General features: G+C 48.2%; 49 protein-coding genes and 1 pseudogene (1 of these 50 running past the window's edge). 24 read left to right on the forward strand and 26 right to left on the reverse strand.

Going from position 1 to position 57,671, the window contains the following annotated elements; genetic code table 11:
- Positions 1–8: 8 nt before the first annotated feature.
- Both H6H02_RS20830 and H6H02_RS27290 read right to left on the reverse strand, forming a co-directional pair.
- A complete protein-coding gene (locus tag H6H02_RS20830; protein WP_190821319.1) occupies positions 9–584 on the reverse strand; it encodes an ISAs1 family transposase in 576 nt (191 codons plus the stop codon).
- A 64-nt stretch (positions 585–648) separates the two neighbouring features.
- Positions 649–921 (reverse strand): annotated as a pseudogene (locus H6H02_RS27290) (dihydroorotase); the annotation flags it as partial.
- 258 nt (positions 922–1,179) lie between these two features.
- On the opposite strand from H6H02_RS27290, the gene lepB reads away from it, so the two are divergent.
- On the forward strand, positions 1,180–1,776 hold the full coding sequence (gene lepB, locus H6H02_RS20835; RefSeq protein WP_190821321.1) for a signal peptidase I: 597 nt from the start codon (positions 1,180–1,182) through the stop codon (positions 1,774–1,776).
- A 93-nt stretch (positions 1,777–1,869) separates the two neighbouring features.
- Here the strand turns inward: lepB and H6H02_RS20840 are convergent, their stop codons facing one another.
- On the reverse strand, positions 1,870–3,135 hold the full coding sequence (locus H6H02_RS20840; RefSeq protein ID WP_190821397.1) for a dihydroorotase: 1,266 nt from the start codon (positions 3,133–3,135) through the stop codon (positions 1,870–1,872).
- Positions 3,136–3,211: 76 nt separating this feature from the next.
- Positions 3,212–4,555, reverse strand: coding sequence for a histidine phosphatase family protein (locus tag H6H02_RS20845; protein ID WP_190821399.1), 1,344 nt, complete (start codon positions 4,553–4,555; stop codon positions 3,212–3,214).
- 252 nt (positions 4,556–4,807) lie between these two features.
- Here H6H02_RS20845 and H6H02_RS20850 point away from each other — a divergent pair, with 252 nt between their 5' ends.
- From H6H02_RS20850 to H6H02_RS20880, 7 genes are all read left to right on the forward strand, one after another.
- Positions 4,808–6,352, forward strand: a complete 1,545-nt coding sequence (locus H6H02_RS20850; RefSeq protein ID WP_190821323.1) for a CPBP family glutamic-type intramembrane protease — start codon at positions 4,808–4,810, stop codon at positions 6,350–6,352.
- Between the two features lie 113 nt (positions 6,353–6,465).
- Positions 6,466–6,729 carry a TM2 domain-containing protein gene (locus H6H02_RS20855; RefSeq protein ID WP_190821325.1) on the forward strand — a complete coding sequence of 88 codons (264 nt, stop codon included), beginning with the start codon at positions 6,466–6,468 and terminating at the stop codon, positions 6,727–6,729.
- A gap of 48 nt (positions 6,730–6,777) precedes the next feature.
- Positions 6,778–7,254 (forward strand): DUF2752 domain-containing protein, encoded by a 477-nt coding sequence (locus H6H02_RS20860; RefSeq protein WP_199329406.1) that lies wholly within the window; start codon positions 6,778–6,780, stop codon positions 7,252–7,254.
- A gap of 161 nt (positions 7,255–7,415) precedes the next feature.
- The gene (locus H6H02_RS20865; RefSeq protein WP_190821327.1) at positions 7,416–7,598 is read left to right on the forward strand and encodes a hypothetical protein; all 183 of its coding nucleotides are present in this window, start codon (positions 7,416–7,418) and stop codon (positions 7,596–7,598) included.
- Between the two features lie 131 nt (positions 7,599–7,729).
- Positions 7,730–10,174 (forward strand): heavy metal translocating P-type ATPase, encoded by a 2,445-nt coding sequence (locus H6H02_RS20870; protein ID WP_190821329.1) that lies wholly within the window; start codon positions 7,730–7,732, stop codon positions 10,172–10,174.
- Positions 10,175–10,286: 112 nt separating this feature from the next.
- Complete coding sequence (locus tag H6H02_RS20875; protein WP_190821331.1) at positions 10,287–10,481, forward strand: hypothetical protein; 195 nt, start codon at positions 10,287–10,289, stop codon at positions 10,479–10,481.
- 70 nt (positions 10,482–10,551) lie between these two features.
- Positions 10,552–10,974 carry an FHA domain-containing protein gene (locus tag H6H02_RS20880; protein ID WP_190414059.1) on the forward strand — a complete coding sequence of 141 codons (423 nt, stop codon included), beginning with the start codon at positions 10,552–10,554 and terminating at the stop codon, positions 10,972–10,974.
- 74 nt (positions 10,975–11,048) lie between these two features.
- On the opposite strand, the gene H6H02_RS20885 is transcribed toward H6H02_RS20880, so the two are convergent.
- Positions 11,049–11,396, reverse strand: coding sequence for a hypothetical protein (locus H6H02_RS20885; RefSeq protein WP_190821333.1), 348 nt, complete (start codon positions 11,394–11,396; stop codon positions 11,049–11,051).
- A 307-nt stretch (positions 11,397–11,703) separates the two neighbouring features.
- Here H6H02_RS20885 and tmk point away from each other — a divergent pair, with 307 nt between their 5' ends.
- Together tmk and H6H02_RS20895 are read left to right on the forward strand one after the other, a co-directional pair.
- Positions 11,704–12,363, forward strand: a complete 660-nt coding sequence (gene tmk / locus H6H02_RS20890; RefSeq protein ID WP_190821335.1) for a dTMP kinase — start codon at positions 11,704–11,706, stop codon at positions 12,361–12,363.
- A 154-nt stretch (positions 12,364–12,517) separates the two neighbouring features.
- Positions 12,518–13,513 carry a DNA polymerase III subunit delta' gene (locus H6H02_RS20895; RefSeq protein WP_190821338.1) on the forward strand — a complete coding sequence of 332 codons (996 nt, stop codon included), beginning with the start codon at positions 12,518–12,520 and terminating at the stop codon, positions 13,511–13,513.
- Positions 13,514–13,540: 27 nt separating this feature from the next.
- Here the strand turns inward: H6H02_RS20895 and H6H02_RS20900 are convergent, their stop codons facing one another.
- The 5 genes from H6H02_RS20900 to H6H02_RS20915 all read right to left on the reverse strand — a co-directional run bounded on the left by H6H02_RS20900 (position 13,541) and on the right by H6H02_RS20915 (position 15,893).
- Positions 13,541–14,212 carry an alternative oxidase gene (locus tag H6H02_RS20900; protein WP_190821340.1) on the reverse strand — a complete coding sequence of 224 codons (672 nt, stop codon included), beginning with the start codon at positions 14,210–14,212 and terminating at the stop codon, positions 13,541–13,543.
- Positions 14,213–14,398: 186 nt separating this feature from the next.
- Positions 14,399–14,617, reverse strand: coding sequence for a hypothetical protein (locus tag H6H02_RS20905; protein ID WP_190821342.1), 219 nt, complete (start codon positions 14,615–14,617; stop codon positions 14,399–14,401).
- Positions 14,618–14,777: 160 nt separating this feature from the next.
- A complete protein-coding gene (locus H6H02_RS27760) occupies positions 14,778–14,903 on the reverse strand; it encodes a hypothetical protein (protein ID WP_277922585.1) in 126 nt (41 codons plus the stop codon).
- 109 nt (positions 14,904–15,012) lie between these two features.
- A complete protein-coding gene (locus H6H02_RS20910; protein WP_190821403.1) occupies positions 15,013–15,264 on the reverse strand; it encodes a DUF1816 domain-containing protein in 252 nt (83 codons plus the stop codon).
- Positions 15,265–15,635: 371 nt separating this feature from the next.
- A complete protein-coding gene (locus tag H6H02_RS20915; RefSeq protein ID WP_190821344.1) occupies positions 15,636–15,893 on the reverse strand; it encodes a hypothetical protein in 258 nt (85 codons plus the stop codon).
- A gap of 1,690 nt (positions 15,894–17,583) precedes the next feature.
- Between H6H02_RS20915 and H6H02_RS20920 the strand changes: the two genes are divergently transcribed.
- A complete protein-coding gene (locus tag H6H02_RS20920; protein WP_199329410.1) occupies positions 17,584–18,771 on the forward strand; it encodes a PAS domain S-box protein in 1,188 nt (395 codons plus the stop codon).
- A 66-nt stretch (positions 18,772–18,837) separates the two neighbouring features.
- Here the strand turns inward: H6H02_RS20920 and H6H02_RS20925 are convergent, their stop codons facing one another.
- Positions 18,838–20,010: a quinone-dependent dihydroorotate dehydrogenase gene (locus tag H6H02_RS20925; protein ID WP_190821346.1), complete on the reverse strand. Its 1,173-nt coding sequence runs from the start codon at positions 20,008–20,010 to the stop codon at positions 18,838–18,840.
- Between the two features lie 387 nt (positions 20,011–20,397).
- On the opposite strand from H6H02_RS20925, the gene H6H02_RS20930 reads away from it, so the two are divergent.
- Complete coding sequence (locus tag H6H02_RS20930; RefSeq protein WP_190821348.1) at positions 20,398–23,391, forward strand: GAF domain-containing protein; 2,994 nt, start codon at positions 20,398–20,400, stop codon at positions 23,389–23,391.
- A gap of 48 nt (positions 23,392–23,439) precedes the next feature.
- Here H6H02_RS20930 and secA read toward each other — a convergent pair whose 3' ends face one another.
- From secA to H6H02_RS20955, 5 genes are all read right to left on the reverse strand, one after another.
- Positions 23,440–26,256 (reverse strand): preprotein translocase subunit SecA, encoded by a 2,817-nt coding sequence (secA, locus tag H6H02_RS20935; protein ID WP_190821350.1) that lies wholly within the window; start codon positions 26,254–26,256, stop codon positions 23,440–23,442.
- A gap of 246 nt (positions 26,257–26,502) precedes the next feature.
- A complete protein-coding gene (locus tag H6H02_RS20940; protein ID WP_190821352.1) occupies positions 26,503–27,126 on the reverse strand; it encodes a diheme cytochrome C in 624 nt (207 codons plus the stop codon).
- Between the two features lie 117 nt (positions 27,127–27,243).
- A complete protein-coding gene (locus H6H02_RS20945; RefSeq protein WP_190821355.1) occupies positions 27,244–28,152 on the reverse strand; it encodes a MoxR family ATPase in 909 nt (302 codons plus the stop codon).
- A 106-nt stretch (positions 28,153–28,258) separates the two neighbouring features.
- On the reverse strand, positions 28,259–29,374 hold the full coding sequence (locus tag H6H02_RS20950) for a bifunctional riboflavin kinase/FAD synthetase (RefSeq protein ID WP_190821357.1): 1,116 nt from the start codon (positions 29,372–29,374) through the stop codon (positions 28,259–28,261).
- 64 nt (positions 29,375–29,438) lie between these two features.
- Positions 29,439–30,341 (reverse strand): MBL fold metallo-hydrolase, encoded by a 903-nt coding sequence (locus H6H02_RS20955; protein WP_190821359.1) that lies wholly within the window; start codon positions 30,339–30,341, stop codon positions 29,439–29,441.
- Between the two features lie 1,948 nt (positions 30,342–32,289).
- Between H6H02_RS20955 and H6H02_RS26780 the strand changes: the two genes are divergently transcribed.
- The 6 genes from H6H02_RS26780 (at position 32,290) to H6H02_RS20985 (ending at position 38,474) form a co-directional block, all read left to right on the forward strand.
- Positions 32,290–33,342, forward strand: a complete 1,053-nt coding sequence (locus H6H02_RS26780; protein WP_199329412.1) for a PEP-CTERM sorting domain-containing protein — start codon at positions 32,290–32,292, stop codon at positions 33,340–33,342.
- Positions 33,343–33,501: 159 nt separating this feature from the next.
- Positions 33,502–34,371 (forward strand): 2OG-Fe(II) oxygenase, encoded by an 870-nt coding sequence (locus H6H02_RS20965; RefSeq protein ID WP_190821361.1) that lies wholly within the window; start codon positions 33,502–33,504, stop codon positions 34,369–34,371.
- Positions 34,372–34,649: 278 nt separating this feature from the next.
- Entirely contained in the window at positions 34,650–34,913 is a 264-nt protein-coding gene (gene grxC, locus H6H02_RS20970) for a glutaredoxin 3 (protein WP_190667338.1), read from the forward strand.
- A gap of 96 nt (positions 34,914–35,009) precedes the next feature.
- Entirely contained in the window at positions 35,010–35,987 is a 978-nt protein-coding gene (gene gshB / locus H6H02_RS20975; protein WP_190821363.1) for a glutathione synthase, read from the forward strand.
- Complete coding sequence (locus H6H02_RS20980) at positions 35,984–37,123, forward strand: Gfo/Idh/MocA family oxidoreductase (protein WP_190821365.1); 1,140 nt, start codon at positions 35,984–35,986, stop codon at positions 37,121–37,123. The genes gshB and H6H02_RS20980 overlap by 4 nt, the downstream gene beginning before the upstream one ends.
- Positions 37,124–37,265: 142 nt before the next feature.
- A complete protein-coding gene (locus tag H6H02_RS20985; RefSeq protein WP_190821367.1) occupies positions 37,266–38,474 on the forward strand; it encodes a tetratricopeptide repeat protein in 1,209 nt (402 codons plus the stop codon).
- A gap of 48 nt (positions 38,475–38,522) precedes the next feature.
- Here the strand turns inward: H6H02_RS20985 and H6H02_RS20990 are convergent, their stop codons facing one another.
- A complete protein-coding gene (locus H6H02_RS20990) occupies positions 38,523–39,698 on the reverse strand; it encodes a GNAT family N-acetyltransferase (protein ID WP_190821369.1) in 1,176 nt (391 codons plus the stop codon).
- Positions 39,699–39,814: 116 nt separating this feature from the next.
- Positions 39,815–40,096: an endo-1,4-beta-xylanase gene (locus H6H02_RS20995; protein ID WP_190821371.1), complete on the reverse strand. Its 282-nt coding sequence runs from the start codon at positions 40,094–40,096 to the stop codon at positions 39,815–39,817.
- 37 nt (positions 40,097–40,133) lie between these two features.
- On the opposite strand from H6H02_RS20995, the gene H6H02_RS21000 reads away from it, so the two are divergent.
- On the forward strand, positions 40,134–42,155 hold the full coding sequence (locus H6H02_RS21000; RefSeq protein ID WP_190821407.1) for a serine/threonine-protein kinase: 2,022 nt from the start codon (positions 40,134–40,136) through the stop codon (positions 42,153–42,155).
- A gap of 46 nt (positions 42,156–42,201) precedes the next feature.
- Here H6H02_RS21000 and dprA read toward each other — a convergent pair whose 3' ends face one another.
- The 3 genes from dprA to H6H02_RS21015 are packed head-to-tail and all read right to left on the reverse strand — an operon-like array spanning position 42,202 to position 44,867.
- A complete protein-coding gene (dprA, locus tag H6H02_RS21005) occupies positions 42,202–43,317 on the reverse strand; it encodes a DNA-processing protein DprA (protein ID WP_190821409.1) in 1,116 nt (371 codons plus the stop codon).
- Between the two features lie 24 nt (positions 43,318–43,341).
- Positions 43,342–43,992, reverse strand: coding sequence for a DUF2301 domain-containing membrane protein (locus H6H02_RS21010; RefSeq protein ID WP_190821373.1), 651 nt, complete (start codon positions 43,990–43,992; stop codon positions 43,342–43,344).
- A 56-nt stretch (positions 43,993–44,048) separates the two neighbouring features.
- On the reverse strand, positions 44,049–44,867 hold the full coding sequence (locus H6H02_RS21015; RefSeq protein ID WP_190821375.1) for an SAM-dependent chlorinase/fluorinase: 819 nt from the start codon (positions 44,865–44,867) through the stop codon (positions 44,049–44,051).
- A 21-nt stretch (positions 44,868–44,888) separates the two neighbouring features.
- Between H6H02_RS21015 and H6H02_RS21020 the strand changes: the two genes are divergently transcribed.
- Together H6H02_RS21020 and H6H02_RS21025 are read left to right on the forward strand one after the other, a co-directional pair.
- Complete coding sequence (locus tag H6H02_RS21020) at positions 44,889–45,044, forward strand: hypothetical protein (RefSeq protein ID WP_190821377.1); 156 nt, start codon at positions 44,889–44,891, stop codon at positions 45,042–45,044.
- A gap of 88 nt (positions 45,045–45,132) precedes the next feature.
- A complete protein-coding gene (locus H6H02_RS21025; RefSeq protein WP_190821379.1) occupies positions 45,133–45,297 on the forward strand; it encodes a hypothetical protein in 165 nt (54 codons plus the stop codon).
- Between the two features lie 282 nt (positions 45,298–45,579).
- On the opposite strand, the gene H6H02_RS21030 is transcribed toward H6H02_RS21025, so the two are convergent.
- Positions 45,580–46,947, reverse strand: coding sequence for a TldD/PmbA family protein (locus H6H02_RS21030; RefSeq protein WP_190821411.1), 1,368 nt, complete (start codon positions 46,945–46,947; stop codon positions 45,580–45,582).
- A gap of 263 nt (positions 46,948–47,210) precedes the next feature.
- Here H6H02_RS21030 and H6H02_RS21035 point away from each other — a divergent pair, with 263 nt between their 5' ends.
- Positions 47,211–49,490, forward strand: a complete 2,280-nt coding sequence (locus tag H6H02_RS21035; protein ID WP_190821381.1) for an MASE1 domain-containing protein — start codon at positions 47,211–47,213, stop codon at positions 49,488–49,490.
- A 77-nt stretch (positions 49,491–49,567) separates the two neighbouring features.
- On the forward strand, positions 49,568–50,239 hold the full coding sequence (locus H6H02_RS21040) for a DUF1361 domain-containing protein (RefSeq protein ID WP_190821383.1): 672 nt from the start codon (positions 49,568–49,570) through the stop codon (positions 50,237–50,239).
- Positions 50,240–50,282: 43 nt separating this feature from the next.
- Here H6H02_RS21040 and H6H02_RS21045 read toward each other — a convergent pair whose 3' ends face one another.
- Positions 50,283–51,074, reverse strand: a complete 792-nt coding sequence (locus H6H02_RS21045; protein ID WP_190821413.1) for a sugar phosphate nucleotidyltransferase — start codon at positions 51,072–51,074, stop codon at positions 50,283–50,285.
- A gap of 352 nt (positions 51,075–51,426) precedes the next feature.
- Between H6H02_RS21045 and H6H02_RS21050 the strand changes: the two genes are divergently transcribed.
- On the forward strand, positions 51,427–52,599 hold the full coding sequence (locus tag H6H02_RS21050) for a hypothetical protein (RefSeq protein WP_190821385.1): 1,173 nt from the start codon (positions 51,427–51,429) through the stop codon (positions 52,597–52,599).
- Here the strand turns inward: H6H02_RS21050 and H6H02_RS21055 are convergent.
- The 3 genes from H6H02_RS21055 to H6H02_RS26785 form a co-directional block, all read right to left on the reverse strand.
- The gene (locus H6H02_RS21055) at positions 52,596–52,877 is read right to left on the reverse strand and encodes a hypothetical protein (protein WP_206757304.1); all 282 of its coding nucleotides are present in this window, start codon (positions 52,875–52,877) and stop codon (positions 52,596–52,598) included. The genes H6H02_RS21050 and H6H02_RS21055 overlap by 4 nt on opposite strands.
- 271 nt (positions 52,878–53,148) lie before the next feature.
- Entirely contained in the window at positions 53,149–55,704 is a 2,556-nt protein-coding gene (locus tag H6H02_RS21060) for a putative PEP-binding protein (RefSeq protein WP_190821389.1), read from the reverse strand.
- 74 nt (positions 55,705–55,778) lie between these two features.
- Positions 55,779–57,671 carry the end of an ATP-binding protein gene (locus tag H6H02_RS26785; RefSeq protein WP_199329416.1) on the reverse strand. It continues 2,760 nt past the right edge of the window, so only the last 1,893 of its 4,653 coding nucleotides appear in the window; its start codon lies off the right edge, out of view; it ends in the stop codon at positions 55,779–55,781.

Genomic DNA, 57,671 nt, shown 5'->3' on the forward strand with positions numbered 1-57,671 from the left:
GACAGCAATTAAGTAGTCATTACCACTGTCGATGATTTGCTGGATGGTTTTTTTTGGGCGTGTAAGGCATCCATACTGAAACAGACACCTTTGAGTTGTAAAACATTCAACAAGCTTTGCACTGTGGCAATTTCACTTTCCAGACGATTGTGCATGGGTTGTAATCCTACCACCACGCCTTGTTGAATCCTAAATGCCGATACGACACTAACGAAATCTTGATAGGCATTGTCGTAGTCTTTGACGCTAGCTTTAATACTCTTGCCATCCATCGCTACTTGCTCGCTTAGGGACACTCCGAAGGCCTCGCTTGCCCAAGCATTGAATGCCTTGGTCAATTCCAAAAAGTCAATCCTCACCATCACTCGTCGAATCGTCGAGTAAGATGGTAGTCGTGTCTGAGGCAGCTCCATTAACTCCAGCAAGGCTTTTTGGTGGCGCTCAACAAAGTCTTCTAGCGCTCGATACCCTAAACAATTACTCATTGTCCCCATGAGTACCAGCACCAGTACTACCCACAGGGGATAGCGTGGCTGGGTACGGAAATCTCGGATTTGTTGCAGATGTTCTATCAGGCTGCTCATTGGAGGGTAGACAACAACCACTTCCTCTATTTTCTTTTTTCTCTGTTCAATAAATCAGCCCTGCGCCCTTAGCACAAGCACAACTTGCCGTGAACAAATCTTCTTTGTGTTCGAGTCCCGGTTCTCGGAAGTGTACCTGCGGATCGATGACTCCCGGCAACAAAGTCAGACCTTAGGCGTCTACCTCTTTATCCACTGGTAAACTATCAGATGCTAGGATTTCAGGTGTAACCCGGATCATTTCCCGAGCCAAGGTTTGCACCTCCCCAACCAAAAATTCACCCGTAGGGAGGAGAATTCGAGCATTGTGAATCAACAGATAGGGGGCAGAAGACAGGGTAATCAGTTGTTGATGCAGTGGTTAAGTGTGAGCGACAATTGTAGGATGCGATCGCGCTTTATCGTAAGATGGCACTTTTTTAAACTGAGCATCCGGCAACCGGGCAAACCACAGAAGCTAAATATCTGTAATCTTAGCCGGATATATTTAGACAAAATTTGTACACAATATATATAGCTAATCATCCGTCTTCCTTAAGATAAATAATTACCTAGGGAATCAATTTCATTCATTTGCTTGAGTGATTAACCGTTTATGACTGACGTGCAGAATCAACAACCTGACCTCCAACCCCAACCAAAAGCTGAAAATCCTTTCGTAGAAGGAATTAAAACGATTGGCTTGAGTGCCATTCTGGCTTTTGGAATTCGCTCTTTTGTGGCGGAAGCACGCTACATTCCTTCGGGTTCAATGCTGCCTACACTACAAATCAATGACCGTCTGATTATAGACAAGGTTAGTTACAACTTCCGATCTCCTCAGCGGGGAGACATTGTGGTGTTTGCGCCGACCGAAGCGCTAGAAAAGCAAAACTTTCACGATGCTTTTATTAAGCGCGTGATTGGTTTACCTGGGGAAAAGATAGAAGTGAAAGGGGGACGGGTGTATGTCAACGGGAAACCCCTGTCAGAAAAATATATTGAAGAACAGCCACAGTATACCTATGGGCCGGTGACGGTGCCAGAAAACTCCTACCTGGTACTGGGTGATAATCGCAACAACAGTTACGACAGCCACTATTGGGGTTTTGTCCCCCGCGAAAAAATCATTGGTCGTGCTGTCGTGCGCTTCTGGCCCATTCAACGTGCCGGAGAAGTGGATAGCGCTCCAGCTTATACCAAGGAACAGTAGGAAGCAGGGGCAGATTTCACCAAGATATTTGTGCGTCACGAACCCCCTTGCTCAACCCGCCCCTACAGTCAGATGTTTCTTCGGTTTGACTGACTAATTACCCATTACCCAAGTTTGTAAAACCCGACCCGTCAGCGATCGCCCTAGCCAAGGGGTATTCTCTGAGCGGGATTTCAGGGTTTGTCTGTCCGCTGTCCAGCTCAACTGGGGGTCAAATAAGACCAGTTCAGCCGGTTGACCGGGCGCGATCGCTGGGGGTTTTTGCTGCAAACACTCCGCCGGATGGGTACTTAAAACCCGCCACAGTTCTAAAGCTGACCACTCTCCAGTCTCGACAAAGGTGTGCCACAGAAGCGACAAAGCCAACTCTAGACCAATTACGCCTGCGGGTGCTTCGGAAAAGGCGACCGTTTTCTCTTCGTAGGTGTAGGGAGTATGGTCAATCGCGATCGCGTCTAATACCCCACTCTGTATCCCCTGAATCAGCGCCGCTTGGTCAGAAGAATTGCCCAGAGGGGGTTCTAGTCGCAAGTTCGAGTCGTAACTGCCTACCGCCTCCGTATTGTGCAATAAATGCATCCAGGTAGTACTCGCGGCGATCGGTAAATTCCGCGCCTTGGCATTCGCAATTAGCTCAACGCTGCGAGCAGTAGAAACGCGCATGATATGGACAGGGGTGCGAGTAGCTTCCACCACTTCCAGCAAAGCAGCCAGCGCCGATGTTTCTGCGATCGCTGGGTTTCCTGGCAAGCCAAAGCGAATCGACGCCGTGCCTTCTCTCATTACTCCATTGCCGCTCAAAGCGCGATCGCAAGGCCACAAAGCCACAGGTTTTCCTAACGGCTGGAGATATTCCAACAGGCGGCGCAGCAGCGCCAGATTCTGCACAGGTTGACCATCTGCAAAGCCGACCACCCCAGCCGCCGCCAGTTCAGCCAGGGATGTCATCTGCTGCCCTTGAATACCAACAGTCAGCGCCCCCCAAAATTCAATTTTGGATTTTGGATGTTGGATTTTGGCTTGTTGAAGGTAGGCTAAACCCCCTAAATTGTCGAGAACGGGTAGAGTATCTGGCAAGATTGCCAGTCGAGTAAAGCCCCCGGCTGCTGCCGCATCAACGAGCGAGGCTAGGGTTTCCCGCTCTTCAAACCCAGGCTCACCAGAGTGGCTATATAAATCTACTAACCCTGGCCCTACGACAAATCCACGACAATCCCGGACAGTCGTGTCAGCGGACAAGTCAGAAATTTCAGTTTCGACTGCTTGGATATAACCGTCAGCAATCAGAATATCGGCAATCTGGTCGGTTCCAGAAACTGGGTCGATGACCCGTACTTGTTGGAGCAGTTCATTCATAATCGTTTCGAGTTTTGAGTTTTGAGTTTTGAGATAAAAAGTTTCTTCATTCAAAACTCAAAATTCATAACTCATCACTCTACAATGCACCGGCAGCCGTTTGATCGAGAACGCCCCCACCTAAGTGAGTTGTGACATTCATTGCTTGCAGCACCGGCGTACTTTCTGGCCCTTGAAGATAGTCGATGACCGTCACTGCCCCGTTCCCCTGCTTAATGCTCCAGAAATTTTCTGGATTTAAACCCAAAAGGTAGCAGAGTAAGACTTTGTTCGTGGCGTCGTGAGCAACCACCAAACCTGTTTTCGGTCGATCTCCAGAATAAGACGAGACGATGTCTTGCCAAGCTGCGATCGCTCTATCCCAAACTTGTTGCAAGTTTTCTCCTTCTGGCATCTGCACTGTCTGCGGAAACTCTCGCCACTGTTGCAGCATTCCTGGATACGACAGCTCAATTTCTTCTTCAAATTTTCCTTCCCACAGCCCGTGACCAATTTCTGCCAAAGGTGCCTGTAGTTCAATCTGGACGTTAGGGTGATATTTCAGAATAATTTCGGCTGTTTCCTTGGGACGCAGCATCGGGCTTGTTACCGCAAAGTCAATCGGCACATCTTTGAGAAACTCCGCCGCCTTCCGGGCTTGTTCTCGACCGTTATCGTTGAGGGGCACATCAATTTGCCCTTGAAAGCGTTTCTGGCGATTCCAGTCGGTTTCCCCGTGGCGTACCAGCAACAAACGGAGTCCGCGATGACCCGGACGCGGCTTTGGCAGCACTTCTCCCACATGGGCAGTGAGATTCATCGACTCTAATTGCGCCGGTTTGCCCCAACCAGCGGCAAAATTTAGCACGCTGATGCCGCAATTCGACTGTTGAATCGAATGGTAGCGCTGTGGCGATATTCCAATTGCCGTACTGAGCAAAGCCCGGTTGATGCCGTTATGCCCCACAATGAGAATCGTCTCTCCCGCATGGCGGGATAAAGTTTCCTGCCAGAATTGCCGCGCTTGCTCGTAGATGGCTAAGACTGGGAAGTGTTCTTTTAGTCCCTCTGGCGTCGGGACGCTCATCCGAAATTCCTGGGGACGCTCATGCCAACATTGGTAATCTTCAGGAAATTTCTCCTGCACTTCCACGGAAAGCATTTTCTGCCAAAGGGGTAAATCGATTTCCATCAAGTTATCTGACGCTGTTAAGGGGGCCGGCGTCGCCAAACTGGATTGAACGATCTCTGCGGTTGCTTTCGCCCGTTGCAGGGGGCTACTGTAAATCGCATCAATTTTCAAGTTACTCAGAGTAGCGCCAAGTTGACGGGCAGTCGCGCGACCTTTTTCCGTCAAAATTGATTCATCACAGCGGCCCTGAATTCTACGCTCACTGTTATAGCTGCTCTGACCATGACGCACGAGAATGACTCGAGTATTCAGGGTGATATCCTCCGTGGAAACTAGCACTGCAAAGACAGCAGCCTACATCTTCTCGTTCGCTGGCTCAGCTTTTGAAGAATTAGGTCGGCTCTGCCTCAGTTTGGTAAGGTAAAGTTCCCCTAATGCTCTAGGCAAGAAATCTACGCCCATCATCAAGAGCAAAAAGGTTCAGGAGAATTTTAACCTGTCCCGGACACGCATCTAAGATATTCCTCATAGGTGCCGTGACACTAAGAGCCTACAGGAGTTTTCATGACAATTAAGCGGTTGCTTTTGGGATTGCTGACAATTTTGGCTTTGTTTCTGATTACCCACTCATTACTGGATAGCTGGAATCAGCCTCAGATTCAAGGTCGCCTGGAACTGTACCAAACGAATTTGTTACTCCAAGCGAGTGAGTGGCAGGGCGACAAAGCTGGTGATGCCAATTTAACAAACGCCCGGAACGCTCTTTTAGGTGAAGACCCTTTAAAAACTGCCCAAAAGCAGTATGACGAAGCGCGTTCGGAGGATCGAGCCACTCTGGAAAAGCTACAAGGGCAGCTCGAAAAGCTGAAATCGGAAGCCGATGTGAATCCAGATACAGCCAAATCACCGCAGCCATTGCAGGCGTCAATCAAGAAGGTAAAACAGCTGATTGCTGAGCTTGACTTGCGGTTTGGAATTTTACAAGCGCAACAAGGACAAACAGACGCGGCGATTAAAACTTGGACGGAATTAATTAATCAGTCTAAACAGGAAGCGTCGAGCGAGTTACAAACTAAGCCAGCGGCGGTTTTGGTAGGACTTTGGAGCAATCCACCCAGCCTGATGTTGGATGCCCAGTCGCAGATTCAACAGCATTTAGACGGCTGGTTCCGCGATCGCGCTTTGAAAAAACTCTACCAAGTACAAGAGCGTCAGGAGGCGCTGGCGGCACTCCAGGCGCGAGAACAGGAACGCGCTGAAGCTGCAATTGTAAAATTAGCGATTGTCGGAGCAATCCCCCTAGCAGGAGTATTGATGGGATTAGGATTGCTGATTTTCCTGGTAATGGGAGTGCTAATTAAGGGAAAAGAAGCCATCCTTGCTCAAAATGGCGATGTCCCCTGGACAACCCCTTGGAATGCCGAAATTATTTGGCAGGTGTTCGTTGTGGGTTTTTTCTTTATCGGTCAATTTCTGCTGCCGCTCTTTTTTAGCTTACTGCCGCTAAACCGAGCCAGCTTTGATATTCGGACACAAGCTGCTTTTGTTCTAGTGAGTTACGCAACATTGGCATTTGAGTGTCTGCTGGTTCTGTATTTATCCATCCGCTCTTTTTTACCGTTGCCAGAAGGTTGGTTTCGATTCAATTGGCGGGGAAACTGGATTCTTTGGGGATTGGGCGGCTATTTAGTAGCGCTTCCTCTAGTGATTGTGGTGTCGCTGCTTAACCAAAAGCTGTGGCAAGGACAGGGGGGCAGTAATCCGCTTTTACCGATTGCTCTAGAGGGGCAAGATAGCGTGGCGCTGGCGATCTTTTTCTTGACGGCGGCGGTGGCGGCACCGTTGTTTGAGGAGTTCTTGTTTCGCGGTTTTCTGTTGCCGTCTCTCACTCGTTATATGCCCGTTTGGGGAGCGATCGCGCTCAGTAGCTTGTTTTTTGCAATTGTTCACCTGAATCTATCAGAAATCTTACCCCTGGCAACTTTGGGGATGGTTTTGGGAGTGGTTTATACGCGATCGCGCAACCTCCTTGCACCGATGCTCCTCCACTCTCTTTGGAATGGCGGCACTTTGCTGAGTCTTTTCCTCTTGGGTAGTGGATCTGCCTAATGTTTCCTGGCGCTCATTGTTAAGAAGAATCAATGCTTTCCGTCTTGTGATAGATGCGTTACTCAAGTGGGAACACTAAGAGCGGAAAGCAAATTTTTCAAGGGTTCACACAAATGACGAATGGAAACTCTACTGATGCCAGCAAAAAAATCGCCGCTGGAGTCTGCGGCATTCTTATCGGGGCTTTAGGTATCCATAAGTTTGTTCTTGGCTACAACACAGAAGGCATCATCATGTTGCTGGTTAGCCTGCTTACTTGTGGAATTGGTGCGCCAATTATGGGAATTATTGGTTTAATCGAGGGAATAATTTATTTGACAAAATCTGACGAAGAATTCGTCAGCACTTACCTTGTTAGCAAGAAAGGTTGGTTTTAGAGCGACCCCTGCGAACGTGCTTGGGTAGATGCTAGCTTAACTTGAGCCATGTCTAAACTATCTCGCTCTAATCTGTCTAGCAATGCTCGACAGATTCGCTGGTTGATATTAGGAATATGTTCAGCACCTCTAGTAGGAACCTACTTTTATAACCAAGGATATAAAGTAACGTTCCTGGTTTGCCCAATTCGGCACTTTACGGGGATTCCTTGTCCTACCTGTGGCATGACTCGGTCTTTTATGGCAATTGTGCGAGGAGATTGGAGCTGCGCCTTAGCAGAACACCTGTTCGGCCCAGTTTTATTCGCTGCCTTTTTGATTGCAACAGTTCATATTACACTTGAACTAATCGCGGGACGTAAAATCGCCGCCTTGTATGTTCAAATACTGAGGAACCGAAAGCTACAGGTGCTGAGCTTACTTCTAGTTTTAAGCTACCATGCGTTGCGATTGTATTATTTATCAAAGTCTGGAGAGCTGTATGTCGCCTTGGTTCATTCACCCTTGGGTCAGCTAATTTTTTGAGGAATTCATGATTTTTAAAAAAGTTTAACTTTTAGGTCAAATTATTGGTTATCGCTTATTTTTATTCTGTTGTTTTTGCAACGATTAATCTAACAGAATAGGGTGATAATTTATTCATTTTTAAATTAGGTTTTTTCTGTAAATCCTTCTTCTGAGCTAATATGCTAATACGCAAACCCAAAAAACTGATTTTCCCCCTGTTCTTAGCTTTGTTAGGCATGGGATATTTCGGTGCCCTGTCTAGCTTGGAGATTAACTTCTTCTTTAGGGGCTATGCCGCGCTCATGCCAATGCAGGCTGTAGCACTGGTCTACGTGATGTATCTTCGCTGGAGTAGCCGTTAACCGTTTGCGGGTAACTAACTTAAAAAAGATTAAGAATTTTTGCGCGATCGCTCGGACTTTCGCCTACCCTCAAAATAGAGACGCTAGAACAGTCTGGCGTTGAGGTGTCGTGGAAAGTCCCAAGATTCTCTATGCAATCCCCCCAAACCGTAGTCGCTACCCCTGCATCGCCGATAGAGACGATCGCCTTGGATGTCACAGGCATGAAATGTGCAGGCTGCGTGAAAGCGGTAGAAAAGCAGCTAAACCAGCATCCAGGCGTCGTTTCCGCCCGCGTTAATCTGGTGACAGAAGTCGCTGTCGTAGAATGCGAAGCTGGTGCGATTGACCCAGTTGCGTTAGCCAAAGAGGTGACAGAAGCCGGATTTCCGACCCAGCCTCGTCTCGCCACCACCGCAGGCGAAAAAGCAAAAGAGGCGCTGAGTCCAGCAGAACGGCACGCCCTGGAAAATCGCCAGCAGTTAAGGCAATTAGTTATTGCGGGCATCCTGATTGTGCTGTCCGCAATGGGTCATCTCAATCAACACTTCATCTCTTTCCCCGATTATCTTTCACCCCTCACTAACATTTGGTTTCACTGGGGATTAGCAACGGCAGCGTTACTCTTTCCTGGACGCCAGATATTAGTTGATGGGTGGCGTGGCTTGCGGCGAAATGCTCCCAATATGAATACCTTGGTGGCGCTAGGAACGCTTACAGCCTATACGGCTAGCTGTGTGGCGTTGCTATTCCCTCGGCTCGGTTGGGACTGTTTCTTTGATGAGCCAGTCATGCTTTTAGGCTTTATCCTGCTAGGGCGCACCTTAGAGCAACGGGCGAGAGGTCGTGCTGCCGCAGCGTTTCAGGCATTATTGGCGCTCCAGCCAAAAGTCGCTCGTTTAATTGCCAATCCCACGGTTACTGGCTCTACGCCCACAGGAAGTGCCAAGGGGAGCGACTTCGGGGGCATTGAAATCCCCGTTGAGCAAGTCCGCGTAGGTGAATGGTTGCGGGTTTTGCCGGGAGAGCAGATCCCGGTCGATGCAGAAGTGGTGGCGGGTCAGACAACGGTGAATGAGTCAATGTTAACTGGGGAGCCGGTTCCAGTCGTGAAGCAACCGGGAGACTCGGTGGCAGCTGGGACGCTGAATCAGTCGGGAGCGATCGCGATCAAGGCAACTCGCACCGGCAAGGACACGACTCTGGCGCAAATTGTCGCCCTGGTCGAAGAAGCCCAGATCCGGAAGGCTCCCGTGCAGCTATTGGCGGATACGGTCGCGGGGTACTTCACCTACGGCGTCCTGGCAGCAGCAACGTTAACGTTTCTATTTTGGTACTTCATCGGCTCTCAACTTTGGCCTGAGGTCACGATGTTGAGCGCAGTCGGCATAGAAAGCCACTCAGCGATGCATCACGCCATCGGCATGGGCGGGGAAACCCCACCTCTCCAGCACTCAGCTTTGTTACTCAGTTTAAAGCTAGCAATTTCGGTTTCCGTCATCGCTTGCCCCTGCGCTTTAGGCTTAGCGACCCCTACGGCAATCTTGGTAGGAACGGGTCTGGGGGCAGAAAGAGGGCTGTTGATCAAAGGCGGCGACGTGCTGGAACGGGTACACCATCTGAATATCGTCGTATTTGATAAGACAGGTACTCTCACCACAGGTCATCCCATCGTGACTGATTGCTGGCCCATAGGGAATTTCCTCCCAGAAAGCCTCCTCCAACTGGCAGCAGCGGCAGAAAGTGGCACAACCCATCCCCTCGCAGAAGCAATCGGGGAGGAGGCGCACCGCCAAGAGTTAACCATCCCCCTTGCCCATGAGTTTTATACGGAACCGGGGCTAGGGGTATCGGCTTTGGTCGAAGGCGTACGGGTTTTACTGGGGAATGCAGACTGGTTGACTCAGCAAGGAATTTCCCTCAACGATTCCGAACAAAACCAGGCTCAGCAACTAGCCTCTGCGGGTAAAACAGTGGTTTATGTCGCCGCTGACGGTCAATTAGCGGGGTTGATTGGCGTCACCGATACCCTGCGACCAGATGCAAAAGCAACGGTGTCTCGCTTGCGACAAATGGGATTGCGGGTGATGTTGCTGACTGGAGATCACCTGGAAGCGGCAAGAGCGATCGCGTCCCAGTTGGAACTTAATCCAGACTCCGATGTCTTAGCAGATGTCCGTCCAGACGCCAAAGCCGCCGCGATTGCCCAGCTACAAGCTCAGGGCCAACACGTCGCAATGGTAGGCGATGGCATCAACGATGCCCCCGCTTTGGCACAAGCCGATGTCGGCATTTCCCTCCAAGGGGGAACCGATGTCGCTATCGAAACCGCTCAAATTGTTCTCATGCGCGATCGCCTTCTGGATGTTGTCAAGTCAATCCAGCTTTCCCGTGCGACTTTCAACAAAATCCGCCAAAATCTGTTTTGGGCGTTTGCTTACAACACCATCTCCTTGCCGGTTGCTGCGGGCGTGTTGCTACCCACTTTTGGGCTTGTTCTCAGCCCATCTGCTGCCGGAGCATTAATGGCTTTTAGTTCGGTCAGCGTCGTCACTAACTCGCTTTTACTCCGTAAATCTTTATCTACCGATAACTGATTGAGGTCAGGCGGGTTTATCAGTCGGATTAATTCCTTACAAATATCTGAATTAAACCCGCTTTTCCCTAACTGCCAACTAACAATTGACCGCTAACCCGGTGTGCCACAATATGATAGAGGAGATTTTAATCCTCCCAACACATCAAGCCTGCTCCAAGCTGACGACACTGGCTTCAGGAAAGGCGAGGGTGTTACGCTGGAGTCCTACCAACCTCCACCAAAGCGCCTCTTGTTTTCCTCAAGATAATGCTCGGTCGAGTGTTGATATTCAGGGTGCAGGCACAGGCGCTTATCCCGCCGGTTGAGAATGGTGCCAATGTTAGTCTAAGTAACTGTTTTTCACAAACCAACCGCCCTCTTCTAAATAATTTTTCAATGGCTGTAAAACTGCATCTGAACCATATATTGATTATTGAAGATGATCAGGGACGTAAGGAGTTTCCCTTAGAAAAGCCCGAATATTGCATTGGTAGAGACCAGAAGTGTGATATCCGGTTGTACTCCCAATTTGTATCGCGTCGGCACGCAACTTTAGTGCAAAAATTGCGTGCGGATGGCTCTTACTATTACCGAATTGTCGATGGCGACAAAGGCAAGCCCAGCGCCAATGGTCTCCTGATCAATGGTCGAAAACTCCAAGCTCACGATCTCGAAGATGAAGATGAGATTGTGTTTGGACCGCAAGTGCGGGCACGCTATTTCCACCTGAAGCGAGAATCTATTCCCACGGGACCTCCAGATGAGTGGGACATTACCCTAATTAGTCCCAATATGGTTGGCGACGGGGAAGAACCTTAATCTTCTGCATGAATCTTCTGCATGAATTTTCTGCATGAAAATCTTGCCTCCGAGCTTCTCAGGGGGCAGATTGCCTATCCGGCAACGCTTTCAACCAGCTGCCAATGGCGATTTTCCGCGATCGCCTGATGCACCTGATAGAACATCTGGTGGCAGTGGTTGTCCACTTGCAGGGGCAATTCTTCATTCTTGACTACAAAATTCATCCGTGCTTCTCGCTCGGTCGCAGTTGATTTATCGATTAGCACTTCTACCGTCACTAGCTTGGCAAAGGAGACATGACCCGGTATCTCGCGAGCCATCAAGTAGTCTCCCGTGTTATAGATAATATCGAAATGGCAGGACTCCAAAACTTCTATGAGCACCTGCTGGAGACGCTCAAGGGGAACTGCAACGATAAATGAACAAGTATAGCGAGCCATAAAAAATCCCCGACGTCAGATCCCTCGACCCTCTTATCATACCGAACCTTCGTTTCGGGTCAGAAAGGAATACTTGGTTCTAAGGCTAGAGCCATCACTCAGCCTTTATCAGCTTCTAGCATACCAGTAGCTCCTCCGGAAGAACTAAGTGGGGAAGTTATAAAAAGCACGGGCTGGGGTTGACCGATACTTTGGGAGGATGAAGGATGAAGCATGAGTGGTTGTGAATTCATCGAAGGTGCTGGTGAGCTACTTCATCCCGCTCTTGAGCAAGTAAAAAAGAGGTCGTGATGATAAGGATTGAGGAATGCAGGGCAAGCTGATTGTCTTTGAGGGCGTGGAAGGGAGCGGTAAAACAACTCAGATGCTGCTATCGCGCGATTGGCTTCTGGAAAGGATGGAGAAATCTGCAAGTTTCTCAGAGATGGCGATCACCAGAGAGCCGGGGGGTACAGAATTGGGTAAAGCTTTGCGCCGCTTGTTGCTCGAAGGGACTCTGACTCACCCAATTCAAGACCGGACAGAACTGTTGCTGTATGCAGCAGATCGATCGCAGCACGTTGAAGAGGTGCTAAAACCAACGCTGGCGGCGGGAGGAATTATTTTGTGCGATCGCTACACCGATTCGACCATCGCCTATCAAGGCTATGGTCGGGGTCTTAGCCTATCTTTAATCGAGAAGATATGTCAAATGGCGACCGATGGACTGGAAAGCGACCTCACTCTATGGCTGGATGTTGACGTTGAAATAGGTCTAGCACGCGCTAAAGCTAGGGGAAGCGCCGACCGAATGGAGCAGGCAGATTTGGCGTTCCACCAACGAGTACAGCAGGGGTTTAGAGCGTTAGCAGCAGCCTATCCCCAGCGGATTGTGCGGGTGGATGCCAGTGGCACGGAGGTAGAAGTCCAAGGGCAAATTCAGGCTATCTTGACTCAACGGTTCCGGGAATGGTCTGTAGAAAATTAAAAATTAAGAATTTCCTGGGGATGGGTAGTAGTAGCCTTGTCTTGTTAACTCAAATACAAGACCTAACCTCCTTTCCTGCAAGAAAAAGGGTTGGGAAGAGGTCAGAATTGAGCGATATTCCAAATTTTTGAATTTTGCCTTTCTTTGCGATTAAATGAATTTTTTTGCGGAACTTGTAGGACAAAACCGGGCGGTTGAGTTACTAACTCAGGCAGTGGCTCAAAATCGGATTGCTCCTGCCTATCTATTTGCGGGTCCCGAAGGCATCGGACGCAGCATGGCGGCTCGGTGCTTTGTGGAACTTTTGTTCTGTGCTAACGTACCCGCAACTGAGCCAGACGCTCTCGATCCCCTCAAGGGAGGAAGCAAGGGGAGTATTGCGTCTATAAAAAACCGCTTGCGTCAGGGCAATCATCCAGATTTATTGTGGGTGCAGCCAACCTATTTGCATCAGGGTCAAAGATTATCTGCCGCCGAAGCAGCCGAAGCCGGTATCAAGCGCAAGGCTCCGCCCCAAATCCGGCTGGAGCAAATTCGGGAAATTACTCAATTTCTGGGACGTTCGGCGTTGGAGGCACCGCGATCGCTCGTTGTGCTGGAACAAGCAGAAACAATGGCAGAATCGGCTGCAAATGCCTTACTGAAAACCCTGGAAGAACCGGGACGGGCAACACTGGTTTTAATCGCACCGGCTGAGTCGTCGTTGTTGCCGACGCTGGTATCGCGTTGTCAGCGCATTCCTTTCTACGGTTTAGACTCGGCAGCAATGGAGCAAGTGTTACGGAAGACGGGTCACGAAGAGATTTTGGAGCATCCGACGGTGTTAGCGATCGCGCAAGGCAGTCCGGGAAGTGCGATCGCTTCCTGGGAGCAACTCCAAACGATTCCACAAGACTTACTTCAGGACGTTATCCATCTACCCAAATCCCTTCGTGACGCCCTCGAACTTGCCAAACGGATTGATAAAACTCTCGATACAGAAGCCCAACTTTGGTTAGTTGATTATCTACAACACACTTACTGGCAGCAATTCTTGAACGGTGTAATACATAAATCGCCCCTCCAGCAACTAGAAAAAGCCCGCCAATCTCTCCTTGGTTATGCTCAACCGCGGCTCGTCTGGGAAGTGACGCTATTAGAAATGATTTAAGCCACCCTTTGAGAGGAAAAAATCGCCTTAACTCTCTTCAGATGAGGGCTTAAATTCAGGGGAATGAGGGCTTTTAATTTTTTCTTTTGCGTCTGGTTGCTGGCAGGCAATCATGGTTGTGATGTGTTCTTTTTCGTCATTGCGAATGGCAACGAATACATCGTAAAGATTCTCAATTTTAGGGCGGCGCTCTCTCGGTGTATGAGAGATTTGAAAATCATCAAACATATAAAGATCGCCCTCGTGGTAGTAATCAATCGCAACCTGTGGAGCTGGCTGAGTTTTAAGTTCAGCCTCATGTTCTGTTAGAAATTTATCGTAGGTGTGGTAAGCACCTTCTTCTACTAACTGATTAAAGTAGTAAGCCGATCTCGGAGCAATCATGTATACAAAGACTAGAATCCAGTAGTAAGCCAGGACGCCAATCCGAGCAATTATGCGATCGATCCTACATTTTCCCCCACCTAATGCTTCGATTATGCGGAGATGATGTAACTCATTCCAGGACTCAGCAAAGTGAACCTTGATCCAATCAGTATAAGGCCACGCGCCGAGGCTTTCATAGAGATGAAGAACCGATAAATAAGCAAAGCATGGAACGCGAGCGATCGTTTCCAATACATAAAATCTTGCATACCATCGCTCTCGATAAAACGTTTTTAAAATAAACTCTAAAAAACTAACGAGTAGCCGAATCATTCTCCTACTCTGCTTTTAAGACGACTAATGGTTTTAAATTCATCAATAATTATAAATAAATGTAAAAGGATTTGCAACGTGAACAACGCGATTGATTCAATCCAACGGGTTAAGCTCTATTAAATGCTCATAGCCAGCAAATACTCACCTAGTGATATTGCCGGACATCTGTTGTGTGGAAAATATTTATTGACCAGATTGTTCTACTAATTTTCTCAGACGCAGGTATGCCTCCTCTGGGGTGAGCGGTTCAGATTCTGTTTCGTTCGGAATATAGAATTGACTACTATCTCGAAAGTAGCGGACGACAAAACTAGGAATAAGACCTAACTCTAGAGCTTTTTTTCCGAATTTTTCTGCTGTTTCCGAGAGGGTTAATTCATCGTGGAACTGAGGCTGATTCATAATCTTTTTATTTCCTCAATAGGTGTTTATAAATATAGACCTATTGGAACACTACATTACCAAAAATCAGGCAATAGCGCCACCAAGTCTAATTTACAAACGGCCTTTTAAGAGGGAAGCTGGGAGTTTCCACAAACAGAAGGTTCGACAAGGAATCGGTTCACAAAGGCGCGATCGCCATCGGATCTAGCTTTTCCGTAGGATGATCGCTGTTCCCCTTACCGTGTAGTACCGTGTAGAAACTCCCAGAGGGAGATTGCCATTCATTTGTTGTCCTTACTAACACGTTAACGCCTACCCTTTCCCTGAACTTCTACCGGAGGAGTGGGCATTGCGTTAAACCTATTGGTGATCTTCTATACCAACAACTGAATAGCCGCTTTCAGACAGTTTTCTTAGCTGACTTCTTCCTCGCACATTGTCAACACGTTTGGCTTGCAGCGTTTGATTGCAACTTCGATCCCGCAAGCTTTTTCACTTTGGATATCTTCAATATAGCCAGGGCACGCAGCCGCCGCTTCAGTCGAATTATGAAAAGGACCAAAATAATAGATACAGCGAGGTTCAGTAGTGGCGATTTCCACCCACCAAGACATCCGAAGACCTTGTGCAAATCCTTTCAGGACCCCTTTGAGCATTTTGAGCATTGCCATAGGAAGTGATGATTAAGAGAATTAGGTACTAGACAAATTAGAGAGAGTCGTGAAAATTCTCGTTTGAACTGCATGACAGTTCTTCCCAGCTTGATAGGATAACCTGGCAGTAAGAGCAAAGTTATACGATTCTGCTTTCATACAACTGGGTTACTGCACTTGGATGCGATCGCCAAACAGGTGTTTTATATTTTCTAGGGAAAATCAAAGAAAATAGAACACAATATTTGGTGTCTTGAATGCTATTTTAACGGATTTAACTTGGCAGAAGTGTATGCAATACAACCTTAAACTTCAGAATATTATTGAATAATCAATAAACCCTGACATTAGCAGCGTGACCATTGAGTATCACTTGAGCATTACTAGCTTTCGGGTTTTCGGATATTTGTCCCAACGCCGAGTTCTTTTTTACTTTCCTTTAACTGCTTCCACAGAGACTGAATATCTTTGTATGCCTGTTCGGGAGAAATCTTACCTCCGGTTTGTAAGGCAGATATATAAGAAATTTTATGTGCAAATTCTTGCAAATTTGCATTAAAAGCTAGGTTCTCTGGAGTGAAATGACCCCTATAACGGCTCTGGGGGTTGAGGAAGTTTAATTTATTTATATTTTCTGGCATGGTAGAACCTTATAGAGTTAATTTGATAGTTAATAAAGAAGTCATCTAATTAAAGATTACTTACCTTTGCTCAAAGATTTAGGAATGGGTAATCAAAAAACAATTACTTGTTTCCAAATTTACAAAGAATCTTGATTACAGCTTCATTTATTTTTTTTACCGTTACTAAAGGTTACTCTTATTTATATGCCCGGGTTCAAGCCGTCTGGGAAACACTGATATTTCCCGAACGCGATAGTGACGAGGTAAACAGTGGCGAGGTAAGATGGGAAGCTGCCAAACACAAAGCGAACTGTAATCGGGGTGTAGGGAGGTTAATCGCTGGTGGCGTTGCTTGGTATCTTCCTCTGTGGCTAATGATGAGAAAGCCTAGAAGTTGTTCGCAACGCAATCGAGCGAGGACAGAAATAGTGAAACTTCTTGTTTTTGCATACAAAAACTTCTAGGGCAGTTTGCCCGACTCCGAGAGAATGCACCTAAATAAAATTTTAATAGTTATTCTTTTCCCCAACTTCTACCAGAGGGTTGGGTTGAATGTTAACTTAATGGGTGATCGAAAACACAAAACCTATGGTTAGGAAAGAGGGCGGTACAGTAAATAAAACGGCAAGTTTATCAAAATAAGCGTAAGAGCCACAGGTTTGAGAAATCTACTTTCTGAAAAATAATGATTTTTGAAGCTGCGATCGCTGGGATTTTCTTGAACTTCTACAATAGACTATTCTGCTAAAATTATAGCACTGCTAAATTAACAGAATTGCTCTCTGGTTAACTGAAAAAATCTTTCCATATCGGCTGGGTTTCTAAATTTCGGAGAGTTTTGCAGAAATTGCTTGTTCCTGTTCAACTTGATTTTTTCCCTTACACTAGAGAAAGTCAGCGATCGCTCAATTTATGAGCAATCCTAAATACAAAAAGCCCCTATCAGTTGCCTTCTAGGAGCTTGGTGTTGTCTGTCAGTATATCCCGTTGCAGCTTCTTTGCGGCAGGATAACGATTACCTAAGACTTAACTTAACTATTATTTTCTCGCATCTATCTGAAGAAATAGATTGATGTAGTTTTATGATTTATTTGTCTTGAGAATTCCAAAGAGTTTTGATTGGGTTCTTGAAAAACTTGTCTTTTAACATCCCGTGCCACTTTTCTAAAACTCTACTTTGGAGGCGAATCTTTGATGGCGTTCCTTCAGGAAGTGGTGCTTAGGGGATATTAGATATATGAAGCGATCGCGCAGCGTATGCAAAGGAGAGGAAAAATCTTCTTTTTGCTTGACTAGGCTGGCGCTCAGTTCCGTACTATAGCAATCCTAGTTGAGTGTGAGATGCCAGCTCCTCAGATCCTCAGCTTCTTTAACTTCTTCAACAAGTGGGGGTCTCGCCTTCCTAAATCATTTAGAACGGCTATAGAGGATGTTGTACATCAGGGATTTATTGCTCAATCCTTATTTATAAAAGCCTAATTATCTCAATTATTTCAAAAAATAATCTTTACTATACATTATTTAAATAAAATTTACTTTTAACTTCTATTTCTATATTTAATCCATCCAAGAAATAGATCAATAGGGGGAGCCAGGATTGTCTCTTTCGGAAGGTAGTAAGCAGAGCAAGGAATGCTAAAAAGAAGAAAGCGGTGAACTTGATATAGGGTAAAAAGTTCTGAATCATGCCCTTGGTGAAAGTGAAACTATGAAAAATGACATAAATGTGAACTTATTTGCCCAACAAATTCAGCAGATTAACTGGCGATTAGCTGAGCTGTACAAAGGGGCAACCATTGCTCCACCGAAACCTCAGCCAGAGCTGCTGCCAGTCGCCTTCAAGGAATTGGGCATCGCCTCAGAAACGCTACAAGTGGCGCTAGAGGAACTACGCCAGCAGAATGAGGAACTTGCAGCGGCACGAGAAGCGTTGGAAACGGAGCGCCACCGCTACCAAGAACTATTCGAGTTGGCACCGCAGGGCTACCTGGTGACAGATGCAGAAGGGACAATTAGAGAAGCCAACCGCGCTGCGGCTAAACTGCTCAACGTGTCGCCAGAGTTCCTAGTAGGCAAACCGCTAGTCATCTTTATTCCTCAGGAAGAACGCCGAATCTTTCGGAATGAACTGACGCGACTGCATGAGCAGCAACGAGTATATGAGTGGACATTACGCTTACAGCCCCGTAAAGGTGAGATTTTTGACGCGGGGATAACAGTCGCCACCAGTCACAATGGGGACGGCAAAGCAGTGACATTGCGCTGGCTGATCCGCGATATCACCGAGCGCAAGCGAGTAGAGAAGGCGCTAGAAAAGAATAACTACGACCTTAAGCAAGATCGCCCTGTGCAGGCTTACTCCAAAGGAGAAATCATTCCTCTCGACCCGCAAAACCTGTGGTTAGTGTGTCGGGGTTTGGTGAAGCTGAGTACGATGAGTGACAATTGTGAAGAGGTGCTAGTGGGGTTAGTCGGTCCCTCCATGCCCTTTGGCTCTTGTTTAACTGCCCTGTCAACCTATCAAGCGATCGCTGTCTCGGAGGTGCAGATAGTTAGCATTTCCGTCTCAGAGATAGCAGCCTCCCCTCATCTTGCCCAGACTCTTTTACCGAAAATTAATTTGCGATTGCGGCAGACAGAATCGCTCTTGGCGATTTCAGGTCAGCGACGATTGCAAGACCGCTTGCAGAATCTATTGTTGCTGCTGAAACAGGAAGTTGGTGAACCTGTGGCGCAGGGAACTCGTTTGAGCGTTCGTCTCACCCATCAAGACCTTGCCAATGCCTGCTGTGTCACCAGAGTGACGATTACCCGTCTGTTAGGGAAGTTACAGCAAGAAGGGAAGATTTCCTTTGACTCCAAGTACCACATTATCCTGAAAGAGGGAAGTATTTAGAATAAGCGGTTAGGGGTAAGTTATTAGTTGTTTGTTGATTAACCAGTAACAGCCGGTAACTTGAAATCAAGTCTGAAGATTGTCTATGCCAACGGCGTCAGAGAGGGAAGCTAAGCTGTGTTCCTGTAATTTTTGCAACAGACCCTCCAGAATCCGGCGTACCATCCAAGGGCCTTCATAAATCCAGCCAGTGTAAACCTGAATCAGGCTGGCACCCGCAGCAATTTTCTCCCAAGCATCTTGGGCGGTGAAGATACCGCCGACACCGATAATGGGTAGTTGACCTTGTGTTTGCGTGAAGATAAAGCGAATGACTTCGGTAGAACGTTCTCGTAAAGGGGCACCGCTGATTCCCCCGGCTTCTTCACTCACGGGTTTACCTGTTGGGGAAAGGATCTGGGTTTTTAGATGATCTCGGCGGATAGTAGTGTTAGTGGCGATGATCCCAGCCAGGTGATAGTTTTTAGCAAGTTCAATGACAGAAGCGATCGCTTCCCACTCCAAATCAGGGGCAATCTTTACCAGTAAAGGTTTTTGCCCCTGATTTTCCTGTTGCAAGGCATCTAGAATCAAACTCAGTTGCTCCGAGGACTGGAGACTTCGCAATCCCGGTGTATTCGGTGAGCTAACGTTAACGACAAAGTAATCTCCAAAATCCTTCAAAAGGCGAAAACTACCCCGATAGTCAGCAGCAGCATCCTCTAGTGGCGTTATCTTAGATTTACCTAGATTAATTCCTAGGGGAGTGTTCAAGGTTGAAGGTTGAAGGTTGGAATTTTCAACTTTCAACTTTTCCCCTTTCCAACTTTCCAACGTTTGCGCCATTGCCGCCGCCCCTTGGTTATTAAATCCCATCCGGTTGAGGGCAGCTTTGTCCATCGGCAAGCGAAACAAGCGAGGACGGGGGTTTCCCGATTGCGCGTGTAAGGTTACGGTGCCGAGTTCCGCAAAGCCGAAGCCGAGACTAGGCCAAATCCCAGCCGCGACGCCATCCTTATCAAATCCAGCGGCTAAACCTACTGGATTGGGGAATTTTAGCTTCCACAGGGTTTGTTCTAATCGAACATCTCTCTTGGCGTAAGATTGCTGTAATTGTCTAACAATCCAGCTTTTGGGGGGATGAGAAGGCGAGTGGGCAAGAGTGCTGAACAGATGAAGCGTTTGTTGATGCAACCATTCTGGATCGGCTTTCAATCCAGAAAATAACGCTGGACGAATTGCGAGTTGATAGATATCCATAATTTAATCATTCGGCATTAATCATTAGTCATTGGCAAGAAAGAAAACAATAACAACTAACCATTGACAACCGACTATCCTCGAAGTAATAAGGGCATTCTAGATATTACAAGCTTTCCTAGAGGCACCCACAAACAAAGTTCACACCGAAAACATGAAAGTCTCTTTCCCTGACGCCCGACTTCCGACTTTCAAGACCCTCACCCACCAGCGAAGTCTCACAACGAAAACGAATTAAGATGAAAATCTATTTTACTTTTGGGACTCTCTGGTTTTTGCACGCAATCTGTGAGTAGAGCGTCGCTACGCTAACAGTTCTAATTTTCATCTGAGACATCTGACAAGCGATCGCACGATCGCTGCGGGGTCGGGTCGCGGTTAAACAACATGGATCAATACCACACTCCAGAGCAAAGTCCAGCGGACTACGAAAACCAACTTGTTGCCTTGGGGCGCGTCCTTCAGACCATGCGGGAAGAGGAGAATGTTGACGTTCTCATCGAAACCACCCTGAATTATCTTGCCTCCGAATTTGACTATCGCCTAATTTGGATTGGTCTCTACGATCGCTTGGATCACCGTTTATTTGGCAAAGGCGGCGTCACTCCCACCGGCGATACCAAATTGCTCAAAAGTAAGTTTACGCTGAGTCCCGGCGACCTTCTGGAGCAGGTAGTCATCCAGCAGCGATCCGTCGGCGTCCCGAATCTCAGCGAAGAAGTGCGGGCGGGAGAATGGCGTCGGGCAGCTCAACAATTTGGAATTCAGGGTGCGTTTTTTTATCCTTTGCGCTGCAAAGACCGTTGTTTTGGTGTCGTGCTGCTGGGATCGTCCTTGTGGGGGGCAACTCCTCGACCGGGAGAAAAAGCCCAGATGTCAATGCTATTTGGGGGATTAGCCGCCGCCCTGTACCAAATTGAACTCGACTGGCAACACTCCTCGACCAAGCGCCCCGACCAGCCGCTCTTTCAGGTGCTAGACCAGATGGCACGGATGCCAGCGATGGATCAACGCCTAGAGGCTGTGGTAGCCATGACACAGCAATTTATTGGGCCAACTCGCACCAGCGTCTACTGGTATTCCCCGGAACGACGCTACTTTTGGCACCGAGTCGGCAACCGCCAGACATCTAGGGGACTGGCTTCCTCAACCGCCAGCGCGGCTGCTGGTCTCACTGTCCAAGAAGTCGGCGAATTTTATCTAGCTCTGAATGAAAATCGGCTAATTGCTATTGGCGCGGGGAGAAGCCCCCTAAAAGCCGAAGTAACCGGGCGCTTGCTCTCCAGGTTGCGGGCACGCTCCCTCTTGGCTGCGCCGATTCGGGCAAAGCAGGAACTGGTCGGCTTTCTGGCGGTGGAAGGAAATGAAGCTCGCATCTGGGAAGAAGCGGAAAAAAACTACATTCGTGCGGCTGCCCAGTTGATCTCCCTTGGGGCAGGAAGTGAGGAGATAGAAGGAACGCTTGAGCGCACCCAACAGGACGCCCAACTGGTCGCAGAGTGTGCCCGTATCCTCGCCGATAACACAGACGCTGAGAAAGCCTTGGATGAGTGTGCCCAGATGCTCTTGAAGCGACTGGGAGCAGAGCGTTTTTTGGTACTGCAACAACCCAGAAGTGGTCGTGGGTCATCGGGAATTGGGAATCGAGAAGACGACCCATTCCCGATTACTCCAGGTTCAACTCAAAACTCAAAGCTGAAAACACAAAATTATTCGGTTGTTTACCAGCGTCAGCCACTGAATAGAAGACCCCTAACCACTGCCCTTAGTGTTGTTACAGGTGCTGACCGGCAGCTAATCGAGCAAAGCCCTGAAGCCCTGTCGATTGAAGATTGGGAACAAGACCTGCGACTGGGTAGCTGGCGGGAAAGCTTGGTGGGTTTAGGTGTGCGATCGCTTTTAGTCTGCCGGATGTCCAGCCGCGACGCCTCTGAGCTTGACCCAGACCCGAAAGAGAACTTACCGCTTGTTGTCATTGGTCATAACACCCCCCGAACTTGGAACCAAACCGAGCGCCAATTACTAGGCATCGTCAGCCAACAACTAAGTTTGGCAGTCCGCACCTTAGAGATGAGAACCTCCACCCAACTCTCAGAGTCAGCTCAATCCTTCTTCCAGGCTGGCTTAAAGATTCTCTTATCGGCACCGCCAGACCCAGCCGGGTTCGATCGGGCTTGGGTGGAATTCCTCTCTGAGATGCTGGAATCTCCTCTAGCGCTGTTGCTCACTTGGGGAGGCACCCGGAAAGATTCTCGGATTGAAAACGCCAAGGTGGCAGCAGCGGTGATGGCAAACTCGCGCTTTGCCCTTCCCCCAGACCTCTCGGTTCCACTCAACGATGCATTGCTTCAGGAAGCTCTAACAACCGAAGGTCTTCTAGAAAAACGGGGCACGCAAATCCCAGGGAGATCCCGGCAATGGCTGAGTAGTCCCGGTATTGGCTGCTTGCTGGTCATGGCTCTCCCCCAGGATGAAGGCGCAAGGATGAAGGAGGAAACTAATTCTCCCCTTCATCCTTCCGGTGGTCTTGTTGTGCTGGCAGATAGCCTCCAGCGTCAGTGGCCCGAACACTTATTTCCAGTTGTGGAAATCTTGATGGGACAGTTCGCTCGGATTCGCCAGTACGCTTTGGAAAACGCCACTCTGTACGGGCAAGTTAGAAACCTAGAACAGCTGAACTGGTATAAACATCGTTGCATGGCAAGCCTGCATCAGGCTGCCGCCGATCGCCTTAGCCGCCTAAATCAACTTGCCGGGGCTGCTTTATCAGATATCCCGGCGGGAGAACCAACCAAGCGTGCAGACAGTTCTGTACCTTCTAAGGGGCATCCTCCAGATAAGTCTTTAGCGCGTATGCACTCCTCACAACTCATCCGCGAGCTAGGGAATATCCTTGGGGAGTTCGCCCCGCTCGTGGAAGAGGAGCAGTGGCAGCTGAAGCGCCGACTGACAAAGGTGCCGTTAGTGAATGTGCTAAAGCGATCGCTCTGGTTCGTTCAACCTTTTTACCAGCAGCGCCAGATTCAGGTATCCATCGGAGGAGTGAGTAGCAACCTCCACGTTTATAGTGATCCGCTTAAGCTGGAATGCGTTCTTTGCGAACTGTTAGCGATCGCGGCTCGTAAGGCAACCGCAAACAGCCGGATTCATCTCAAGGCTGAAGTCAAAATTTCCCTAGAAGACAGCACTTCCCTCGTGGAATTGTTAATGGCCGATTCGGAAAGTTTTGATTTGACAACACCCGTAGGAGCGAGTTTCCATCTCGAACCGACCCTGAAGATTTGCCAACGTTTCGGGCGCTCTTTTGGAGCCGATCTCCAGTTTTACGAGATTGAAGGACAGCGCTATTTAACTCAATTGTTACTCCCAATCGTCAATTAAAAATTAAAAATTGGGCATTCAATTTTTAATTTTTAATTTTCAATTCTTTTACACTGCTTGCGGCTGAACCTGCGGCTGGAACTGGAACAACGAATAAACCACATTCCGGCGGATATCCGTCATCATGTCCAGAAACATCTCATACCCTTCCTGCTTGTACTCAATCAGGGGGTCTTTTTGACCGTAGCCGCGCAACCCTACCGATTCACGCAAGGCGTCCATTGCTTGTAGGTGTTCCCGCCAGAGGGTATCAATTTGCTGCAAGATAAAAAACCGCTCGGCTTGGCGCATCAAACCAGGCTGAATTTGATCGACGGTCGATTCTTTGAGGTCGTAGGCTTTTCGCACTTCTTCTTGCAAGAAAGTTTTGATTTCCCCAACGCTCATATCTTCTAGATGGGACGGCTCCAAATCTGCCAACAGATTGACAAATTCTTTCACCTTGGCAACAAGGCTGTTTAAATCCCATTCTTCCGAAGGTAATTCTGGATTGACGTAAGCCTCCACAATGTCATCCATTGTCCGCTCAGCATACTGAATCACCTGTTCTTTCAAATCTAGTCCTTCCAAGACGCGTCGGCGTTCAGCATAGATAGCGCGACGCTGGTTGTTCATCACCTCGTCGTACTCAAATACCTGCTTCCGGATGTCGTAGTAGTAGGTTTCGACTTTTTTCTGCGCCCCTTCCAGACTCCGGGTTAGCATCCCGGATTCAATGGGCATATCCTCCTCTACCCGCAATCGATCCATCAATCCCGCGACGCGATCACCACCAAAAATCCGCAACAGGTTGTCTTCCAAACTCAAGAAAAACTTCGTCGAGCCTGGGTCTCCCTGCCGTCCGGCGCGACCTCGCAACTGGTTGTCAATCCGGCGCGACTCGTGGCGTTCTGTGCCGATAACGTGTAAACCGCCCAACTGGATCACTTCTGCGTGTTCGGCGCTTGTAAATTGTTCGTACTCTTTGTGAATTAAGTTGTAAACCTCTCGCAGTCTTTGGATTACTGCGTCATCCGTCGGTGCTTTTTCTGAGGCAACGGCTAGCTTATCCTCTGCCTCCAACTCTGGCAGACTCCGCTCTCCATATCGCTGTACGGCAAAATCTACCGCACTTTTCAGTTTTTGTTCCGTATCCTTGGATAACTGAGTCGGGAAAATTTGCGGGCTAACCTTCCAGCTTTTCACCTTCTTTCCGGGAGTAAACCCCTGTGCGGGCGCACGTCCTGACCCTCCTGCCACCTGGCTTAAGGCAAAACTATCTTCTTCTTCCGGCTGCACAATCTTGGGCATCAAGTATTCCCGCAACTTCAGGCGTGCCATATAGTCCGCATTCCCGCCCAAAATGATGTCGGTTCCGCGACCCGCCATGTTCGTCGCAATCGTCACTTTTCCTTTGCGACCGGCTTGAGCGACGATTTCTGACTCCCGCTCTACATTTTCCGGTTTGGCATTCAGCAGATTGTGCGGCACTTCTCGCTCACTCAAAAGAGTTGACAGCAGTTCCGATTTTTCCACACTGGTTGTTCCGACAAGGACGGGTCGCCCTACTTTGTGCATTTCCGCACACTCTTCAGCGATCGCCCGCCACTTCCCTGCCTCTACCTTATAGACGACATCAGGCATATCCCCCCGTCCGCTCGGTCGATTGGTGGGAATTTGCGTAACTTCCAGTTTGTAGATTTTCTCAAACTCGGCTTCTTCTGTCTTTGCCGTTCCGGTCATCCCGCCGAGCTTTTCATACAGCAAGAAGAAATTTTGATAAGTAATCGTCGCGAGCGTTTGCGTTTCGTTCTGAATTTCTACCCGCTCTTTCGCCTCAATCGCTTGGTGGAGTCCGTCACTCCAGCGACGACCGGGGAGTACCCGCCCCGTAAACTCATCCACAATCACGACTTCCCCATCGCGGACGATATAGTTTACATCTTTTTTAAACAGCTCTTTTGCCTTAATCGCATTAAAGATATAGTGCGCCCAAGGATCGTTGGGGTCGTACAAATCCTTGACTTCCAGCAACTGTTCTGCTCTAGCAAACCCTTCATCCGTCATCAGAACGTTACGAGCTTTTTCATCTACCTCGTAATGCCCTTGCTTATTCCCGTCGCTCTCAACTTCCTTTTCCAGCGCCGACGCGATCGCTGCCGCCTTCAGGTACTTCTCAGTTGGACGCTCGACTTGCCCGGAAATAATCAGGGGCGTCCGCGCCTCGTCAATCAACACCGAGTCTACTTCGTCGATGATGCAATAGTTCGGTGGACGCTGTACCACATCCGCCATTGAGGTTGCCATGTTGTCGCGCAGGTAATCAAAACCTAGTTCGCTGTTCGTGGCATAAGTAATATCGCAGGCGTAATTTTTCTGGCGTTCGTTTGGCCCCATTCCCGATTGAATCAGTCCTACGCTCAAGCCCAAGAAGCGATGCACCTGGCCCATCCACTCGGCGTCGCGCCTCGCCAGGTAGTCGTTGACCGTGACTACGTGGACGCCCTTGCCAGTCAGGGCATTCAGGTAAGCCGGTAAGGTAGATACCAGGGTTTTTCCCTCCCCGGTTTTCATTTCGGCGATTTGACCTTTGTGCAGAACAATCCCACCGAGCATCTGCACGTCAAAGTGGCGCATTCCCAAAACTCTTCGCCCTGCTTCCCGCACGACTGCAAAAGCTTCTGGGAGCAACTCATCCAATAGTTCTTGGCGTTCCCGTGCTGTCTTGGTTTTCTCCAATCTCTGTTTAAATTCTGCCGTTTTGCCCGTCAGTTGTTCGTCGGACAGCGCTTGGATGTCTTCCTCCAAGAGGTTGATATCTACAACATAAGGTTGGTATTTTTTGAGCTTGCGTGCGTTGGGATCGCCTAGTAATTTTTTAAACATAGCAGCAAAAGGAGACTTTAGAAGGATGAAGGATGATAGCGATTCGCTGTCGCGTATAGCGGTGCTTTCTTCGCAGGATGAAGGATGAAGGATGAACTTAGGAGTCAGAAGTCAGAAGTCAGCGGAGAAGTCCTACTTTATTCATCTTTCTGACTTGCGGTTTTATGCCTTCAACGACCTTCGGCATTTATCAATCATCGTATCATTTCCACTTAGGCTGAGATGGTACGGGCATCCCGTCTAACTTTAGGGTGAGTTTTCCCATTCAGCGGTTAGATCACGGAAGTTGTATTGATTAGCGCCAGGGTGACAGGTGACACAACTGGAGAGTTTTACGGGCTGGGGCAGTTCGACGCGAGGATGAAGTGCTTTTAAATAGCGAGATTCTGTAACCCGATAGGGCACGTTTTCTTTTTCTAGTTGGGGGCGAGAGTAAGTCCGCACGTAATCCCAAATCAGTAAAAGCGAGGGAGTGATGATGCGCGGCAACTGCTTCCCGTAATGTTGGTGAGTCTCTTGCAGCAGATTTTTCCAGGTTTCCATCGGCAGAACGGCTGGGGGGACGGCAATGTGACAGGTGGAACAGTTATCCACGTAAAGTTGTTGTCCCAATTCGAGGCGACTGATAACGGGATCGACGGTGCCAATTGTTTCTGTCGCTGCACGATTTTCTGTGGCTGTTGACATTTGGGCGATAGGTACTTTGCTCTGAACGTCCATTGCCATTGCCATTCCCCAGCCCAAGATGATGCTCCAGACTAAGAGGAGCAAAAATAAAGTAAATAGCGATCGCTTGCGGATGCCCCTAGGCGCGGCTTCTCGCCCTGGGAAAGCGCGGGAGCGGGTTTTTGACCGGACAAGCTTTGGCATAATAACGGGTGCTTGGGTAATGGGTAATGGGTCGTGGGTTGTGGGTTGTGAGTTAATTCACCAACTACCTGCTACCGACTACCTACTACCAAAAGACAACTGACCAAGGACAAAAGTCTATGGAATCGGAATCGAGCGCAGCAGACGCTCCACAATCGTCTTAGCACGGCGACCGCCTGATGGAATGAGACGATGGGAAAGGACGTGAGGTGCCAGGAACTTCACATCATCGGGAATAGCATAATCCCGCCCTTCCAAAAAAGCCAGTGCTTGGGTACTTCGCTGCAAGGCAACTGTACCGCGAGGACTGGCACCCAGGGTAATTTCTTCATCTTCCCTAGTCGCCCGCACCAAATCGATAATGTACTGTTGCAAAGACGCCTCTACCTTCACCCCACCACACAGACGCCGTAACTCCAGCACGTCTTCTAGGGAAATACAGGGCTGTAAATCTTCTACCGTGACGCCTTTCGCAAGCCGTTGCAGCATTTGGAGTTCTTCTTGTTCGCTGGGATAGCCCAAAGTTAAGGAAACTGTGAAGCGATCCATTTGGGCTTCTGGCAAGGGAAACGTGCCCTGATACTCAATTGGGTTCTGAGTTGCGATCGCAAAAAACGGATTCGGTACGCTGCGAGAAACCCCATCGACGGTGACTTGTCGCTCTTCCATCACTTCTAATAAAGCTGATTGGGTGCGGGGCGTAGCGCGGTTAATTTCGTCTGCCAGCAGCACATTCGCAAACACAGGTCCCGGCAGAAATTCAAACTCGCGTCCGGCGGGATTCCAGATATTCGTGCCAGTGATATCAGTGGGCAAAAGATCCGGGGTACATTGAATGCGTTGAAACTTCCCATCAATCGAACGTGCCAGCGATTTAGCCAGCAGGGTTTTACCAACGCCAGGGACATCCTCCAAGAGGGCATGACCACCGGAAAGAAGTGCTACCAGCACTAAGCGAATGGCATCAGTTTTGCCGACAACCGTGCGACCCAGATTCTGCGTCAGCTGTTCAATACGTTGTCTCATAGTGGTTATTTTTGAGTCATTCGTCGGTAGTGAATTTATCCATTGTCCATTGTCCGCGAACAGTGACAATGACTAATGACGATTGAGTATGGACAAATAAAACTGCTTAGCTATTCACCCTTAAAAAGGCTCTTGCTGCCTCACAGTCTGCGTGTATTTGCGTCTTGAGGGCGTCTAGAGAAGCAAATTTTTGTTCGGGGCGCAAAAACTGTTCCAAACTCACAGTTAGGGTCTTTCCATATAAATCTCCGGCCCAATCTAACAAGTGAACTTCTACTGTGGAGGTGGTCCCGTCCACGGTGGGGCGATTGCCAATATTCATCACGCCGATGCCCTCTATTGGCAAGGAACAACCCTCCGCCGCTACTTTGGCTTCCCCATTCCCGGTTCCTGTTTGCCCGGTGGTTTCCGAATCATCTTCGGTTTCGCTATAAACTCTGACACAATAAACGCCCTGCCGGGGTAAAAACTTTTCTGAAGGAAGTTGCAGGTTGGCGGTAGGAAACCCAATGGTTCTGCCCAGTTGTTGCCCTTTCACGACGAAGCCGGTGAGCGTGTAAGGACGCCCTAATAGCCGGTTTGCCTGCGGTAAGTCTCCTTCTTGGAGGGCCTGACGGATGACTGAACTGCTAATCCGTTCGCCTTCACAGGTTTGCAACGGCACTAAGGTGACAGGAATGCCATAAGAGTGCGCGATCGCTTTTAAGTCCGCCCCTGTTCCGGTTCTTTGGCACCCAAAGCGAAAATCCTCTCCGACACTGACACTTTGCGCTCGGAGTTGTCGCACCAAAATCTTTTCTACAAACTGCTGCGGACTCAAATCAGCCAGTTCCCGATTAAACGGCAATAACACCAGCTGTTCCACACCCAATGCCTCTAGTTGTCTTACTTTTTCGGGTCGGGGTGTCAGCAGTCCTCGACGTTGACCTGTAAAAAACTCTCGCGGATGCGGGTTAAACGTCACAACTGTAGCGAGGGGATGTTCATCTGAACTGAGGATTTTCGTCTCAGGCGACCGTTCCGTATCCTGACTCTGGCTTTGCCAATGGTAGTTTAACCGCCGAGGAAGGGACGATGGAGGAAGCGTCGGTACACCCGGAGCGTCAGAAACCTTCAAAATCGGTTTGACGACCTGTTGATGCCCGCGATGCACACCGTCAAAGTTTCCCAAAGCAACAGCGGTTGGTTTTAGAGCAGTGTCAGGAGAAGAAGTTACCCACACGCTTTACATTTTTACATAGTTTAGTCGTTCATCATTAGTCATTAGGGATTAGCCCATGACCAATTTAGGCAGAAACCCCCGCTTCTTGGACAGCGATCGCATTTGGCAGATGATTCTGTGGCACTAGCTGAATTGACAGACCTTCTCGTGCCATCATCGCTTCGGGAAACTCTTGCGCCACCTGTTCGCCAATCCGGTCGAGAAAATCATCATTGTGCAACGGATCGTGGTGGAAGATCACCAGTTTTTTCACATTCGCGGCACGAGCCACTTTCACCGCTTCCTGCCAGGTCGAATGTCCCCAACCTACTTTAGAAGACTTGGGTGAGTCGTATTCCTCATCCGTGTAGGTAGCATCATAAATCAGGACATCGGCATTCCGAGCCAGCCACAAAACTTTTTCATCCATACGAGTCGGAGAATGTTCTGTATCGGTCACGTAGGCGGCAGCACACCCCCGCCAGTTGACACGGTAGCCCACAGCTTCCCCAGGATGATTCAACAGGGCATTTTCGACTGTAATTTCTCCAATCTGTACCTTTTGCCCGATTGGTAAATCGTAGAATTTCAAATCGGCTCCCATGATTTGTAAGGGCACGGGAAAATTTGGGTGGAGCATTTGGTCGCGCAGGCGCTGCTCAATCGTCGAACCGTTCGGAGCAACGGTTCCATGAATATGAAAGCAATTCCCCTTAATAAAAGCAGGAACAAAGAAAGGAAACCCTTGAATGTGGTCCCAGTGGGAGTGGGTGAAGAACATATAAGCTTCCACCGGCATTTGAGATAGCAGGGATTGCCCTAACACTCGCAGGCCAGTGCCGCCATCGAAAATCAGGCGTTCACCACCCACTCTCATCTCAACACAAGGCGTATTGCCTCCATACCGGACTGTCTCCGGTCCTGGACAGGCGATACTTCCTCTTACTCCCCAAAAGTGAATTGTGAATAGGTCTTTCATGCTAGACATGGGTGTTGCCTGTAGGATTCCGATCGCAGTTCATCAAAAAGGTTTTACTGATTGTTCATATAGTTTGTGCCAGAAGCCTGCGCGATATAGCGATCGTGCCTGCTTGAGGACAGTCCAGCCAATCTCAAAAAGCCTCGGTTGCCAAACCCGGCTCAACAATTCAGCTGCTGACGTACTAGAGAGTGATCCGGCAGAAGACCCTATTCTTCTATTTGAGTATGACTCAAAACTTCTCCCTAGCATGATTGAAGATACCGCTTTGGCAAGCGTTTCTTAAGGAAACTTTTTAGGTTGCGCTACTGCCTCTGGTAGGACACGCATCCGAACTAGGAGGGCGCTAGCTTTTTGATTAATTTAAAAAGCTTAGCAGTTTAGTTGTAAAAACGTCTGGCACTTGTGCAACAGTAATCTGTGATCTAGCTCACCTCAAAATATAAATAAGTCGCTAGACAACAGAACTTGTCTTGTGTAGACCGAAGAAGTTGCACACCTGGAAAGCAAAATTTCCTAAGAGGAGTGGTCTGCCTCTTCCTCTCTATATGGATCTTACCAAGTCTTAGCCTGGATTGCCTGACGCTTAGTTGAGAGCAACTTCTCTAGTTAGCGTTGACTTGGAAGCACAACGATCTCCTGAACTGGTTGCCCACAGATAGATTGAGGGTAGCCCTTGGGAATGGTACCCATCAATTCAAAGCAAAATTCAAAGCAAAATATCAGAGCCATCAAATCAAGCGCTTCTTGCGACGGGCACTTTTTGCATATTTGCAACGGGCACTATGGCGCTCAGACGCTTTTATCAGTAAACTCCTCCACTTCTAGCGGGGTATCCAGCTCATTGCTGAGATTGCTTTAACAAGATTGCTTAAGTTGATGGGCAGACTGATAAACAGACTCATGGGCAGACTATCGCCCTCTGTTAAGTTCATACCTCTGGAGGGGCGAACAATTATTCGTCCTCTTAAGAAACACATTCATCGGTTGCGGATGAATGTGTTTCTTAGGAGTTGTCCGATATAACACCCTTGCAGGGAATGGCAGAGAGAACCGCTATCATGACGCTGTCTCATTCCATTTTAGATTTTGGATTTCAGATTTGGGATAGCACAAGTCTTGCCAGTAGGGACTTTCGGGAATTTATGTATGGCGATATTAAGGTGAGGTGACATTAAGGTGCAATGGTCTCACAACTTGCTTTAAGCGTTGTTTATTTTATCTAAACCTAATGCCGTATAGCAGCAGTGTCGCTTCAGCGATTCGCACGCTCACCCTTAAGTAGGCTGTCTACCCTCGGTAAATACTCAAAGCAAGCAGGATTTATTTCGCGACAAGCTAAATAAATCCGTATTAATATCAGTGCCAAAAGATATTTACTTATGAATTCGGTATTGGATTAATCCGCCCAAAATACTTAACCTCGTGTTCTTACTCGGTAAATACTTAAAAAAACTTTGATGTTATTTCTTTTAGCAAAATAAGCGCGTGGTTTTGCTGAAGGCATTACACCAGTAAATGTGAAACACTTAATAGTAAAGCTCGGTTTTTTAGAAGACTTACAAAAATAAAAATCTGGCTGTCAATCGCCTGGATAGCTTGCCAGCATAGTTTCCTAGCTTTGAAGAGCGGGTTTAATCGCGGTGAAATTTATAAGTAAGTGCCTAGTCAAATGCCGCAATTCGAGCAATAAATCAATCTAGCATTGGCTTTAAATGAAGATATAAAGAAGTTTTAAATAATCGATGGACAAGCACAAAAATACTCTCTACAGTAGAAGTTACGGCAAAGGAAATATGATTAGTTTTCAGAAAAGTCAGGGGAAATCTACAGTTTCAAGGCATTTCATTGATGTTTAAACATCCTGTGATATATAACCTTGCACTGTAGTGCAAAGATCGCAGATTCCATAGCGCAACTTCAGTTCACTCTTAAATTGGTAAAGGTTTTAATTACAATGAAAAGGACAATCCCGACTCTACTTGGTTATTCCTTCTTGGCTGCTGGTGTTGCGATCGCATCTTCTGCATTTTCTTCAGCCCATGCTGCCTCAATGACTTTTAGCGCCTCTCCCTTCACAGGTTCTAATGCTCTGGTCAACTTTACGTTGGATGACTCCATAGCAGGTGCAGGCAACGTTCAGTTTAAAATTGAGGTTGACACGAAGGTATCGTTTGCCGACCTACGTGGAGTCTTCTTCAACATTCTTGATAACTCGCTCCTAAGTGGTCTGAGCGTAGTTGGTCAGAACCAAACAGGTAAAAACCAATTAATAACCACGACTGCCTATAACACCAGCGGCAACCTTAGCACTGTTGGTCAAGCTAATTTGAATGGCGATGGAGGCAATCACTCATTTGAATTTGGCATAGAAATTGGTGACACAGGTTTAAAGGGCGGTAAGGACGACTTTCAAACGGCCGTTTTTACCCTGTCCCATGCCACAACAGCTTTAACCCTCGCTCAGTTTTACGGTCAGGACTTCGGAGTGCGCGTGATGAGCGTAGGAACTAGCAATAATGAAAAATCTCGTGAGGGAAGCAGCAAACTAATCGCAACAGCTCCACCAGCCCCAGCGCCTGCTCCAGCCCCGGCACCCGCTCCAGCCCCGGCACCCGCTCCAGCCCCGGCACCAGCTCCGGCACCCGCACCCGCACCAGCTCCGGCACCAGCTCCGGCACCCGCACCAGCTCCAGCGCCCGCACCAGTTCCAGCGCCCGCACCAGCTCCAGCGCCCGCACCAGCTCCAGCACCCGCACCCGCACCAGCCCCAGAGCCAGCACCCGCACCAGCCCCGGCACCCGCACCAACACCCGGTGGCACCACCGGCGTCGATTACAGTAATGGCGGTAAGGAAATTGACTACGGTTCCGGCACTAGCGGTACCGGCGGTCCTCAAAGTAGCCCTAAACCAGTACCAGTACCCGAACCCGGTACAGTGGGCGCACTCATGCTGACAAGTTTTGCAGCCATGCGGTTTGGCAAAAGACGGAAGACAAGCGCACAGTAGCGTTAAGAGCTAGTTGAGCGACTGTTGTACCTCCCGTAGAGATACATATTTCCAAAAGAGCTTCTCACTGACGATAGGGTGAGGAGCTTTTCCTCAGGGTGAATCTACTTCGAGCTAAAAAATACTAATGCAATGCCTCTTTTAAAGTAGGACAGGCTTATGAAAATATCTGTTGAAGTCAAGGATATAAAAGTCAAACTTCTCTTAGCAGGGGGACATCAATACACTGTCTTTTTAAAATCAGACGCCCCTTTACTGGAAAATTTGGTAAAAACTGTTGTGGCTCGCTCTTACAAGCAAGAAAATGGTTTTTACGGGTTGTTCCAGATTCCAATCGATGAAGGTCACGCTTCTCTGTGTTTTCCAAGCGAACATTTGATTGGTCTAGTTACTGAACCCTCTGTTTTTGTAATGCAAGAGGAACTTAAACCTCAACCAACGGATGTTTTAGCTTCTCCCTACGTGCAAATTGACAATTTTCTGACCCAAGAGGAACAAAAACAACTACTCAACTACGTCTTCCAACAAGAGTCAGCCTTTGTCCCTACCAGCATTTCAACCGATGCGACTGATTATCGTCGGTCTATGGCTCTCTACTCTTTCCCTGAGTTTTCAGAACGGATCGTCAATCGCCTGCGAGCAATTTTACCGGATATATTTAGCAAATTAGGGATTCTATCATTTCCTGCATCTCAAATTGAGACGCAATTAACCTCTCACAATGATGGAAATTACTACAAAGTTCACAATGATAATGGTAGCCCAGATACTGCTACCAGAGAATTAACCTATGTTTACTACTTTTACCAGGAACCAAAACTTTTCTCTGGTGGAGAGCTACTAATTTACGACAGCAAGATTGAAAATAACTTTTACGTGAAGGCTGATTCCTTTAATACAGTTGAGCCTCGTAATAATAGCATTGTGCTTTTCCTCAGCCGCTATATGCATGAAGTCTTGCCTGTGAAATGTCCCTCAAAAGCCTTTGCAGATAGTCGCTTTACGATTAACGGATGGGTTCGACGTTGATATTTTTGCGCCTTCAGCCAGATTTTCTTTCTCTAACTTTAGTGCTAAGCAATATTAAACAGCTATTTTTCCCTTAAGGATTGATTTCTGGGAAACTTCCACAATAAGCTCTCCGCTTTGATTAAGCGGGGAGCTTTTTAGGGTGGAGCGGGACTTCCGGTGTGGGACGTGCTAACTAAGCGAACTAAGATTTTCAGTCAACTTTACTCGGAAAACAAAATATAGATGGGTTTGACTAGACTAAGATCAAGAAAAATTACTTAATATTTGAGGACAAGATGGCTCCTAAAGTGGAAATTTATACCTGGAGCAGCTGCCCCTTCTGCATCCGTGCCAAGGCTTTGCTCGATAAAAAAGGGGTTGATTATATCGAATACGGCATTGATGGGGATGAGGCGGCACGGGCGGAGATGGCAAAACGCTCAAATGGGCGGCGTTCCGTACCTCAAGTTTTTATCAACGATCGGCATATTGGGGGTTGCGATGATACCTATGCGCTAGAAGCTCAAGGCAAGCTCGATCCACTCCTACAATCAGCCTAGTCATTCGTCATTCGTTATTCGTCCTGAGTCACTGTTTGCGGACAACGGACAGCGAACAACGGACAATGGACAAAAGACAAAAAGCTGATAGCTAACATGAAACTTGCTTTTATTATTGACCCCATCGAACGCCTAGATCCCGGTCACGATACCAGTGTGGCGCTGATGGAAGCAGCACAAGCGCTGGGACATGAAGTTTGGATTACTCAGGCGAATTTATTGAGTGTGGGGGATGGCAAGGCTTGGGCGTTGCTGGAGCCGGTGCAACTGACGCCAGTGCAGTTGGTAGAAGGACGCTGGGTGGCAGAGTCGCGATGGTTTTCTGTAGGCGATCGCGTCTTGCAACCGCTGGAGGCAATGGACGCGGTTTTCATGCGAACCGATCCGCCAGTGACCGTTCCTTACCTCTACGCCACCTATATTCTGGACTATATCGATCCAGCGAAAACATTAGTAATCAACGCCCCCAATGGGCTGCGGGCGGCAAACGAGAAAATGTACGCACTCCAGTTTAAGGAGGCGATTCCGGAAACGATTGTCAGTGCGGATAAACAGGTGATCCGCCAGTTTCTGGAGGCAAAAGGGGCGGCGATCCTGAAGCCGTTGGGAAATAAGGCGGGGGAAGGTATTTTATTTTTAGATCCGAGCGATCGCAACTTTAATTCCCTAATAGAACTCAGTACCCTTCAAGCACGAGTTCCGGTGATGGTGCAAACTTACTTACCCGCCGCTAAAGAGGGAGACAAGCGAATTATCTTGCTCAATGGCGAACCGATTGGATCTGTGAATCGCATTCCTACAGGCAAGGAATTTCGCGGCAATATGGCAGTCGGGGGTAGAGTGGCTCAGACAGAAATTACCCAACGAGAGCGCGAAATCTGCGCCCAACTGGCTCCTACACTGCAACGGGATGGTTTAATTTTTGTCGGGATTGATGTCATTGGCGGCTACCTCACGGAAGTGAATGTCACCAGTCCTACTGGCATCCGAGAAATTGACCGACTTGATGGCACCCGTCTCGGCTATCAAGTGATTGAATGGGTGGAAAAGTTTAGATCGGAAAACCCTGCATGACATTCAGCAATTCAGCCCAAGCATCGAACCCGATTGGCGTGGCAGTGGTAGGGACTGGATTTGGTCAGAAAATCCACATCCCAGGATTCCAGGCACATCCGCGTACTCAGGTGGTTGCCGTTTACAACCGGGATTTGGATAAAGCGAGAGCGATCGCTTCTGCCCAGAATATTCCCCACGCTTGCGACACCCTAGAAGAAATCGTCGCCTTACCGGATGTCGCCGCTGTCAGTATTTCAACGCCGCCCTTTTTGCACTATGAAATGGCAAAGACGGTGTTGCAAGCGGGGAAGCATTTATTATTAGAAAAACCCACAGCCCTGTCTGCGACTGAAGCACGTCAGTTGTATCAGTTGGCGAAAGAAAACGGCGCGATCGCTACCCTCGATTTTGAATTTCGCTTTGTCCCTGCATGGCAGCGATTTGCGGAACTTTTAGCAGAAGGGTATGTGGGGCAACAGCGCCTGATCAAGATTGATTGGCTGGTGTCGAGTCGTGCCGATGCCACGCGCCCGTGGAACTGGTATTCTCGGAAAGACCAGGGAGGAGGAGCATTGGGAGCCGTCGGTTCTCACGCTTTTGATTACATTAGCTGGTTGTTTGCACCCGTGCGGCGACTGTGTGCCCAGCTGATTACAGGAATTTCTGTTCGTCCAGACTCTAACACGGGTGAAATGAAGCCGGTGGATGCGGATGATACGTGTATGCTGATGCTGGAACTGGCAGATGGGACGCCTTGCCAACTGTGTATCAGTTCGGTAGTCTATGCATCACGGACGCACGGGATTGAAGTCTATGGCGATCACGGTACGTTAGTCTTGGGCAGTGAAAATCAGAAAGACTACGTACATGGTTTTCGCCTCTGGGCTGCACCTGCGGGTAAACCTCTGGCTGAGTTAGAAATTCCGCATCGGCTGGCGTTTCCCCAAACCTATACGGATGGGCGTCTGGCACCTTTTATCCGAGTTGTAGACAACTGGGTGCAGGCAATTGACGCCGGGAAAGCGATCGCGCCATCCCTCCAAGAAGGAGTTTATTCCCAGCTGTTGATGGATTTAGCCCATGAATCCCATCAGACGGGTTGCTGGGTGGATGTGCCAAGTTTGGACACTTTCCTTGCCAGTCGCTTATCGTGACAGTCAAAATACGCCCACACCTTTTAGGGTGCGGGCGTGTATTTGCAATTCAGGGGATGCTCCCGTTCAACTTTGGCATTTTACTCGCGGCTGAGTTAGATTAAAACATCTTTTCAACCGCTTTTCCTCAGGGTGGCAAGCAATGTTACCTGTCGCAGTTTTCGTCTGTCTCGGCTGGATCGTGTCTGTTTGTATACACGAATTTGGTCATGCGGTGGTTGCCTATTGGGGCGGGGATACGTCCGTTAAAGATAAGGGGTATTTGACCCTGAACCCGCTCAAATATACCGATCCAACCTTGAGTTTGGTTCTGCCCGTCGTCTTTCTTCTCATCGGTGGGATTGCGTTACCGGGTGCCGCAGTTTACATCAATCAAAGCCAATTACGCAATCGTTGGTGGAAAAGTGCTGTCTCCGCAGCGGGTCCCATCGCTAGTGTAATCGTAACTTTATTGCTCACAATTCCCTTTTGGCTGGGTTGGGTGACGCCATTCAGCGAACACTGGATTGGCCCAGCTTTAGCATTTCTAATTATTCTACAAATCTCCGTTATTCAGTTCAACTTGCTGCCAATTCCACCGCTTGATGGTTATGGCATCATCGAGCCGTGGTTGCCCAATCAAACTCAGATTAAACTGAGAAAGTTGAGTAAATATGGGATTATTGCTCTCTTCCTTCTGCTCTCATTCGTACAACCGATAAATGAGCTTTTTTGGAAATCAGCTTTTACAATTGCCACGCTGCTTGATATCCCAATGGAGATGGTATGGAAGGGATACGCATCTTTTAAAGCAGATTCTGGCATTTTATTAGTAGCAGCAATTGGTGTTTTTTTACTAATTCGTAGGGTGCTGAGTCCGCATCACGCTTGTTACGAAAAAGGTGATAAATTACTCAAATCGCAACAGTACGAAGAAGCGATCGCTTCCTATGATAAAGCCATTCAACTAAAACACAATTTTGGGGAAGCGTGGCACCATCGAGCCTGGGCGTTAGGAAGTCTACAACAGTATAAAGAAGCGATCGCTTCTTACGAACAAGCAATTGTCATCAAACCTGATAACCCGGCTATCTGGACTGATTGGAGTGGGGCACTCGCTGCATTGCAACGGTACGAAGAAGCGATCGCCTGTTGTGACAGAGCCATCGAAATCAATCCTCACTACCCTTATGCTTGGTATAACAAAGCTTGCTTCTGTGCCCTACAAGGCGAAGCGACTTTAGCGATTGATTCTCTAGAACAGGCAATTAACCTCGATACCAATACATTTAAAACCTATGCCAAAAACGAATCAAGTTTTTATCAAATTCGGCAAGATGAGCGGTTTAAAAAAGTGATTGGTGAATTGTAGCTAGTAGGATAATAGCCATTGCCTACCTTCTTTCTAACGAATGAGCCGCTAAAAATGATCTGGCATCCACGGTTCGGGACTTGCAAAGATTAGCATAGCGGTCGATAAAGACTCGGCACTTCCTTCAATTTTACCAATTGTTTGTAGCTGATGAGCTGTCAGTAAACCTGTGAATAAAGGTGATAAGCCTCGCACATCCAATCGTAATTCACCCCGCCCTCCTCTTGTCACTTCACCGCGTCCGCTGGAAACTGACAAAACAAATTTTCCATTGTTATCGGGCAATACATTATCTTGAATTTCAAGATGCAATTCGGCTTCTAAACCAATCGGATAGCCGCGCATTGATAGTGCTTTTGGCACATCAACGACTCGCACCAACCATCGTTCTAAATGGGCAATTTTGTAAGTTTGTTCTGTGAGTAAAGACAAAAGCGGGTCTCCTGCCTGACCTTGCCAAATCACCTTGTCTGCGAGAGAACGGTGGTCGGCGAAGAAAGTCCACAGACGACGTGCTGCTGCTGGTGTTAATGCCACCATGTCTCTGACTGCAAGGTCATAGCTTTTCTCTCCCGTCTTTTGGCTGAAAATGACGTAACCCTCTGGTTTGTCTTCAAAGCCAATTCGGTAGGCGTAAATCACGTCTTCCGGGGACTCGACAATGCCTTGCCAAACAGCTTGGTGACGATCCAAGTTGCCGCTGGTAGCGATCGCTCGTTGGCGGTAGAGTTCGTGAAACACTTCATGCTGAGTTGCTTCCACGCGCTGCATCGGCAAAGTGCGCTCTTTTAGCAGAATCGTCTCTGTCGGCACCGCCAAGCGGCAATAGTTCCCAGCTTGTTCGTAACCTACTTTCCGATAAAGCGTACTGGTAGAGGCGTAGAGCGTCGATAGGGGAATTCCCTTCTCGTGGCACTCCTGGACAATATTGGTCATTAGCGCCGCTGCTACCCCTGTACCTCGATGCTCTGGCGCAATACCAACGGCTGCAATTCCGGCGATTGCTACGCGAGAACCTCCGAACCACTGACCCATGTGGAGAATGCCTAAGCCCCCAGCCATCTGTTCTCCTTGGCGGATGGCGCGAAAGTTCTCCAAACCAATCCGATTCAAATACATCTGCCAGCTATCTGGCGGTGAATTGAAGCACTGGGTTAGGATTTGCCCAAGCTGTTTAGCTTCTTCAGGGTTAGAAATCGAGCCGAATTCAAAGTTATTTGTCATATTAGGCTGCTAATTGCTGATTAATTTTTTTACGATCGGCCATAATTATCTGCGTCTGTGAAATCGAAGCGAACCGAAGGTTGTCCTTTGAGGACATCGCGTTCTGGATGAACTGCCTAAAACTTCATCCTATTCTCTGCCACGATGAGATTGAACTCACGCACCACCACCTCCCGATAGGTAGAATCGTGAGATAAGGATTGCATCGCCACCGCCATACCAATGCCTATCCCTCGTGTGCCTGCTAGCGATCGCAGTGAAATATTCGGCGTGTTTGCTGGTTTCGTAATCGCACCTTGCCCAATCAAAAGCATCAAACTGTAGCCGTCACAAGCATTAAAGCTAATAAAAATTGGCGTTTCATGCTTGAATCCTACAGAGCCAATTGAGGGGCACATTTATCATAGACTCAACCAGATGTTGCATCTTCTACCTATGAGTTGCTGTCTCAACCCCGACTGTCAGAATCCTCTTAATCCTGATACGACAAAGTTTTGCCGAAGTTGCGGGACAAAACTCATGCCGTTGCTGAGAGGACACTATCGCATCATCCAGCTGATTTCCAATGAGGGAGGATTTGGTAGAACTTATCTGGCAGAAGACATAGACAAGATGAATGAACTCTGCGTCGTCAAGCAATTTAGGCCCCAAGTGCAGGGAACTGCGGCACTCAACAAGTCTATTCAACTGTTTAAACAAGAAGCAAAACGTCTGCAAGAGATGGGACATCATCCGCAGATTCCCACGCTCTATGGCTACTTTGAAGAAGGAAATTATTTATATTTAGTGCAGCAGTTTATCGATGGGCAGGATTTATTGCAGGAATTGGAACAACAGGGTGCTTTTAGTGAAAGCCAGATTCGAGAGATGTTACTAGATATCCTACCTGTTCTCAAATTCGTTCACGATCAAAAGATAATTCACCGAGATATCAAACCCGAAAATATTATGCGTCGCCGCTTAGCAACCGGAGGAAAGCAAGAGTTGGTACTGATTGATTTTGGTGCAGCTAAGCAGTTGACAGCAAAGGGTGCAACTCAACGAGGCACTAAAATTGGTTCTTTCGGATATACTTCCTATGAACAAATGCAGGGAGGTGAAGTTTCTCCAGCAAGCGATTTATTTAGTTTAGGTGTAACTTGTTTCCATTTACTCAGTAATTATAATCCCCATTCATTGTTTCTTGACTACGGTTATGATTGGGTTGGTCAATGGCGGAAGTACCTAAAGCATTCAATTAGTAGAAATTTAGGTAATGTATTAGATAAGCTATTGCAAAAAAATATTGATTTCCGCTATCACTCGGTAGACGAGATTATTCAAGATTTGATGTATAAGCCGCCAAATGTAACGCCTACAGTATTCGCATCGCCTAAAGCCAATAAATCTTTTAAAACTACAGCAATACCTAGTACACAGGTTGTTAAAAAAAACTTCAATAATCAATTTTTAGCAGGTAGTTCTACCTTACTGTTAGCATTAGTTGGATATGGTTATTTTAACTATCTTAATCTAAATTATTATGCAATTAGCAACCAAATATTAAGTCCGGGTTCACAAAACTTTAGCGAGAAATTTGCTTTTACAAATACTTTAAGGGGTCATTTAAAGTCGGTTGCTTCTGTCGCCATCAGTCCAGATGGAGAGATGCTAGCTAGCGGGAGTTTAGACAATACGATTAAATTGTGGAATTTGAACACCGGGCAGGAAATTTCTACTTTAAATGGGCATTCAAAATCTGTGGGTGCTGTTGCCATCAGCCCAGATGGACAAACGCTGGCTAGTGGGAGTTGGGACAACACGATTAGATTGTGGAATATTAAAAAAGCATATAAAACTCGCACGTTAGCAGGACATTCAAGCCAGGTTGTTTCTGTCGCTTTCAGTCCCAATGGAGAGATTTTAGCTAGTAGTAGTTTGGATAATACGATTAAACTGTGGGATTTAAAAACGGGTCAAGAAATTAACACGTTCACCGGGCATTCCAACTGGGTTATGTCTATTGCTTTTAGTCCAGATGGACAGACGCTGGCAAGTGGTAGTTGGGATAATACGGTTAAATTGTGGAATATAAAAACAGGGGATAAAATTCGCACGCTGACTGGACATTCAAACCATGTTAATTCTGTTGCCTTTAGCCCAGATGGACAGATGCTAGCGAGTGGCAGTTGGGATAATACGGTTAAATTATGGAATGTAAATACTGGGCAAGAAATTCGCACGCTGCATGGGCATTCAAAAGCGGTTTATTCTGTTAGATTCAGTCCAGATATGCAGACGCTTGCCAGTGGTGGTATGGACAATACGATTAAATTGTGGAATCCGAATACTGGCAGGGAACGCTACAGCCTTGAGGGGCATTTTAACAACGTTGTTTCCCTGGCTTTCAGCGGCGATGGACGGACTCTGGCGAGTGGAAGTCAGGACTTTAATGTCAAAATTTGGCGGATAGAGTAGCAATTTAAGACATTCGATTTGGGAATGGTAAGGCTAGCGATCGCTTCTAACATTTCTGATACCGCATCCCCGGCAATTGCGACACTAACCCCATAAGTTCTAACTGCAATAGCGCACTAGAGACTGAGTTTGCTGGCTTACCCGTTTGCTGCACAATTAAATCAAAAGCCGTAGGTTCTGAGGAAATCGCTTGCCAAATCTGTTTAAGTTCTGGTTCCAAATCTGGTACAGGAGGCTGATTAAATAAGTCTAGCTGTTGCACTGGGTCGAGTTTTGGAATCGCTCCCAGCATTTCTAATAAATGATTTTCATCTAGAAAAGGTGTCGCCCCCTTACTAATTAATTTTAAACAACCAAGCGACTGCCGATCGTCCAACCTTGCAGGCAAAGCATAGACATCTCGACAGAATTCATTCGCATAATCGGCAGTAATTAAGGAACCGGATCGCGTAGGCGCTTCCATCACCAGCACCGCACGACTCAAACCGGCGATAATCCGATTGCGAGGGGGAAAGTGTTCGCGCTTCGGTTGGGTACCAGCCGGATACTCACTCAGCGCTAACCCGCGATCGCATATCTGTTCGTATAGGGACTTGTTGCGCCAAGGATAGACGACATCCACGCCAGTACCGAAAACTGCCAGCGTCCGTCCCCCAGCTTCTATACAGACGCGATGCGCTTCCGTATCAATGCCATCTGCCATGCCAGAAACAATTGTGAAGCCGCTTTTCGTCAAAGCATCGGTGATTTTGCTAGTCCAGCGTCTGCCATATTCAGAGGGTTGGCGAGTCCCAACAATGCCAATCGTTGGCGTAATGCCATGATTTTCTTGGAGTTGCACTTTGCCGCGATAATACAGCACTGGCGGTGGGGTTGGCGTCTCTAGAAGTAAGCGGGGATAATCAGCATCTGCTGGCGTCCAAAAACAGGGATTTTTTACCAAGTGTTCTTCTAAAAATTGTTGGGGATGCAGGCGCAATCGCTTCTCTACCACCCCCTCAATCGTTTGACGCCCAAACCCCTCCACCTCCCTCAAGGCAGCTGGATTGGCTTTCCAGGCTTCACTGAGCGTGCCAAAATGCTGGTGCAAGCGCCTGAGCAAAATTGGGCCAATTCCAGGGATTTGCGACCATGCTAGCCAGAAGGCACGTTCTTCCATAATCTCTATGGCGTTTAATCGCTTTCCTCAAGCCTTCGCTGAATGCTGTTGTTTGAGATAGACAAACACCGACTTATCACCGATATCCGGTGGAATTTCTTGGGCAACCTTACGCAAGGCAAAGATGACAAATAGAATTGCCCAAACTGCCAATAATCCCCGTTCTACTGACACTGGCAATACACCCGTCAGGTGTCCCAACAGCAACATTGGCACCAAAGGGGTGAGAACTTTAGTTTCCAGGCGGTTGAAGCAAAAGGCTTCTTTGAAATAAATTCCTGTTAATGCCGCAAAGGTGAAGCCGACTCCAAACAGGGTTGCGGGGTGATTGTAGACAAATAGGGCGAGAGGTTCGCTACTTTGCAGCGCCAGCACAGTGGCTGATAAAACACCAATTGCCCAAAAAGCTTGCAGTAGTCGGTGTAGCGGTTCTAGGTAAATATGGATGGTCAATAAACTGACGCCCAACCCCAGACAGAAACAAGCGTACAGGGGGGTGAGGAGTGACAATCCTATGTTTGTCTTTAGCACCAGAAAGCTACCGAAAGCAAAGCTTAAAGCCGCTACCATTAAGCCACTGCGGTAAACGATCACGCCAGTGCGATCGCTCTCGGTTATCGTAAATTCTCCAAACTGACCTTGATAAACTGCCGAGTCAGACACATTTAACTGAGTCATAAAACCTATCCGAAAATTGGTATAGAATATCAGCGATGCGGATGTATAAATCCCGATTAGGAATTGAATGAATCCAGCTTAATTTTCACCTCATGTCCCCAGTCTAGTTGCAGTTGCGACTGAGCATTGCCTCCGTTGACGGCAATTTCGACCCAACCATGACTGCCAATTAAAGCGATCGCTTCTCCAGTTGGACTATCGCTATAAGTCTGGCAACTGGGTAGCGTAAACTTTCCCACAACCACAGACCAGATTTTTCCTTGGACAAAGGTTCCTGGAATATTTGTAATTAAGTTGCCAAAGCGATCGATATACTGAATGCAACCCGCAATACCCGCTTCTGTCTGGGTACATTCAGGGATGGGCAGTTGAACTAAGGTGGCTAAATCGATAGCGTTTCCCAGGTGTTCTAGCGGAACGCCGCTGGCAAGATGGGCACCTACGGGAGCAAAAATGTCTCGACCGTGAAACGTTGAACTGGGTTTGGTTGTGCGCCAATAGTTAGGGTTGGTGAGTTCGACGGCGGCAATTTCGGGTAAGGACGGGGCAATTCCATGACTACTCAGAATGCCACTAAACAGCCCATTATCGGGTCCCACCAGGAAACCATCTGCAAGTTTAACTGCGATCGCTCTGCGACTACTCCCCACTCCCGGATCGACGACAGCAATATGCACTGTCCCTTTTGGGAAATAAGGATAGGCATTCATTAAACAAAACCTTGCGGCTGTAAGATTCTGCCGGGGAATCTCATGAGTGAGATCCACCACCGTCAGCGTCGGGTTGATTTGGGCGATCGCGCCTTTCATCACCCCTACATAAACATCACTCAAGCCAAAATCGCTCGTTAGAGTAACGATCCGGTTTTGATACATCTTTGTTAAGAAGAATTCTTTGTGCCAAGCGCGGGTGCCATGCTGTTAATGCGATCGCGCGGTGGTTTAAACGTCTTGTTTGAACGTTTTCAGAGTCTAGCTTACCTTCAAGCAATGGCGATCGCGCCCAAAGCCGAATTCGTCACAGACCCTCAACCCTTAACCCTAGCGAACTAACTATGAATATTCTGTAACAATAACTACCGTTTTTCGGAGTTTAGGCTATAGTAGAAAAGTAGCAGATACCTCAAGTCGCGTAAAGAAAATGTCTATTATGAACGGAAGACGCCAAGATAACCAGAAAAATGCGGCTGCGGCTCACCGCGAAAATATTCAAAAAAGCTTGCAGCATCGTCTAGAAATCGCCAGATCCAAAGGCGACGAAGCCTTGATTCGCCAGTTGGAAGCAGAAGCTAACTACTTCCACTAAACCTGAAATAAGCGATACTCTCGGTCTTCAATGCCGAGCTTTCGGAGTCTGCTGTTTCCGTGCAAGTGTACTGGGGCAAAACCGCCACAAATGCCATACCATGCACGTTAATTCAATAAAACAAAAGGGGATGCCATTTACTAGGGCTATCCCCTTTTGTTTAGATCGTCTATCGATTCAGATCCTCGACTCCTCTCTCGAAGTCGGGGATCTCGCGTTTACGAATCATTTAGGATGGCGATATGGAAATGGGTAAAAGGAGAGAATTTGTCCCCACTGCTCCTAGCGCCCGCCCACTACGACATTTTTAATTCGCAGATGGGGACCCCCCACACTCACGGGTAGAGGCATTTGTCCGCCTTTACCGCAACCGCCGTTGATATAAATCGAGTCGTTCCCAATTGCCTCAATATCTTTGAGCGTTTGGAAGACATTGCCAGTCAGACTGACATCAGTAACTCTTTCAGCTATTTTGCCATTGCGAATCATATAGCCTTCCGCAGCGGCAAAGGTAAACATCTCGCCGTTGGTTTGTCCGCCAAGCATCCGCACCGCATAGACACCTTCCTCGATATCCTTAATCATGTCATCGAAGGAGTGTTCCCCCGGTTCAATGCCGGTATTGGTCATCCGCACTAACGGTGGATAAGTCGCGTTGAGTGCCCTAGCGTTGCCAGTGGGAGCTTCGTGCATCTTGCCAGCAGTTTCGCGGTTATGCAAGCGCTGGGTGAGGATGCCGTCTTTAATTAAATATTTGCGTTGAGCGGGGACGCCTTCATCGTCATACTTGAGAGAACCGGGTAAATCGGGCATCGTGGCATCATCAACCACATTCAGTTGCTTGATGGCTAAGGGTTTGCCTAGAGTTAGCAATTCCTGCATCCGGGGGTTTTCGTAGACAAAATCAGCTTCCGAAAGATGTCCAAAAGCTTCGTGAATGAAGACACCCGCGAGATAGGGGTCGAGAACGACCGTATATTGTCCGCCTTTGACTGATTTGGCTTCCAATTGACCGACAGCGCGTTTGGCAGCTCCCAGTACTTGGTCTTCAATTCCTTCGAGAATGTTATAGTCAGTGCGGGAATGGACAGATTCAAAGCCTTGGCGAGGGGCAGAACCTTCTTCACGAGCGATCGCCCCAAATCGACCTGACACATCCAACCGTTCTTGGGCAATACAGGTGCCGAGGGAATTGGCAAAATAGGTGATGCCGAAGCGATCGCGCAAATTCACCATTGTCGTTTGAATTCGGGGGTCGAAATCTAGCAGCAGTTGGTTATATCCCTCCAATAACCGCCGCTTTTCTGCCAGAGAAACCCCACGCGGATCGCGCCCGATTTCCACCGCCACATAATCTTGAATGGGTTCCACTGGCGCTAGCATCGTCGTTTCTTTTCCGACCAGATGCGCTTGAGAAACCGCTTCTTCAATCCGGTCTTTCAACTCGGCTAAACCATTGAAAGTGACAAAACTCCAGCCGCCCTTGTGGCAAGCGCGAATGCCCCCAGCCAGGGTAAAGTTACGATCTACGGCATCCAGCTGATGACCGCGAAAGGAGATAGAGGTAGACTCACTTTGTTCTAAGCGAATTTCTAGGTAATCTACCGCTGTAAGGTAAGGAGCGATCTCTGCCTGCAACCGATCTTGCATAGAAGTTTCCACTTTTTAATCCTTTTATTTAGTTATTTAGCCTCTGATAGGGATTCTAGGCGATTGTTAGGGCAGGCTGCTTAAATCGATTGGCGCTGAATTGTTGCCTAATTTGTCCTAAACCGAAGACGAAATCAGATTAATTATCGGATTTCTCGCTTCAGTTAAAAATTTGTCTATATTTACCTTTGCAACATCTAGCTCAGCGGATTATGGTTGCAAGGAGAAAACGTCTCGCATTTTGAACCCCTAAACCGCCTATTATGTCCCAAACTCGGCTTTGGCGATACTTAGCCAGCGTCGCCATACTGACTGCCATCTACGTTGGTGCAGCAAAACTATCACTAGCGCTTCCGGTGTTGAATAAGTACGTAACGCCGGTTTGGCCTCCGGCTGGGATTACTCAAGGCGTGCTGTTTATCGGGGGGCGTAAACTTTGGCCTGGAGTCGTGCTGGGTGAATTTTTATTTGCCAAAGTAGTTCTGCACGTACCCCTATCTGTTGCCATTGCCAGCAGCTTGGTTGCCGCCTTACAGGCTCTAGTCGGGGTCACGTTGCTTCGTTCGATTCGTTTGCGCCCCTCTCTGGATCGCCTGCGAGATGTTTTCGGTTTTCTCAGCCTGTCTGTGATGCTGTCTACTCTAGTCGCTTGCACTCTGGGTTTGACGACTCTTTGCTTGGCAAATCTTATCCCTTGGGGCGACTATGCGACGACGTGGTGGACGTGGTGGTTAGGGGATGGCATGGCAGTTTTAGTGTTAGTCCCCGCGATCTTAACTTGGAGTGTCCTTCCCCGCTTAGAGATACGACGAGAGCGAGTCATTGAGGCAATAGTCTTGCTGATTTTACTGACAACCGTTACGCAGTCAGTTTTCTTTGCCAAAACTGCTACAGCGATCGCTCACTATCCGCTTGCCTATCTCCCCTTTCCTTTGGTCGCTTGGGCAGCGCTCCGATTTAATCAGCAAGGCGCTGTACTGGCAACTCTACTGGTCTCCTGCATTGCTATCTGGGGCACCGCCTTGGGGGATGGGCCGTTTGCGGCAGTTGCCATTAATACCGACCAAGCTTTGCAATTTTTACAAGCCTTTATGGGCGTTATCGCAGTCACTGCTTTAGTTTTGGGGGCAGCGGTTTCCGAACGCGCCTCAGCCGAAGCGTCACTGCGATCTAGCGAAGCCAGTCTCGCCAACGCGCAACGTATCGCTCATCTGGGTAACTGGGATTTAGACCTGGTTAAACAACAACTGCGATGGTCGGATGAACTTTATCGCATCTTAGGTTTTACTCCAGCCGACTTTGAGCCAAGTATGGAACGATTCCTGATATCCGTTCACCCAGATGACCAAGAACGGGTCAGAGCATTAATAGACGCCGCATCGTATTCCAACCAACCCTTTAGCACTGACTTTAGAGTTGTTTTATCTAATCATTCTGAGCGCATTGTCCACGGAACTGGCGAAATTATTCAGGAGCAAGGTGGGAAAGCCGCTCGACTTATTGGCACTATTCAAGACATTACAGAACAAAAAAGAATCGAGCAGGCACTACTGCAATCAGAAGCTCAATTACTCGAACTCGCCCACAGCCTCGATCGGAAAGTAACCGAAAGAACTCTGGAGTTAGAAGAAAAGAATGATGAACTCGCGCGATCGCTCACCTCGCTCAAACAAACCCAACAGCAATTAATCCAAGCTGAAAAAATGTCGAGCTTGGGGCAATTAGTAGCAGGAATTGCTCATGAAATTAATAACCCTATTAACTTTATCACTGGCAATATTAGCCATGTTACTGCCTACATTCAAGACCTCCTCGACATCCTCAACCTTTACCAGCAAAACTATCCCACCCCACCCCCGGCGATCCAAGCGTATACCGAAACGGTTGAACTAGACTTTGTGATTGAGGATTTACCAAATCTTCTAGAGTCGATGAAAACAGGTGCAGAACGCATCCGTCAGATTGTGCTTTCCTTACGTAGCTTCTCCCGTCTCGATGAAGCCGATATGAAGCCGGTGAATATTCATGAAGGCATCGAGAGTACGTTACTGATTTTACAGCGTCGCCTGAAAGCGCGTCCGGGGCATCCAGGCATCGAAGTGGTTAAAAATTATGGTGATTTGCCACTTGTGGAGTGCTATCCGAAACAACTCAATCAGGTGTTCCTCAACCTGCTTAGTAATGCCATTGATGCCTTAGAGGAAAAAATGAAAGAGCAAGAAAAGGTAAAGGATGAAAGTTCCTTTTCATCCTTTTCACCCCACCCTTTTGCGATCGCCCTCACCACCCAGATGCTGTCACCCACTCAGGTGCAGATTGGAATTTCCGATAATGGCATCGGCATGGCTCCAGCAGTTAAGAACCATATTTTTGAACCATTCTTTACCACTAAACAAGTCGGCAAAGGCACTGGCTTAGGTTTATCGACTTGTTATCAAATTGTGGTAGAAAATCATCGAGGACAACTCATCTGTCTATCACAGCCAGGATTGGGGGCAACATTCCAGATCGTCATCCCTCTGCGGCAGAGTGGTCATCCCTAAAACAGTGGTTATACTGGTAGCTTCAATGACTATGTAATGTGAACCAAAACTGCTGATTCAACAATCAGACAGCACGTATGAAATTTGAGCTAATTCGCTGGACATCTCATATACTGCGGGTTTTGTCCCGCAATCTGGACTGGATGACGTGGAATCTATTTCTGGCGTTTATCCCTCTGCTGTTGAGTATTTGGCTATTTCGCAGCAGGCAAAAGCGATCGCCGATCTGGTGGGCGGGAGTCTTAGTTTTTGTAGCGTTTTTGCCGAATGCGCCCTATTTGTTGACAGATATCATTCACTTGATTCATGATATTCGCGCTAACTACTCGGTGTGGATAATTACGCTGATTCTCATCCCCCAGTATTTGCTAGTTATCCTAGCTGGCTTTGAAGCTTACGTTATATCTTTAATTAATCTGGGTTACTATTTACATCGTCACGAACGTAGCAAATACATCCTTTGGATGGAGCTAACTTTGCATGGTCTTAGCGCCGTTGGCATTTATTTAGGACGATTCCTACGCTTCAACAGTTGGGATTTTGTTACTCAACCGGATGCTGTATTCACTAGCGTGCTGGATGACTTAGTCGGTAAATGGCCTGTAGTGGTTATGGCTGTCACCTTTGTGGTAATTGCTGGCTTGTACTGGCTGATGAAGCAGGTGACTTTGGGGATAATATTGCGAAGACGGTTAAAAGCTATCCAGCCGCGCTCTAATCAGAATCATACAGACTCCCCGACTGCTTAAGCGTTTGCCTCTTTCAAGCTAAGCCGAGAGAGAATCAATCAATTTAGATATCAATCTCATCAGCCGCGAATAGACGAACTGCTTTCACAAGATCCGCAGGGGTGCCGATATCCAGGTAAGTTCCATCCGGAAACGTTTCGGCTTCTACCCGCAAGCCGCTGTCAATCGCCGCCTGAACCACATCGCTAATCGGTAACTCTTTCGCCTGTGGCACTTGCCCAGCTTGGATTGCAGCGAGATACTCGTGCATGAATTGGGTAAATACTGGCGTCCAAACCGCGATCGCCCACATATACTTTAAATCGCTAATCGGTGGTTTTTCGACCACGAAGTGGACTCGTCCTTCGGCATCAAAATCAACCATCCCGGCTTTATGAGGCTGATCGTTCGGGAATAATCCCAAAACCGCATCGGCATTCCCAGCCGCAAGCCTTGCCAGTAAACGCACAAAGGCGTCTTCGGGCTGAAAAAGGATGTCGGGAAAGCCCAGTGCTACTACCGCGTCTTGCACGAAGGGATAGGCTTGATCCAAGGTATAAGGAACGCCATAAGGCAGCCCCAGCATGAGATAGCCGAGGTTCATGTCTAGCAGGGTGCCGTCCCCAAAATAAGCCGGAATATCCCATTTTCCCGGACGCAGTACGGTGTATGCCTTCTTAATCCCTGCCAACCGCATTTTCTCTAGTAGGTAATGACTCACGACTTTGGGGCGTAAGGTGCCGCTATCCACCGGGCGAAATCCAATCGGGTACAGCTCTTTGCTCATCGGTAAGGGGGCGATTCGCGTTGCTTGCCCTCCTGCTGGTAGCAGTCCAATGACTTCCCGCTGGTGAATGCGATCGCTATCCATCATAAAAATGCCGATTGCTGTGGAATAGAACAGGGAAACCCTCAATCTTCTTATTCTCCCTGAATCTTTTTGACAGAGAAAGACTTGCTGGGATTTTTGCTGGGATTTTGGTCAGGTGTGCGCCGAACTTCCTATCAAAAGAAAGATGGCATCGCACCTGTCTTAGTCTGAAATGAACTTAGGTTGGGTTTTGCACTTAAGAATTTCCCGCAGCCGCAACCATAATTATTTCCCCAGAAGGGCGGATTTCCTATATGGTTTTTTCCGCCATATCTTTCTTTAGAGATTGCCAATTTTTGCTGTCCTTTCTGAATATTTTTGAAAGGAGTCCAATCAGATGCCGTTATTGTCCACTGATGCATTAAAAAGCTTGATAGAAAATTCTGCGAGTCCTTGTATCTCCATTTATATGCCGATGGAAAAGGCAGGGCCAGAGGTTCGACAAAATCCGATTCGCTTCAAGAATCTCATGCGTGAGGCTGAGAAACGTTTGGAAGAAATGGGGATAGACCAAGATGAGGCGAGGGCATGGCTTGAGCAAGCGAATACGATTGATAACCCTGAGTTTTGGGAAGAAAACCAAGGTGAGGGGGTAGCAATTTTTATCTCTCCCGAACTCTTTCGTTACTACCAGCTTCCCACTGATGTTGAAGAATTGGTAATGGTTAGCGATCGCTTCCATATTAAGCCGCTGTTACCTATCGTCAACAACGATGGACGGTTCTACATCCTAGCCCTTAGCCAAAAGGATGTCCGGCTGCTTCAGGCAACGCGCACCACTGTCAAAGAGGTACATATTGAAAACTTGCCGAAAAGCAAGGATGAAGCCCTCCAATATGACGCGACTTCCAAGGACGGTCAGATCCGGATTGCCACTTCAAAAGGGGGAACGAACAATACTTTTCAGCAACCTGGTAGTTTCCACGGGCAGGGAAGCCCGGATCAGGATGATATCAAGAAGGATCTCCTGCAATTTTTCCATCAGATTGATGGTGCATTGCACGACTTCTTTCGGAATAAGAAAGGACCTTTGGTATTAGCGGGAGTTGAGTATCTTTTCCCGATTTACAAAGAGGCAAATACTTACCAACATTTAGTAGAAGAAGGGATTACTGGAAATCCAGAAATATTTAAGCCAGAAGAATTGCACGAACTCGCTTTACCGATTGTGGACTCTCTGTTAAAAGAGGATATTGAGGGGGTTGTAGAAGAATACAAGGAACTGGCTGGAAACGATACGAGTAAAGTATCCCACGATATCAAAGAAATCATCCAATCTGCTTATTATCACCGGGTTGATTCTTTGTTTGTGGCGGTCGGCGAACAGCGTTGGGGTCACTTTGACCCTGAGACAATGACCGTAGATTTACACCCTGAACCACAGGCGGACGACGAAGATATGTTGGATTTTGCCGCTACTCATACAATTTTGAACGGTGGTAAAGTCTATGCAGTGGAGCCGGAAAAAGTGCCGGATGAGGCTCCGGTGGCGGCGATTTTCCGCTATTAATTAGCAATTGGCTGTGATTGATCGCAGCGTTTTAAAATTGCTAAGTTTGTCAACCCCCCGGCTTCCCCAAGGGCGGGGGGTTGCATATAAGTAATTTCAGTCGAGAAATCATAAGCAATTTCAGTAAAGAAATTGTTCGGATCGCAATCGTGGGGAAAAATAAAAATTTCCTTCCCCTCTTTCAGTGCATTTTGGTGAAGCGCGATCGCTTCTACCAACGGACAAAACATAATTGGAATCCATCTGCCACTGTAAAAACAGACAACGACGCGGCTCATTGTGTACTCTTCCAGCAGGAGTGGATTTCGCCAAGGTGAAACCACACGAATTCTATGATAGGTATACTCTTTAGTTGTTTACGATTAGAAGCGAAAGCGCAACAACCTTAAGGAGTATTTATTAATCTTTATCAAGAGAGAATTGTTAGGAAAATCGGTTGTAAGACAACCCTTGAATCAGACAACCCTTGAAATAGAATGACTCTAGACAAGGGGCAAAAAGTGGGCGTAGATTTAAGACCCTCTCTACCAGATATTTGCTGAAGGCTATCTATTGATTCAACTGACGACGGGCGGCTGCTAAGAGAAGGCGTTGTTCGGCACGCGCGATCGCGTTATAGGTTCGCTCAACCGCATCTAATTCCACAGAAATTGAGGGAATACCCCACTGGACAAGCCGATCGATCAACTCTGGGTATTGAGCCGGTGCTTGACCGCAGATACAGCAGGGAATTCCTGCCTGTTTTGCCATTTGGATGAGTTGCGCGATCGCTTGCGTGACTGCTGGATGACGCTCATCAAACGCCGCCGCCATCTGCGCTTGGTCTCGGTCAGCCCCTAACAGCAGCTGGGTGAGATCGTTAGTGCCGATCGAGATGCCTTGGACGCCTGCTTTCACGTAATCTGGGAGCAAAAATAGCACCGACGGCACTTCAGCCACGATCCAGAGTTGGAATTGAGGCGATTGGCTGAGTCCGGCTTGCTCAACTCGGTGGCGACAGAAGGAAAACTCTTCCACTGTGCGGACAAAAGGCAACAGCAGGCGGACATTGGTATATCCGGATTGCTGCACCTGTACTAAAGCTGCCAGTTCTACATCAAACAAGGCGGGATTGGAAACATAGCTAAATGTTCCCCTCATCCCAAGCATCGGATTGGCTTCGGGCTGCGCCAAAGAACCACCGACTAAGTATTGAAATTCATGCGATCGCAAATCTAGAGAGCGATAAAATACGGGTCGCGGCGCAAATGCCTCAGCAAACTGACACAGTTGCTGGGCAAGAATTTCCCTCAACTCGTCTTCACGCTGCATCTGGAGCCATCGCTGAGGATGTTGTCCCTGCAAAACTTCCAGCAGCATCAGTTCAGAGCGCAATAATCCCACTCCATCCACCGGCATCTGAGCCGCTCGTTTGATACTGTTGGGTTGGCTAAGGTTGACCAACAGTTGAGTCGCTAGAGGAGGGAAGAGGACTGAGGGCTGAGGCGTGGGAAGTGAGGGGTGAGGACTGAGCGAAGAGGACTGAGGCGTGGGGAGTGCGGCGTGAGGAACAATTTTCTCGCGATCGCCTGCGTGAGCCTCAACGCGATAAACGGCTCCTTTGTCACCATCCACTAGTACGGCGTCGCCGGTTTTAATGAGCTGGGTGGCACCGACAGCACCAACAACCGCTGGAATGCCTAATTCTCTGGCAATAATCGCAGCGTGACAAGTCATCGCACCCTGTTCGGCAACCACAGCGACAGCCTGTTTTAGTAGTACCAGCCGATCGGGAGTAATGCTTTTGACGACTAAAATCTTCCCATTCACGGGCGAATATTCATCTCCAGGGGCATTCGGAAAGTGGAGATGATTGGAATCGGTTAATACATGAGCGATCGCAATCGTCCGTCCCACTGACGCTCCCAGCCCCTTGATCAACGGCTGTAAATCTGTTTCTGGCACTGTAGGCGATTTCTCTTCCTGTAGACGATGCTGATGGGGTGAAAAGAAGGATGACGGAGGGAGCATAAAGGAAGCATGACTGATTTCTACTGAATGCTGTAAAGATTCCTTAACCGCTGCTACTTTAATTTTGGACTCCTTCAAGCTCATGGCTGAGTGACCAACACTCGCTTGTGTGAGATACAACTGGTCGCCTTCATTTTCTTTTCCTGGAGAGAGCGTCCACTCCAAAGTAAAAGTTGGGCCGAGATCAGTCGTCAGTTGCTTCGCCAGTTGAATGAGAACATCTAGGTGATTTTCTTCCAGAGCGTAATATTTTTGTTGTTCTTCGCTGAGCAGATAAGCTTCTAGACAACTATCGACACTCAACGGTGAGTGGTGGGTGTCCCCAAAGTTCTCCAGACGATAAGCACGGGTTTTACTGCCCAGATATCGAGTTTGCACTTCCCCCGTTTCGGGTTGCACCTGGTATAAATCTGGAATCACTTCTCCCAAGACCAGCGCCTTGCCCAGTCCCCAAGTTGACTGAATTTCCCAGCAATCTGGAGTCGCGTGAAGAGTCCCGGAAGCGATCGCATCTAAGACGGGTTGCACTAAAATTGCCAAGTTCAGCTGAGCCGTCTGGATACCCGAACAGTGCCAGTAAAACAGACTTCTGGCACGAAACAGCTCTGCCCAAGCCAGCTTCAAACCCATCGCCAAGCTCTCTGGCGTCGCCAGACAAACGTGGGATTCTAACAGTCCAGACTCTGGTAAAACCACCCGGCTCGTCGTCTGGACTTTGGACGCCGGATCTAAAGCCAAAGAGGGGCGCAAAATCAGCACCTTCGTTTGCCAATGCGCTTGTGCCGATTCTATTTCCGAGACCCAAGATGCTGGTAACGTAGCGGCTGTAATTTCCTGTCGAATCGTTTGAGCAACGCTCTGTAGCTGGCGAGGATTATCTACATCCAGATGTAGCGAAGAATAGGGTAGGTCTAAGCCAAGCGGTGCCGACCATTGAATACTTTCGAGAAATTGACGGGCTGCGGTTGCCGGAACGACAAAACCGGGCACGACCGGATAGCCACGCTGCATGACTCGGCTTAAGTAAAAAGCTTTATCGCCTACCAGCGTGCGGTCGAAGGGTTTAATGTGGTCGAGCCAGTGGAGTTTGTCCACTCAGGTGAAAGGATAAAAGGGAACAATGAATCATAACTTATATTAATTATTCATCAGTTCTCAATCTTGGCTCTTCACTCCTCAGTCCTAACTCTTGACTCCTCCTGTCCTTTTAACAGAGGTAGCCGCACTGTAAAAGTGGCTCCGAGTCCTTCCCCAGGGCTTTCAGCCCTGACAGTGCCACCATGCAGTTCTACAAGATAGCGGACAATCGCGAGTCCCAGTCCCAAACCTCCGTGCGATCGCGTGATTGTACTATCAGACTGACGGAACAAGTCAAAGACATGGGACAAAAAGTCAGGGCTAATTCCCGCTCCGGTGTCGCTGACTTGGATTTGAGCATAATCGGTGATAGGTAATGGGTTAAATTCTTCTCCATTCTTCATTGCCCATTCCCGATTCCCTATAACAATGGACAATCGCACCGTTACCTGTCCGCCGTTGGGTGTGAACTTGAAGGCATTTGAGAGCAGATTTGACATCACCTGCTGCAATCGGATGGGATCGCCTTGGACACGTCCGCAAGAAGGGTCTAGCACTGTCTCTAGTTGTATTTCCCGTGTCTGAGCGGTTTCCAGTACAGAATTAATGGAAGTTTGAATCACCGGAATCAGGTCAACTGCGAGGAGATGGAGGGGCAAGTTCCCCCGGATCATGCGCGAGACATCCAAAAGCGACTCAATCAGCTGCGTCTGCGCCTTGGCATTGCGCTCGATGGTTTCCAGGGCTTGCGCCGTCCGTTTTTCATCAAACTTGCGGCTGCGGAGCAGCTGTGCCCAACCCAGGACGGCGTTGATGGGAGTTCGCAGTTCGTGGGAGACAATCGCTAGAAACTGATCTTTCATGCGATTGGCTTCTTGAGCTTCGTGGTAAAGTCGCGCATTGTCTATCGCCAGGGCAGCGCGGTGAGCCAGTTCAGACGCTAAGGAGAGATCCGCCTGATTGTAGTGGCGACCCGATTCGGCAGTAATAAAGGCGATCGCTCCCAAGATGCGTCCACGGGCAATTAACGGTAGGCACATATAAGATTTGAAATCTGCCTTACGGAGGATTTTCAAGTGTTCCGAATTGCGGGCGATCGCGACGAGCAATTCGTCGGGAATCTCCGGAGCGAGTATTGCCTCACCCGTATGCAATACTTTCGCCAAACCACGGGGAACCTTGGGATCGAAGGGATAGCGACGCTCTACCTCCCATGCCAGATCAACCTTTGAGGAGTCTGAGTGGGCAACCGCCCGTTGGCGAATCGAGCCATCTGGCTCTACTGTATGGACGGCGCACCAGTCGGCAAGGTGCGGCACCGCCAGATTCACAAGGCGTTCTAGGGTGGCTTGATAATCCAGCGAGTCAGATAGCACGACGCCCGCTTCCGAGAGGAATTGCCGTGCCTCTTCCGCGCGTTTGAGATCGTCAATGTCGGTGCAAGTCCCGAACCACTTGACAACCCATCGATGGCGATCGCGTAGCGGCAACGCCCGAACCAGATGCCAGCGGTAAACTCCATCTGAGGCTCTCTTAAAGCGGCATTCGGCTTCGTAAGTCTCACCCGTATCAACAGCATTGTTCCAGCCGTCTATCGATGCCTGCAAATCGTCTGGATGGAGTATAGGCTGCCATCCCCAGCCTTGGGCTTGCTCCAGCGTCGTTCCCGTGTAGTCAAACCAGCGTTGGTTGTAGTAATCCACTGCCCCATCTGGCTGTGCCGTCCACACCATCTGCGGAATCGCTTCTGCGAGGGAGAGATAACGCTGCTGTGCCTCTTCTGCTTGGGCACGCGCTTCCTGTTCGCGGACGAGCCGAAGGCGTTCTTTCTCAGATTTCTTGCGGCTGGTGATGTCCTCAATCACATACGCAAATTTCGGATGCAAATTAGAAGATCCTTCAATGGAGCAGACGCTAGCAGATAGCCACTTCTTACCCAAATCAGTCTCGTGAGGATATTCAAAGCGGATGGTTGTCTGGGTGCG

Source organism: Coleofasciculus sp. FACHB-1120 (assembly GCF_014698845.1).
In the GTDB taxonomy this organism is placed as follows: Bacteria; Cyanobacteriota; Cyanobacteriia; order Cyanobacteriales; family FACHB-T130; genus FACHB-T130.

What these genes read in the sequence shown, in the direction of transcription:
- H6H02_RS20895 (WP_190821338.1), top strand. Translation starts at nt 12,518, where the DNA reads ATGAATTTTTTTGCGGAACTTGTAGGACAAAACCGGGCGGTTGAGTTA.
- H6H02_RS20965 (WP_190821361.1), top strand. Translation starts at nt 33,502, where the DNA reads ATGAAAATATCTGTTGAAGTCAAGGATATAAAAGTCAAACTTCTCTTA.
- H6H02_RS21050 (WP_190821385.1), top strand. Translation starts at nt 51,427, where the DNA reads ATGCCGTTATTGTCCACTGATGCATTAAAAAGCTTGATAGAAAATTCT.
- H6H02_RS21025 (WP_190821379.1), top strand. Translation starts at nt 45,133, where the DNA reads ATGTCTATTATGAACGGAAGACGCCAAGATAACCAGAAAAATGCGGCT.
- gshB (WP_190821363.1), top strand. Translation starts at nt 35,010, where the DNA reads ATGAAACTTGCTTTTATTATTGACCCCATCGAACGCCTAGATCCCGGT.
- lepB (WP_190821321.1), top strand. Translation starts at nt 1,180, where the DNA reads ATGACTGACGTGCAGAATCAACAACCTGACCTCCAACCCCAACCAAAA.
- H6H02_RS21030 (WP_190821411.1), bottom strand. Translation starts at nt 46,947, where the DNA reads ATGCAAGATCGGTTGCAGGCAGAGATCGCTCCTTACCTTACAGCGGTA.
- H6H02_RS20945 (WP_190821355.1), bottom strand. Translation starts at nt 28,152, where the DNA reads ATGAGACAACGTATTGAACAGCTGACGCAGAATCTGGGTCGCACGGTT.
- H6H02_RS20925 (WP_190821346.1), bottom strand. Translation starts at nt 20,010, where the DNA reads ATGGATATCTATCAACTCGCAATTCGTCCAGCGTTATTTTCTGGATTG.
- H6H02_RS20875 (WP_190821331.1), top strand. Translation starts at nt 10,287, where the DNA reads ATGATAGAGGAGATTTTAATCCTCCCAACACATCAAGCCTGCTCCAAG.
- grxC (WP_190667338.1), top strand. Translation starts at nt 34,650, where the DNA reads ATGGCTCCTAAAGTGGAAATTTATACCTGGAGCAGCTGCCCCTTCTGC.
- H6H02_RS20900 (WP_190821340.1), bottom strand. Translation starts at nt 14,212, where the DNA reads ATGATTCGGCTACTCGTTAGTTTTTTAGAGTTTATTTTAAAAACGTTT.
- H6H02_RS20860 (WP_199329406.1), top strand. Translation starts at nt 6,778, where the DNA reads ATGTCTAAACTATCTCGCTCTAATCTGTCTAGCAATGCTCGACAGATT.
- H6H02_RS20915 (WP_190821344.1), bottom strand. Translation starts at nt 15,893, where the DNA reads ATGCCAGAAAATATAAATAAATTAAACTTCCTCAACCCCCAGAGCCGT.
- H6H02_RS20955 (WP_190821359.1), bottom strand. Translation starts at nt 30,341, where the DNA reads ATGTCTAGCATGAAAGACCTATTCACAATTCACTTTTGGGGAGTAAGA.
- H6H02_RS20870 (WP_190821329.1), top strand. Translation starts at nt 7,730, where the DNA reads ATGCAATCCCCCCAAACCGTAGTCGCTACCCCTGCATCGCCGATAGAG.
- H6H02_RS20880 (WP_190414059.1), top strand. Translation starts at nt 10,552, where the DNA reads ATGGCTGTAAAACTGCATCTGAACCATATATTGATTATTGAAGATGAT.
- H6H02_RS20990 (WP_190821369.1), bottom strand. Translation starts at nt 39,698, where the DNA reads ATGACAAATAACTTTGAATTCGGCTCGATTTCTAACCCTGAAGAAGCT.
- H6H02_RS20850 (WP_190821323.1), top strand. Translation starts at nt 4,808, where the DNA reads ATGACAATTAAGCGGTTGCTTTTGGGATTGCTGACAATTTTGGCTTTG.
- tmk (WP_190821335.1), top strand. Translation starts at nt 11,704, where the DNA reads ATGCAGGGCAAGCTGATTGTCTTTGAGGGCGTGGAAGGGAGCGGTAAA.
- H6H02_RS21055 (WP_206757304.1), bottom strand. Translation starts at nt 52,877, where the DNA reads ATGAGCCGCGTCGTTGTCTGTTTTTACAGTGGCAGATGGATTCCAATT.
- H6H02_RS26780 (WP_199329412.1), top strand. Translation starts at nt 32,290, where the DNA reads ATGAAAAGGACAATCCCGACTCTACTTGGTTATTCCTTCTTGGCTGCT.
- H6H02_RS20830 (WP_190821319.1), bottom strand. Translation starts at nt 584, where the DNA reads ATGAGCAGCCTGATAGAACATCTGCAACAAATCCGAGATTTCCGTACC.
- H6H02_RS21010 (WP_190821373.1), bottom strand. Translation starts at nt 43,992, where the DNA reads ATGACTCAGTTAAATGTGTCTGACTCGGCAGTTTATCAAGGTCAGTTT.
- H6H02_RS20865 (WP_190821327.1), top strand. Translation starts at nt 7,416, where the DNA reads ATGCTAATACGCAAACCCAAAAAACTGATTTTCCCCCTGTTCTTAGCT.
- H6H02_RS21000 (WP_190821407.1), top strand. Translation starts at nt 40,134, where the DNA reads ATGAGTTGCTGTCTCAACCCCGACTGTCAGAATCCTCTTAATCCTGAT.
- secA (WP_190821350.1), bottom strand. Translation starts at nt 26,256, where the DNA reads ATGTTTAAAAAATTACTAGGCGATCCCAACGCACGCAAGCTCAAAAAA.
- H6H02_RS20885 (WP_190821333.1), bottom strand. Translation starts at nt 11,396, where the DNA reads ATGGCTCGCTATACTTGTTCATTTATCGTTGCAGTTCCCCTTGAGCGT.
- H6H02_RS20930 (WP_190821348.1), top strand. Translation starts at nt 20,398, where the DNA reads ATGGATCAATACCACACTCCAGAGCAAAGTCCAGCGGACTACGAAAAC.
- H6H02_RS20910 (WP_190821403.1), bottom strand. Translation starts at nt 15,264, where the DNA reads ATGCTCAAAATGCTCAAAGGGGTCCTGAAAGGATTTGCACAAGGTCTT.
- H6H02_RS20940 (WP_190821352.1), bottom strand. Translation starts at nt 27,126, where the DNA reads ATGCCAAAGCTTGTCCGGTCAAAAACCCGCTCCCGCGCTTTCCCAGGG.
- H6H02_RS21035 (WP_190821381.1), top strand. Translation starts at nt 47,211, where the DNA reads ATGTCCCAAACTCGGCTTTGGCGATACTTAGCCAGCGTCGCCATACTG.
- H6H02_RS20980 (WP_190821365.1), top strand. Translation starts at nt 35,984, where the DNA reads ATGACATTCAGCAATTCAGCCCAAGCATCGAACCCGATTGGCGTGGCA.
- H6H02_RS21040 (WP_190821383.1), top strand. Translation starts at nt 49,568, where the DNA reads ATGAAATTTGAGCTAATTCGCTGGACATCTCATATACTGCGGGTTTTG.
- H6H02_RS20905 (WP_190821342.1), bottom strand. Translation starts at nt 14,617, where the DNA reads ATGAATCAGCCTCAGTTCCACGATGAATTAACCCTCTCGGAAACAGCA.
- H6H02_RS21015 (WP_190821375.1), bottom strand. Translation starts at nt 44,867, where the DNA reads ATGTATCAAAACCGGATCGTTACTCTAACGAGCGATTTTGGCTTGAGT.
- H6H02_RS20920 (WP_199329410.1), top strand. Translation starts at nt 17,584, where the DNA reads ATGAAAAATGACATAAATGTGAACTTATTTGCCCAACAAATTCAGCAG.
- H6H02_RS20985 (WP_190821367.1), top strand. Translation starts at nt 37,266, where the DNA reads ATGTTACCTGTCGCAGTTTTCGTCTGTCTCGGCTGGATCGTGTCTGTT.
- H6H02_RS20995 (WP_190821371.1), bottom strand. Translation starts at nt 40,096, where the DNA reads ATGTGCCCCTCAATTGGCTCTGTAGGATTCAAGCATGAAACGCCAATT.
- H6H02_RS20855 (WP_190821325.1), top strand. Translation starts at nt 6,466, where the DNA reads ATGACGAATGGAAACTCTACTGATGCCAGCAAAAAAATCGCCGCTGGA.